46 protein-coding genes and 2 pseudogenes (2 of these 48 running past the window's edge) are annotated in these 57,671 nt (G+C 70.1%); 27 read left to right on the top strand and 21 right to left on the bottom strand.

The features are described 5' to 3' along the window. From AB0D57_RS11380 to AB0D57_RS11355, 6 genes are all read right to left on the bottom strand, one after another. On the bottom strand, window positions 1-1,218 hold the 5' portion of the coding sequence (locus AB0D57_RS11380; RefSeq protein WP_362070384.1) for a catalase. The gene continues 249 nt to the left of window position 1, outside the view; only the first 1,218 of its 1,467 coding nucleotides appear in the window; its start codon is at window positions 1,216-1,218; its stop codon lies beyond the left edge, outside the window. A 227-nt stretch (window positions 1,219-1,445) separates the two neighbouring features. Then, window positions 1,446-3,593, bottom strand: a complete 2,148-nt coding sequence (locus tag AB0D57_RS11375; RefSeq protein ID WP_362070382.1) for a SpoIIE family protein phosphatase — start codon at window positions 3,591-3,593, stop codon at window positions 1,446-1,448. Next, a complete protein-coding gene (locus AB0D57_RS11370) occupies window positions 3,575-3,805 on the bottom strand; it encodes a hypothetical protein (protein WP_362070380.1) in 231 nt (76 codons plus the stop codon). The genes AB0D57_RS11375 and AB0D57_RS11370 overlap by 19 nt, the downstream gene beginning before the upstream one ends. 116 nt (window positions 3,806-3,921) lie before the next feature. Next, window positions 3,922-4,614, bottom strand: coding sequence for a DUF402 domain-containing protein (locus AB0D57_RS11365; RefSeq protein WP_362070378.1), 693 nt, complete (start codon window positions 4,612-4,614; stop codon window positions 3,922-3,924). Window positions 4,615-4,730: 116 nt separating this feature from the next. Then, complete coding sequence (locus AB0D57_RS11360; protein ID WP_362070375.1) at window positions 4,731-6,140, bottom strand: class II fumarate hydratase; 1,410 nt, start codon at window positions 6,138-6,140, stop codon at window positions 4,731-4,733. A gap of 285 nt (window positions 6,141-6,425) precedes the next feature. Continuing rightward, window positions 6,426-8,093: a fumarate hydratase gene (locus AB0D57_RS11355; protein WP_362070372.1), complete on the bottom strand. Its 1,668-nt coding sequence runs from the start codon at window positions 8,091-8,093 to the stop codon at window positions 6,426-6,428. Between the two features lie 213 nt (window positions 8,094-8,306). Between AB0D57_RS11355 and AB0D57_RS11350 the strand changes: the two genes are divergently transcribed. Then, a complete protein-coding gene (locus tag AB0D57_RS11350) occupies window positions 8,307-9,017 on the top strand; it encodes a DUF1707 domain-containing protein (protein ID WP_362070369.1) in 711 nt (236 codons plus the stop codon). A 199-nt stretch (window positions 9,018-9,216) separates the two neighbouring features. After that, window positions 9,217-9,594 (top strand): WhiB family transcriptional regulator, encoded by a 378-nt coding sequence (locus tag AB0D57_RS11345; protein ID WP_362070366.1) that lies wholly within the window; start codon window positions 9,217-9,219, stop codon window positions 9,592-9,594. Between the two features lie 205 nt (window positions 9,595-9,799). Here the strand turns inward: AB0D57_RS11345 and glpX are convergent, their stop codons facing one another. After that, a complete protein-coding gene (gene glpX, locus AB0D57_RS11340) occupies window positions 9,800-10,834 on the bottom strand; it encodes a class II fructose-bisphosphatase (RefSeq protein ID WP_362070363.1) in 1,035 nt (344 codons plus the stop codon). 125 nt (window positions 10,835-10,959) lie between these two features. Between glpX and AB0D57_RS11335 the strand changes: the two genes are divergently transcribed. Next, window positions 10,960-11,481: a DUF4245 domain-containing protein gene (locus AB0D57_RS11335; RefSeq protein WP_362070360.1), complete on the top strand. Its 522-nt coding sequence runs from the start codon at window positions 10,960-10,962 to the stop codon at window positions 11,479-11,481. Between the two features lie 104 nt (window positions 11,482-11,585). Here the strand turns inward: AB0D57_RS11335 and AB0D57_RS11330 are convergent, their stop codons facing one another. From AB0D57_RS11330 to AB0D57_RS11315, 4 genes are all read right to left on the bottom strand, one after another. Continuing rightward, window positions 11,586-12,176, bottom strand: a complete 591-nt coding sequence (locus tag AB0D57_RS11330; protein WP_362070357.1) for a malonic semialdehyde reductase — start codon at window positions 12,174-12,176, stop codon at window positions 11,586-11,588. A 235-nt stretch (window positions 12,177-12,411) separates the two neighbouring features. Then, window positions 12,412-12,645 (bottom strand): exodeoxyribonuclease VII small subunit, encoded by a 234-nt coding sequence (locus AB0D57_RS11325; RefSeq protein ID WP_362070354.1) that lies wholly within the window; start codon window positions 12,643-12,645, stop codon window positions 12,412-12,414. A 96-nt stretch (window positions 12,646-12,741) separates the two neighbouring features. Next, window positions 12,742-13,950 (bottom strand): exodeoxyribonuclease VII large subunit, encoded by a 1,209-nt coding sequence (xseA, locus tag AB0D57_RS11320; protein WP_362070351.1) that lies wholly within the window; start codon window positions 13,948-13,950, stop codon window positions 12,742-12,744. A 163-nt stretch (window positions 13,951-14,113) separates the two neighbouring features. Continuing rightward, the gene (locus AB0D57_RS11315) at window positions 14,114-15,505 is read right to left on the bottom strand and encodes an APC family permease (RefSeq protein ID WP_362070426.1); all 1,392 of its coding nucleotides are present in this window, start codon (window positions 15,503-15,505) and stop codon (window positions 14,114-14,116) included. Between the two features lie 129 nt (window positions 15,506-15,634). On the opposite strand from AB0D57_RS11315, the gene AB0D57_RS11310 reads away from it, so the two are divergent. Next, window positions 15,635-16,645 (top strand): 4-hydroxy-3-methylbut-2-enyl diphosphate reductase, encoded by a 1,011-nt coding sequence (locus AB0D57_RS11310; RefSeq protein ID WP_362070348.1) that lies wholly within the window; start codon window positions 15,635-15,637, stop codon window positions 16,643-16,645. Between the two features lie 29 nt (window positions 16,646-16,674). Next, on the top strand, window positions 16,675-17,421 hold the full coding sequence (ppgK, locus tag AB0D57_RS11305; protein ID WP_362070345.1) for a polyphosphate--glucose phosphotransferase: 747 nt from the start codon (window positions 16,675-16,677) through the stop codon (window positions 17,419-17,421). 82 nt (window positions 17,422-17,503) lie between these two features. Here ppgK and AB0D57_RS11300 read toward each other — a convergent pair whose 3' ends face one another. Continuing rightward, window positions 17,504-18,103 (bottom strand): DUF6542 domain-containing protein, encoded by a 600-nt coding sequence (locus AB0D57_RS11300; protein ID WP_362070342.1) that lies wholly within the window; start codon window positions 18,101-18,103, stop codon window positions 17,504-17,506. A 175-nt stretch (window positions 18,104-18,278) separates the two neighbouring features. Here AB0D57_RS11300 and ychF point away from each other — a divergent pair, with 175 nt between their 5' ends. The 4 genes and pseudogenes from ychF to AB0D57_RS11280 all read left to right on the top strand — a co-directional run bounded on the left by ychF (window position 18,279) and on the right by AB0D57_RS11280 (window position 24,018). Continuing rightward, complete coding sequence (gene ychF, locus AB0D57_RS11295; RefSeq protein ID WP_362070339.1) at window positions 18,279-19,367, top strand: redox-regulated ATPase YchF; 1,089 nt, start codon at window positions 18,279-18,281, stop codon at window positions 19,365-19,367. Window positions 19,368-19,610: 243 nt separating this feature from the next. Next, window positions 19,611-19,974, top strand: a pseudogene (locus AB0D57_RS11290) (sugar nucleotide-binding protein); the annotation flags it as partial. Between the two features lie 145 nt (window positions 19,975-20,119). Further along, window positions 20,120-21,538, top strand: a complete 1,419-nt coding sequence (locus tag AB0D57_RS11285; protein ID WP_362070336.1) for a DUF234 domain-containing protein — start codon at window positions 20,120-20,122, stop codon at window positions 21,536-21,538. A 311-nt stretch (window positions 21,539-21,849) separates the two neighbouring features. After that, window positions 21,850-24,018 carry an SNF2-related protein gene (locus AB0D57_RS11280; RefSeq protein WP_362070333.1) on the top strand — a complete coding sequence of 723 codons (2,169 nt, stop codon included), beginning with the start codon at window positions 21,850-21,852 and terminating at the stop codon, window positions 24,016-24,018. Here the strand turns inward: AB0D57_RS11280 and AB0D57_RS11275 are convergent. Next, on the bottom strand, window positions 24,015-26,633 hold the full coding sequence (locus tag AB0D57_RS11275; protein ID WP_362070330.1) for a discoidin domain-containing protein: 2,619 nt from the start codon (window positions 26,631-26,633) through the stop codon (window positions 24,015-24,017). The two genes, AB0D57_RS11280 and AB0D57_RS11275, sit on opposite strands and share 4 nt — an antisense overlap. Before the next feature lie 70 nt (window positions 26,634-26,703). Then, window positions 26,704-27,811: pseudogene (locus AB0D57_RS11270) on the bottom strand (pyridoxal-phosphate dependent enzyme). 234 nt (window positions 27,812-28,045) lie between these two features. On the opposite strand from AB0D57_RS11270, the gene AB0D57_RS11265 reads away from it, so the two are divergent. The 6 genes from AB0D57_RS11265 (at window position 28,046) to AB0D57_RS11240 (ending at window position 34,877) form a co-directional block, all read left to right on the top strand. Beyond that, window positions 28,046-29,233: a DUF4190 domain-containing protein gene (locus AB0D57_RS11265; RefSeq protein WP_362070327.1), complete on the top strand. Its 1,188-nt coding sequence runs from the start codon at window positions 28,046-28,048 to the stop codon at window positions 29,231-29,233. Between the two features lie 147 nt (window positions 29,234-29,380). Continuing rightward, window positions 29,381-30,133, top strand: coding sequence for a GntR family transcriptional regulator (locus AB0D57_RS11260; protein ID WP_362070324.1), 753 nt, complete (start codon window positions 29,381-29,383; stop codon window positions 30,131-30,133). 289 nt (window positions 30,134-30,422) lie between these two features. Next, entirely contained in the window at window positions 30,423-30,605 is a 183-nt protein-coding gene (locus tag AB0D57_RS11255) for an SPOR domain-containing protein (protein ID WP_055618615.1), read from the top strand. Window positions 30,606-30,614: 9 nt separating this feature from the next. Continuing rightward, the gene (locus AB0D57_RS11250; RefSeq protein ID WP_362070319.1) at window positions 30,615-31,022 is read left to right on the top strand and encodes a (deoxy)nucleoside triphosphate pyrophosphohydrolase; all 408 of its coding nucleotides are present in this window, start codon (window positions 30,615-30,617) and stop codon (window positions 31,020-31,022) included. A 131-nt stretch (window positions 31,023-31,153) separates the two neighbouring features. Next, entirely contained in the window at window positions 31,154-31,585 is a 432-nt protein-coding gene (locus AB0D57_RS11245; protein WP_362070316.1) for an ATP-binding protein, read from the top strand. 196 nt (window positions 31,586-31,781) lie between these two features. Beyond that, entirely contained in the window at window positions 31,782-34,877 is a 3,096-nt protein-coding gene (locus AB0D57_RS11240; RefSeq protein ID WP_362070313.1) for a SpoIIE family protein phosphatase, read from the top strand. Here AB0D57_RS11240 and AB0D57_RS11235 read toward each other — a convergent pair. Then, complete coding sequence (locus tag AB0D57_RS11235) at window positions 34,860-36,473, bottom strand: hypothetical protein (RefSeq protein WP_362070310.1); 1,614 nt, start codon at window positions 36,471-36,473, stop codon at window positions 34,860-34,862. The genes AB0D57_RS11240 and AB0D57_RS11235 overlap by 18 nt on opposite strands. A gap of 166 nt (window positions 36,474-36,639) precedes the next feature. Between AB0D57_RS11235 and AB0D57_RS11230 the strand changes: the two genes are divergently transcribed. Beyond that, a complete protein-coding gene (locus tag AB0D57_RS11230) occupies window positions 36,640-37,797 on the top strand; it encodes a hypothetical protein (protein ID WP_362070307.1) in 1,158 nt (385 codons plus the stop codon). Window positions 37,798-38,058: 261 nt separating this feature from the next. Next, window positions 38,059-39,018: a class I SAM-dependent methyltransferase gene (locus tag AB0D57_RS11225; protein ID WP_362070304.1), complete on the top strand. Its 960-nt coding sequence runs from the start codon at window positions 38,059-38,061 to the stop codon at window positions 39,016-39,018. Between the two features lie 13 nt (window positions 39,019-39,031). On the opposite strand, the gene AB0D57_RS11220 is transcribed toward AB0D57_RS11225, so the two are convergent. The 4 genes from AB0D57_RS11220 to AB0D57_RS11205 form a co-directional block, all read right to left on the bottom strand. After that, a complete protein-coding gene (locus AB0D57_RS11220; protein WP_362070301.1) occupies window positions 39,032-39,808 on the bottom strand; it encodes a succinate dehydrogenase/fumarate reductase iron-sulfur subunit in 777 nt (258 codons plus the stop codon). Continuing rightward, entirely contained in the window at window positions 39,805-41,748 is a 1,944-nt protein-coding gene (locus AB0D57_RS11215; protein ID WP_362070298.1) for a fumarate reductase/succinate dehydrogenase flavoprotein subunit, read from the bottom strand. Before AB0D57_RS11215 ends, AB0D57_RS11220 begins: the two co-directional genes overlap by 4 nt. Further along, on the bottom strand, window positions 41,748-42,569 hold the full coding sequence (locus AB0D57_RS11210) for a hypothetical protein (RefSeq protein ID WP_362070295.1): 822 nt from the start codon (window positions 42,567-42,569) through the stop codon (window positions 41,748-41,750). Before AB0D57_RS11210 ends, AB0D57_RS11215 begins: the two co-directional genes overlap by 1 nt. Window positions 42,570-42,765: 196 nt before the next feature. Beyond that, entirely contained in the window at window positions 42,766-43,068 is a 303-nt protein-coding gene (locus AB0D57_RS11205) for a hypothetical protein (protein ID WP_362070292.1), read from the bottom strand. A gap of 399 nt (window positions 43,069-43,467) precedes the next feature. Between AB0D57_RS11205 and AB0D57_RS11200 the strand changes: the two genes are divergently transcribed. From AB0D57_RS11200 to AB0D57_RS11170, 7 genes are all read left to right on the top strand, one after another. Continuing rightward, window positions 43,468-45,681, top strand: a complete 2,214-nt coding sequence (locus tag AB0D57_RS11200) for an ABC transporter family substrate-binding protein (protein WP_362070424.1) — start codon at window positions 43,468-43,470, stop codon at window positions 45,679-45,681. 211 nt (window positions 45,682-45,892) lie between these two features. Continuing rightward, the gene (gene typA, locus AB0D57_RS11195; protein WP_362070289.1) at window positions 45,893-47,800 is read left to right on the top strand and encodes a translational GTPase TypA; all 1,908 of its coding nucleotides are present in this window, start codon (window positions 45,893-45,895) and stop codon (window positions 47,798-47,800) included. Between the two features lie 560 nt (window positions 47,801-48,360). Beyond that, on the top strand, window positions 48,361-49,389 hold the full coding sequence (locus AB0D57_RS11190) for an ABC transporter permease (protein WP_362070286.1): 1,029 nt from the start codon (window positions 48,361-48,363) through the stop codon (window positions 49,387-49,389). A 115-nt stretch (window positions 49,390-49,504) separates the two neighbouring features. Beyond that, window positions 49,505-51,301, top strand: coding sequence for an ABC transporter substrate-binding protein (locus tag AB0D57_RS11185; RefSeq protein ID WP_362070283.1), 1,797 nt, complete (start codon window positions 49,505-49,507; stop codon window positions 51,299-51,301). A 114-nt stretch (window positions 51,302-51,415) separates the two neighbouring features. Beyond that, a complete protein-coding gene (locus AB0D57_RS11180) occupies window positions 51,416-52,393 on the top strand; it encodes an ABC transporter permease (RefSeq protein WP_362070280.1) in 978 nt (325 codons plus the stop codon). A 72-nt stretch (window positions 52,394-52,465) separates the two neighbouring features. Further along, window positions 52,466-53,530 (top strand): ABC transporter ATP-binding protein, encoded by a 1,065-nt coding sequence (locus tag AB0D57_RS11175; RefSeq protein WP_362070277.1) that lies wholly within the window; start codon window positions 52,466-52,468, stop codon window positions 53,528-53,530. Window positions 53,531-53,535: 5 nt separating this feature from the next. Beyond that, on the top strand, window positions 53,536-54,666 hold the full coding sequence (locus tag AB0D57_RS11170; RefSeq protein WP_362070274.1) for a dipeptide ABC transporter ATP-binding protein: 1,131 nt from the start codon (window positions 53,536-53,538) through the stop codon (window positions 54,664-54,666). On the opposite strand, the gene AB0D57_RS11165 is transcribed toward AB0D57_RS11170, so the two are convergent. After that, window positions 54,652-55,398, bottom strand: coding sequence for a methyltransferase domain-containing protein (locus AB0D57_RS11165; protein ID WP_362070271.1), 747 nt, complete (start codon window positions 55,396-55,398; stop codon window positions 54,652-54,654). The genes AB0D57_RS11170 and AB0D57_RS11165 overlap by 15 nt on opposite strands. Before the next feature lie 91 nt (window positions 55,399-55,489). Between AB0D57_RS11165 and AB0D57_RS11160 the strand changes: the two genes are divergently transcribed. Genes AB0D57_RS11160 through AB0D57_RS11150 form a run of 3 tightly spaced genes read left to right on the top strand, consistent with a single transcriptional unit; the run spans window position 55,490 to window position 56,884 of the window. Further along, window positions 55,490-55,993, top strand: coding sequence for a DinB family protein (locus tag AB0D57_RS11160; RefSeq protein ID WP_362070268.1), 504 nt, complete (start codon window positions 55,490-55,492; stop codon window positions 55,991-55,993). 4 nt (window positions 55,994-55,997) lie between these two features. Then, entirely contained in the window at window positions 55,998-56,390 is a 393-nt protein-coding gene (locus AB0D57_RS11155) for a VOC family protein (RefSeq protein WP_362070265.1), read from the top strand. A 2-nt stretch (window positions 56,391-56,392) separates the two neighbouring features. Next, a complete protein-coding gene (locus AB0D57_RS11150; protein WP_362070262.1) occupies window positions 56,393-56,884 on the top strand; it encodes a GNAT family N-acetyltransferase in 492 nt (163 codons plus the stop codon). 106 nt (window positions 56,885-56,990) lie between these two features. Here the strand turns inward: AB0D57_RS11150 and AB0D57_RS11145 are convergent, their stop codons facing one another. Then, a protein-coding gene (locus AB0D57_RS11145) for a dipeptide ABC transporter ATP-binding protein (protein ID WP_362070259.1) crosses the window boundary here: on the bottom strand, window positions 56,991-57,671 show its 3' portion. The gene runs 366 nt beyond the window's last position; 681 of the gene's 1,047 nt are visible here — the last part of the coding sequence; its start codon lies off the right edge, out of view — the gene reads right to left on this strand; it ends in the stop codon at window positions 56,991-56,993.

The raw sequence follows: 57,671 nt of genomic DNA, 5'->3' as shown, positions 1-57,671 counted from the left end.
GCTCGCGGGGTCGCCGAACTGCCCGTAGTCGGCCGCGGGGCCGCCGTAGGAGTTGGGCGCGTACGGGCGGGCCGCGTTCGACGCCTCGTAGCGCATCGGGCCGTCCTTGGCGTACGAGTTCACCGCGGCGCGTGCCCGGTTGGGCGGCAGCTGCGCATAGTTCGGGCCGATCCGGTACCGGTGGGTGTCCGGGTACGAGAACAGCCGGCCGAGCAGCATCTTGTCCGGCGAGGGGCCGATGCCCGGCACCAGGTTCGACGGCTCGAAGGCGGCCTGCTCGATGTGGATGAAGTAGTCCTCGGGGTTCTCGTTGAGGGTCATCCGGCCGACGTCGATCAGCGGGTAGTCGCCGTGCGGCCAGACCTTGGTCAGGTCGAAGGGGTTGAAGCGGTAGTCGGCCGCGTCCTCGAACGGCATGATCTGGACCTTGAGGCTCCAGGTCGGCGCGTTCCCGGACTCGATCGACTCGTAGAGGTCCCGGCGGTGCAGATCCGCGTCCGTACCGGCCAGCTCGTCGGCCTCCGCCTGGGTGAGGAAATCGATGCCCTGGTCGGTCTTGAAGTGGTACTTCACCCAGAACCGCTCACCGGCGCCGTTGATCCACATGTAGGTGTGGGAGCCGTAGCCGTTCATGTTGCGGTACGTCTTCGGGATGCCGCGGTCGCCCATCAGCCAGGTCACCTGGTGCGCCGACTCGGGCGAGAGGGTCCAGAAGTCCCACTGCATGTCATTGCTGCGCAGCCCGGTGGCCGGGTGGCGCTTCTGCGAGCGGATGAAGTCCTGGAACTTGATCGTGTCGCGGACGAAGAAGACCGGGGTGTTGTTGCCCACCAGGTCGTAATTGCCGTGCTCGGTATAGAACTTGAGCGCGAAGCCGCGGGGGTCGCGCCAGGTGTCGGGCGAGCCCTGCTCGCCGGCGACGGTCGAGAAACGCGCCAGCATGTCCGTGCGCTTCCCGGGCTGGAAGACGACGGCCTTGGTGAACTGGCTGACGTCGTTGGTTACTTCGAAGAATCCGTACGCGCCACTGCCCTTGGCGTGCACCACCCGCTCGGGGACCCGCTCCCGGTTGAACTGGGCCATCTTCTCGATGAGGTAGTGGTCCTGGAGAAGGATCGGGCCGTCGGGGCCGACGGTCAGCGAGTGTTCGTCGCTCTCCACCGGAATTCCGACGTTGTTCGTGGTGTACGGAGCCTTCTGGGGTGCTGTCTGGGTCACTTGTCCTCCCTGGGCAGGTCCGGTCACTCGGACCGGTGAAATGGCGCCAAGGGGAACCTCCGTCCCCGCCAGGCGCGCTAGCGTCAGGGACACCGGGCCGGCCTCCCGCCATGGACGACGTCGGGCCGGGTGGCCTGTGCCACCCGGCCAGTCAACTCTCTCCACGCGACGTCGGCAACATTTGGACGGGGTCTAACTTCAGTTCAATTCTGAGAGTGCTCGCTGGTTCACCCTCGGTTCAACTCGAACCAGACCACCTTTCCGGTGCTCAGGCGCGTGGCTCCCCACCGTCTGGCCAGTTTGTTGACCAGGTAGAGCCCGCGTCCGTCCTCGTCCGTGGCCCGTGCCTGGCGCAGTCGCGGCAGCTGCGGCACGTCGTCGCCGACCTCACAGCGCAGGACATCCGTCCGCAGCAGCCGGAGCGTGACCGGGCGCGACGCATAGCGCACGGCATTGGTCACGACCTCGCTGACCAGCAGCTCGACGGAGTCGCTCATGTCCTCCATGCCCCAGCGGGACAGCGCCCGCCGGGCCCGGCCGGGGGCGGCGTCCTCCGGCTCCAGGAACCAGTACGCGACATCGCTCGGCGCGATCCCGTCGAAGCGGGCGGCGAGCAGCGCGATGTCGTCGTCCCGGTCGCCCGGGCCGAGCATGTCGAGCACCTCGTCGCACAGCGCTTCGAGCGGCGGCGGATGGTCGGGCCCGGTCAGCTGCGCGGTGGCGGCGATCTTCTCGCGCAGTTGCTCTATCCCGGTCCACACGTCACGCAGCCGCGACTCGACCAGCCCGTCCGTGTACAGCAGCAGCGTCGCCCCGGCCGGGGCGTCCAGCTCGACCGCCTCGAAATCCACCCCGCCCACGCCGATGGGGGCGCCCGGCGGCACCCGCAGCACCTCCGCCCGGCCGCCCAGGTGCAGCAGGACCGGCGGGGGATGGCCCGCGTTGGCGATGGTGATCCGGTGCGCGACCGGGTCGTAGACGGCGTACAGGCAGGTCGCCATGCGGTCGGTGCCCAGGCGCTGGGCCTGCTCGTCGAGGTGGTGCAGCACCTCCTGCGGCGGCAGGTCGAGCCCGGCGAGGGTCTGCGCGGTGGTGCGCAGCTGTCCCATGATCGCCGCCGATGTCATGGAGTGACCCATGACATCGCCCACGACGAGGGCGACACGGCTGCCGGGCAGCGGGATCGCGTCGTACCAGTCGCCGCCGACGCGCGCGGTCTCCGCGGCCGGCAGATAGCGGGACGCGAGGCGCACGCCCGTGGGCCGCGGCAGCGTCTCGGGCAGCATCGTGCGCTGGAGCTCGTCGGCGATGTACGCCTCGCGCCCGTACAGCACCGCCTTGTCGATGCCGAGCGCGCTGTGCGTGGCGAGCTGGGCCGCGACGAGCAGGTCGTCGGCCTCGAAGGCCATGCGCTCGGGGCGGCGCAGGAACAGCGCGGCCCCGATGACCCGCCTGCGGCCGCGCAGGGGCGCGAGGATCGCGCGCTGCCCGGTGGGCACGACAAGGTCGTCCCCGAGCAGCTCGGGCAGCGCGGCCCGGGCGGCGGGCGCGTCCGCGAAGACGGGCCGTACGCCGCGCAGCACCTCGGCGAGGGCGCCGCCGGGGCGCACCTCGCACCGCTCGGCCGTCATCGCCGACAGCTCATTGGGCTCGGGCCGCAGCGCGGGCATGAAGCCGTTCTCGGCGTCCCGCTCCTCGGGGATGCGGTCGGTGCGCCGCAGCCGCAGCACGAGAGGCCCGGTGGGCCGCTCGTCACCGACCGGCAGCGGATCGCGCAGATAGACCAGGATCGCGTCCGAGAAGGTCGGCACGGTGGCCCGGCACAGGCCCATCACGATCTCGTCCAGGTCGATACCGCGGGCGATCCGCCGGGTCGCGGCGCCCACGAAGCGCAGCCGGTCCCCGTCCCGCCGCATCGGCATCGGGCCGCCCTGCGGCAGTCCGTGCCCGGTGCGCCGGTCCTTGCCGCCCGAGTTCCCGGACGTCCGGTCCTGATCGGCCGACTGGGCCGGGATGCCCTCCGGAGCGGGACGCGGACGGTGCGGATCGGGCTCGGTGGCCGACGGCTGGGAGTGCTCGGGCCCGCGCTCGGGCGGCGGCGTGGGCGCGCCGGTGCCGGAGGGCGAGGGCGCGTCGGTACTGGCCGAGGCCTGGGTGCCGGCCGGTCCGTGCTTGCCGCGGGTGCCCGCGCTCGTGCCGGGTCCCGCCGGGGCGTCGCCGGAGCGGGCCTGCGCGGGTAACGCTCCCGGCGCATGCGCGGGCTCGGGGGTACGCAAGAGCGCCCCGCGGGGGTCCGCGGGGGTGATCGGCCGGCCGGCGTCGCTCTGGCGGCGCTCGTGCGGGGTGGGGTGCTCCGTCACGCGTGTCGAATCCATCCGTCCGGGGCTGCGCGCCGTGCGTGCAGTTCGTCCCGCAGCCCCGATACCCGGAATGTGTGCCCCAGGAACGGAATCTGCGTGTCGTCAGGACCGGGCCCGGCCGCCGCCGACGTGAACACCGTCGCCGCCTCGAACACCGAAGCGGACCGGTGCGGTCCGACCGGCCGTTCGCCGACCGTTCTGCCGTGGCCCTCGTACCCCTCGCTCACGTCCTGCCGCCCCTCGGTGACGTATGGTCAAGCCCAGCGCATGCTGCGGTAGTTGCTGCTGTGCGCCCTTGCGGAGGACGATCCTACGGTTGTACCACGGGGGCGCAGCAAGGGTCTCATGAGGACACGTGCGCGGGCGTACGGTCCCAGTCATCCGGCAGAGAAGGAACAGGCCAGGCGGGATCCGGGCGCCAGTGCTGCCAGCCGTCCGAGAACGGCGCTCCCCAACCGCGGATCACGTCCACCGCGGACCACCCCGCTTCCCTTACCCGCGCAGCCAGTTGAGCGTCCATCAGACCGGCCCGCTGTGCCTGCGCGAACTCGTCCTCATCCAGCCAGCGCCAACTCCGGTCCGGGTGCACCGAGATGTCCAGGAAGTGATCCTCGGAGTCGACCCCGTCCGACCAACGGGCCAGCGGCGCCTCAAGGTTCACGTACCAGTTCTTGAACCGCCACCCCGGTTCCCAGAACAGCCACACCGACCAGGGCGCGCCGGGCCGCGCCAGCTTCAGCACCCCGGTACCGAACCAGCGGCCGCGCTGCACCGTACGCGCCTTGGTGTAGCGCGACTCGAGGGGCTCCCCGTGCACCGGTGTGCCGTCGGCGAGCACCGGCTTCACACACTCCGTGCCCGGCGCCATCCACACCGCGAGCAGCTCCTCGTCGTCACGTACGACGGTCACGGGTCGGCAGATGTGGAAGCGCTCGCCGGCGTTCTCCCGGTACCGCCACAGGATGTGACTCCCGGGGGCCCAGCGCACCGTCGACCCGCCCGCTTCCACTCGCCTCACCGCTCCACCCTCTGTCATGACCAGATATTAGGTGTCACAGGCATACGACGCTGCGGCGCGCGTCACGGTTCACGCCGTGGGACGAATGACGTAACGGAGGTTTCATCCAAGGTCATCCTGGGAGGCGGACGCTGTTACGGATGCGTCATCCGCAGGACATCCAGCGCCTCGTCCAGTTGCTCCAGGGTGAGGTCGCCCCGCTCGACGTACCCGGACTCGAGGACGACCTGACGGATCGTCTTGCGCTCCGCCAGTGCCTTCTTGGCCACCTTGGCGGCCTCCTCGTACCCGATGTACTTGTTGAGCGGTGTCACGACCGACTGCGACGACTCGGCGTACTCGCGGGCGCGTTCGCGGTGCGCGACGATCCCGTCGACGGTGCGGTCGGCGAGCAGCCGTGAGACATGGGCGAGCAGCCGGATGGACTCGAGGACGTTCTTCGCGATGACGGGAAGCATGACGTTGAGCTCGAAGTTGCCGGCCGCCCCGGCGACCGCGACCGTCGCGTCGTTCCCCGTCACCTGGGCCGCGACCATCAGCACGGCCTCGGGAATGACCGGATTGACCTTGCCGGGCATGATCGAGGAGCCGGGCTGAAGGTCGGGCAGAGAGATCTCGGCGAGTCCGGTGCGCGGGCCCGAGGCCATCCACCGCAGGTCGTTCGCGATCTTCGTCAGCCCGACGGCGATGGTCCGCAGCTGCCCGCTCGTCTCCACGATCCCGTCGCGTGCGCCCTGCGCCTCGAAGTGGTCGCGGGCCTCGGTGAGCGGCAGCCCGGTGACCCGCGCCACCTCCGCGATGACGGCGGCGGAGAACCCCGGCGGCGTGTTGATCCCGGTGCCGACCGCGGTGCCGCCCAGCGGCAGCTCGGCCAGCCTCGGCAGGGAGGCCCGGAGCCGCTCGACGCCGTACCGCACCTGGGCGGCGTATCCGCCGAACTCCTGGCCCAGGGTCACGGGTGTGGCGTCCATCAGATGCGTCCGCCCCGACTTCACGACGTCGGCGAACTCCTCGGACTTGCGGGTCAGCGAGGAGGCCAGGTGTTCCAGCGCGGGGATGAGGTCGCGGGTGACGGCGGCGGTGGCGGCGATGTGGATGGACGACGGGAAGACGTCGTTGGACGACTGCGAGGCGTTGACGTGGTCGTTGGGGTGGACATCCCGGCCGAGCCGCTCGGTCGCGAGGGTGGCGATGACCTCGTTGGTGTTCATGTTGGACGAGGTCCCGGACCCCGTCTGGAACACGTCGACGGGGAAGTGCGCGTCCCACCGCCCCTCCGCGACCTCGGTGGCCGCTTCCTGGATCGCCTCGGCGATGTCCTTGTCGAGCACCCCCAGCCGGGCGTTGACCGTGGCGGCGGCGCCTTTGATCCTTGCGAGGGCCTCGATGTGGGCTCGCTCGATGCGTTGTCCGGAGATGGGGAAGTTCTCCACGGCCCGCTGCGTCTGCGCCCGCCACTTGGCGTCCGCGGGGACCCGGACCTCGCCCATGGAGTCGTGCTCGATGCGGTAGCTCTGGTCGCCGTCGTCTGCAGTCGTCGTCATCGTTGTCGTACCTCCAGGGGGAAGAGCGCGTGGCCTGGTGGGCCTATTCCCCTCTCAGGATCGCGTCTGCGGGCTCAGCGCGCACGGCTCGGCTCACCGGTTCGACTGTCAGCCCCCGCAGGGTGGGGCGGCGAGGTCCCCCAGGCGGATCTGGCCGATGGCGTTCCCGCTCGCGAGCGGGGTGCCGTCGGGGGAGAACCCGACGCGGTACGTGAGAACGCGGCCCCGCCACTTGATCAGTGCGCGGGGCCGCGTAGGTGGGTCCGTCCGTGACGTTCCCGGGGGTTACGCCAGTCCCGGCCCCCGCACCGGAATCGATGTGAACGTCGGGGCCGGAGCGGGGTCCTTGAAGAAGTCGTTGCCCTTGTCGTCGACCACGATGAACGCCGGGAAGTCCTCGACCTCGATCTTCCAGACGGCCTCCATGCCGAGCTCCTCGTACTCGACGACCTCGACCTTCTTGATGCAGTCCTGGGCGAGACGCGCGGCGGGCCCGCCGATGGAGCCGAGGTAGAAGCCGCCGTGCGCGTCACACGCGTCGGTGACCTGCGCCGACCGGTTGCCCTTGGCCAGCATCACCTTGGAGCCGCCCGCCGCCTGGAACTGCTCGACGTAGGAGTCCATGCGCCCGGCGGTGGTGGGACCGAAGGAGCCGGACGCATAGCCCTCGGGCGTCTTCGCGGGACCGGCGTAGTACACCGGGTGGTCCTTCAGGTACTGCGGCATCTCCTCGCCCGCGTCGAGCCGCTCCTTGATCTTGGCGTGTGCGATGTCACGCGCCACGACGAGCGGACCGGAGAGCGAGAGCCGGGTCTTCACCGGGTACTTGGTGAGCTCGGCGAGGATGTCGTCCATCGGCTGGTTGAGGTCGATCTTCACGACGTCACCGTCGGACTCGAGGTGCTCGTCGGTCGTCTCCGGGAGGAAACGGGCAGGGTCCGTCTCCAGCTGCTCCAGGAAGACACCCTCCGCCGTGATCTTCGCGACGGCCTGGCGGTCGGCGGAGCAGGACACGGCGATGGCGACGGGGCAGGACGCGCCGTGGCGGGGGAGGCGCACGACCCGTACGTCGTGGCAGAAGTACTTGCCACCGAACTGCGCACCGATCCCGATCTTCTGCGTCAGCTCGAAGACCTTCTGCTCCAGGTCCTTGTCCCGGAACCCGTGGCCGAGTTCCGAGCCCTCGGCCGGGATCTCGTCCAGGTAGTGCGCGGAGGCGTACTTCGCGGTCTTCAGGGCGTACTCGGCGCTCGTACCGCCGACGACGATCGCCAGGTGGTACGGCGGGCAGGCGGCCGTGCCCAGCGAACGGATCTTCTCCTCCAGGAACTTCATCATGGAGGACTCGTTCAGGACGGCCTTCGTCTCCTGGTAGAGGAACGACTTGTTGGCCGAGCCGCCGCCCTTCGCCATGAAGAGGAACTTGTAGGCGCCGCCGTCGGTCGCGTACAGCTCGATCTGGGCCGGGAGGTTCGAGCCGGTGTTCTTCTCCTCCCACATGGTGAGCGGAGCCATCTGCGAGTAGCGCAGGTTCAGGTTCAGGTACGCGTCGTAGATACCGCGCGAGAGGGCGGCCTCGTCGCCGCCCTCGGTCAGCACGTTCTGCCCGCGCTTGCCCATGACGATCGCCGTGCCGGTGTCCTGGCACATGGGGAGCACGCCCGCGGCCGCGATGTTCGCGTTCTTCAGCAGGTCGAGCGCCACGAACTTGTCGTTGTTCGACGCCTCGGGGTCGTCGATGATGCGGCGCAGCTGGGCCAGGTGCGCGGGCCGCAGGTAGTGCTGGATGTCGTGGATGGCCTCCGCGGCGAGTTTGCGCAGCGCCTCTGGCTCGACCTTGAGGAACGTGCGCCCGTCGGCCTCGAAGGTGGAGACACCCTCGGAGGTCACCAGCCGGTACGGGGTGGTGTCCTCTCCCTGGGGGAGCAGATCGGTGTACGCGAACTCAGGCATCTTCGCCCATTCCTCACTCGGCTTTTTGTGGCTCGGTTCGCCTCCGGGGCGCGCCCCTTCGGCTCACTCGCCGGAGGCTGGCCTACATCGGCAGGCGTTCACCAGCGTAGAACCTGGCTCGGACAGTGAGCTTGTGAGGTAAGGCTCAGTTGGTTGTCCGATAGTCGCCCGGACCCCTAGTCGCGATCTATCGCGTTTGGGTACGCTACTGCCGTGGACCTTCAGAAGCGCACCGAAACCCGCGCCGCCGACGCCGAGCCGCGTGTCTCCGACGAGCTGCGCGCCTCCGACGCCGACCGCGACCGGATCGCCGACATCCTGCGCGAGGCCCTCGCCGAGGGGCGCCTCACCGCCGACGAGCACGCCGAGCGGGTCGAGGGGGTGCTCACCACGAAGACGGTGGGCGAGCTCAACCGCTTCGTCCGGGACCTGCCCGCAGCGCACCAGGGCCGCGAGACCCCCGCGTACACGACCGCGCCCAACCGCCCCCCGGTGGGCGCGATCCCGGCGGTGGCCGACGAGAACGTGGTGGCGGTGTTCAGCAGCGCGATGCGCAAGGGCCGCTGGCGCGCCGGGCGCCGCATCCACGCGTACGCCGTCTTCGGCAGCGTCGAGATAGACCTCAGCGAGGCGATCTTCGAGTACCAGCAGGTCGTGATCAAGGCGATCTCGGTCTTCGGCAATGTCGAGATCCGCGTCCCGGAGAATGTGTCGCTGCGCAGCAGCGGCGGCGGAATCCTCGGCAACTTCGAGACGGACACGCTGGATTCGGGCGACCCCGACGCACCCGTGGTCTATGTCGACGGCCTGGCGATCCTGGGGAACGTCGAGGCGAGGGCCAAGCGCGGCAAGCTGGTCGTGGACATCCTCGACCGCGCGATGGACAAGGTGGACAGGAGTTTGCGCAAACACCTGGACCGTTGACGGATGTGAACCGGGTGGCGCCCGGGGGGTAGTGGTGCGGTCGTAGGCGCCCCCTGGTGAACCGGAGACTCCGCGCTTCGGAACGCAGTGCATAGGCGCGCGCACAGCGGGTAGGGCTTGCTGCATCGTCTCTTGGAGGGCGCTGTGGGACTTCCCGTGGTGCCCGGCACGCTCGCGAAGCCGTCGTCAGGAGTAGACCGTGCTGCAACCGCCGCATCAGTCCCTGCAGGTAGCTGCCGTTCCGGCCCAGCGGGCGCCAGTGCGGGACAGGGATCAGGAAGCCCCGTGGCACACGGAGGCCGTGTGCCGACGTGATGAGGCAGGCCTGTTCTTCGCGCCCTCCAAGGAGCCCACCGCGGCCCGGCTGTCCCGAGAAGAAGCCGCGAAGCGGGTCTGCGCGCGCTGTCCCGTGATGGTCGAGTGCCGCGAACACGCACTGCTGCAACCCGAGCCGTACGGCGTGTGGGGCGGCCTCACCGCCGCCGAGCGCCGTGTCGTGCTCGCCCGGCGCCGCCGCCGCGATCTCGAACTCAAGAAGGCCGCCCGCTCGACGGGCACGATAGCGGCAGCCGGCTGACCCCACGCCCGGAAAAAGGGGCGACCCCTCCGCACAGGGGCCGCCCCTTATCCGTTCCTTCGCTGCGACGTGTGAGGCTCCGCCGCGCGGGCGCGCCCGTCAGAGGCGCGGGGCTGTGACGTGTGCGGCTCCGCCGCGTGGACGCGACCAGCCACAACGAACCCGCAGTGGCCCCCGATCCGCAGCCCCCGCACAACCGGCGGAGCTACTTCGCCCGGTCGAAGTCGATCGCGCTGTACGCCCGCAGCTTGCTCAGCCGATGCTCGGACATGATCTGCCGAACCGTGCCGGACTTCGAGCGCATGACGATCGACTCGGTCGTCGCGACCTCGGCGCGATAACGCACCCCGCGCAGCAGCTCGCCGTCCGTGATGCCGGTCGCGACGAAGAAGACGTTCTCGCCGGAGACCAGGTCGTGGGTGGACAGGACACGGTCGAGGTCGTGGCCCGCGTCGAGCGCGCGCTGCCGCTCCTCGTCGTCCTTGGGCCACAGCTTGCCCTGGATCGTGCCGCCCAGGCACTTCACGGCGCAGGCCGAGATGATGCCCTCGGGCGTACCGCCGATGCCGAGCAGCAGGTCGATGCCCGTGCCCTCGCGCAGCGCGAGGATCGAGCCCGCGACATCGCCGTCGGAGATCAGCTTGATCCGGGCGCCGGTCTCGCGGATCTCCTTGATGATGCCGTCGTGGCGCGGCCGGTCGAGGATGACGACGGTCACGTCCTCGGGCGTGGCGCGCTTGGCCTTGGCGACCCGGCGGATGTTCACCGACACGGGCGCGTTGATGTCGACGAAGTCGGCGGCCTCCGGGCCGGTGACCAGCTTGTCCATGTAGAAGACCGCGGACGGGTCGAACATGGTGCCGCGGTCGGCGGCGGCCAGTACGGCGATCGCGTTGCTCATGCCCTTGGCGGTCAGCGTGGTCCCGTCGATCGGGTCGACGGCGATGTCGCACTCGGGACCGGTCCCGTCGCCGACGCGCTCTCCGTTGAAGAGCATCGGGGCCTCGTCCTTCTCACCCTCACCGATGACGACGACGCCGTTCATCGAGACGGTGGAGACGAGGGTTCGCATGGCCCGGACGGCGGCGCCGTCGGCGCCGTTCTTGTCGCCGCGGCCGACCCAGCGGCCCGCGGCCATGGCGGCGGCCTCGGTGACGCGGACCAGTTCCAGGGCGAGATTTCGGTCGGGGGCCTCGGAAGGGACCTCGAGTTCGGACGGCAGCTGATGATTCTCGGTCATCGAGACGCACCTTTCTGATACGACGACGGCCGGATGAGGGTGTTCCTCGACTCTATCCCCAGGCCGACAAAATGAGCAGGGGGCCCCACGGATGAGCAGGCCAGGGCACCTGCGAGGATGGGAGGGTGGCAGGTACGACAGGCAAGCAGAAGACGGTCCGGGACATGCTCCTCTCCCTGGGCCTGATCAGTCTCATGGCGGGCATCATCTACATCTTCATCCCCCATGACGACTCCGAGCCTCCTCTCAAGCGCGTCGACTACCGTGTCGAGCTGCTCACGGCGCGTCGCGCGGCGGCGTATCCCGTGGCGGCACCCCAGGGGCTGCCCACGACGTGGAAGGCGACGTCGGTGCGGTACGACGGCTCGGAGTTCGACGCCTGGCATCTGGGCTTCCGCGCCCCCGACGGTCAGTACGTCGCGGTCGAGCAGTCGACTCAGAAGCCGACCGCCTTCATCGACTCGGCCAGCCAGGGCGCCGACGAGACGAAGGCCACCCAGCAGATCGGCGACCGGACGTGGCAGCGGTACGAGGGCGACAAGTACGACGCCCTCGTCCTGAAGGACAAGGGCTCCACGACGGTGGTGACCGGCACGGCGTCGTTCGGGCAGTTGACGAAGATGGCCGAGGCGCTGAAGACGTCGTGAGTCTTCGGCAGGTATGAGAGAAGGGCCCTTGGCGATCGGTGGATCGCCAGGGGCCCTTCTCGTGCGTACGCGGGGGTGCGTACGCGGGGGTGCGTACGCGGGGATCAGACGGTCGTGATGACCTGGTCGAACTCCAGACGCGGGGAGCGCGGGAACCAGGCGTCCTCGCCCGGCTTGCCGATGTTGATGACCATCAGCGGGGTGTGGTCGTCGTCCAGGAACTCCTTCTGGACGCCGGCGAAGTCGACGCCGGTCATCGGGCCGGCGGCGAGGCCGGCGGCACGGATGCCGATGATGAAGTACGCGGCCTGCAGCGCGGCGTTCAGGGAAGCGGCGCCCTCGCGGGCCGGGCGCTCGGCGAAGAAGACGTCCTTGGCCTGCGGGAAGGCGGGGAAGAGGGTCGGCAGCTCCTCGTGGAACTCGTTGTCCGCGGAGAGGATCGCGACCAGCGGGGCCGTGGCGGTCTTGGGCTGGTTGCCCTCGGCCATGTGCTGCACGAGGCGCTCGCGGGCCTCGGCGGAGCGGACCAGGGTGATGCGCAGCGGCGACTGGTTGAACGCGGTCGGGCCGTACTTGACCAGGTCGTAGATCGCCTGCACCTGCTCCTCGGTCACCGGCTCGTCGGTGAACGTGTTCGCCGTGCGGGCCTCGCGGAACAGCAGGTCCTGGGCGGCGGGGTCAAGGACGAGAGACATGAAAGTACCTTCTTGGGAAGTGCGGTGGATCCGGGGGATCGGCTGGCAAGGACGACAGTACGACAGCGAGGTTTAATGTTCAACCAAAACCGGACGACGTGATTCGCTTCACAGGGACGGGGAATGGACGAAGCCGCCGGTGCTGTGGGCAGCAGTCCGGCGGCGGAGTGTCATCAGAGGCAGAGGCAGAGGCAGAGGCGGGGCAGGGGGCCGAGGTCGAGGTTTGGGCCGGGCCTCACTCGGAGTCGGCGTCCTCCTCGTCCGACTCCTCCTCGGCCAGTGCCGCGTCCAGCCGCGCCCGCGCGCCCTCCAGCCAGCGCCGGCACACCTTCGCCAGCTCCTCGCCCCGCTCCCAGAGCGCCAGGGACTCCTCGAGGGTCGTGCCGCCCGCCTCCAGCCGGCGTACCACCTCGATCAGTTCGTCCCGCGCCTGCTCGTACCCGAGCGCCTCGTCCACCTTGCTGGTCATGCGCCCACCCTATGCATCGACTCGTACTGTCCTGTGTCGTCCCGGGGCAGCCCCCGGATCCCCGGCCGGATCCCGAAGCCGGGCCCGCGGGGCCGATCAGTCGGCCCGGACCACCGTGAACTCACCCTCGGCGACGCGCGCCCGCAGCGACTCGCCCTGCGCCACCTCGTCCGGGCCCCGGACCACATGCCCATCGGTCTTCTGCAGCACCGCGTAACCCCGCTGAAGTGTTGCGGCGGGGGAGAGGGCCACCACGCGCGCGTGGGTGTGTGTCAGCTCGGAGTCGGCGCGGTCGAGGAGGTGCCCGAGCGTGCGACGGCCGCGGTCCAGCAGCGACGCGACCTGGTCCGCGCGCTCGTCCACCATCCGATGCGGATCCTCTATCGAGGGGCGGGCCAGCGCATGCGCGAGCCCGCGCTCCTCGCGCTCGACGAACGCCCGGACGCTGCGTCGCGCGCGGTCCCGCAGGAGTCGCACCCGCTCGTACTCCTCGCCGACGTCCGGTACGACCTTCTTGGCGGCGTCGGTCGGCGTGGACGCGCGCAGATCGGCCACGAAGTCCAGCAGCGGGTTGTCCGGTTCGTGCCCGATGGCCGACACGACGGGCGTACGACACGCCGCCACGGCCCGTACGAGCTGCTCGTCCGAGAACGGCAGCAGGTCCTCCACGCTACCGCCGCCGCGCGCCACGATGATCACGTCCACGTCGTCGAGCGCGTCCAGCTCCTTCACGGCCTGCGCGACCTGGGGCACCGCGTGCACGCCCTGCACCGGGACATTGCGCACCTCGAAGCGGACGGCGGGCCAGCGGTGCCGAGCGTTCTCCAGCACATCCCGCTCGGCCGCGGACGCCCGCCCGCACACCAGCCCGATGAGCTGTGGCAGGAAGGGCAGCGCCTTCTTGCGCTCGGGCGCGAACAGCCCCTCGCTCGCCAGGGACTTCTTCAACTGCTCCAGGCGGGCGAGCAGTTCGCCCACGCCCACCGGCTTGATCTCGGTGGCCCGCAGCGACAGCTGCCCCCGCGGCGCATACCACTCGGGCTTCGCGAGGACGACGACACGAGCCCCCTCGCTCACCACGTCCGCCACGGCTTCGAACACCTGCCGGAAGCAGGTGACGCTCACGGAGATGTCGTACGACGGATCGCGCAGCGTCAGGAAGACGACGCCCGCGCCCGGACGCCGCGACAACTGGGTGATCTGTCCCTCGACCCACACCGCGCCGAGCCGGTCGATCCACCCCCCGATGAGCCGCGACACCTCGCCGACGGGCAGCGGGGCGTCCGCGGACGTGTTGAGAGCCATGCGCCCGAGAGTAGTGGCCGCCACTGACAATGCCCGCACCCCGTAACAGGCGGTTGGCTGCGGATCACGGCAGTCCGGCCTCGCGCGCCGGAACGCCCGTCGCGCACGCGATCGAGGCGCCGAGGCCTTCGGACCGGTCGGCGACGCGCTCACCGGGGCCACCTCAAGGTGGCCCCGGCACGCGCCGCTCTCGCTGCGCGGTCAGCACCGCCAGCCCCACCGCCAGCCAGATCGCGCCCACCACCTGGGCCGTTCTCGAGGCCTCGACGATCACGGCGACCGTGATCGCGGCGCCCATGACGGGGATGAGGAGATGCCGCCACCAGATCACCGGCCCGCCCCGTCGGCATACGACGAACCAGCCCACCACGCTCGCGTGCAGCAGGGTGAAGGCCGTCAGGGCGCCGACATTTACCACGGACACCAGGTGGTCGAGGCCGTCGTCGCGCCGGGCCGCCCAGACCGCGGCGATCAGCGTGATGACGGCCGCACACAGCAGCGCGGCCCGCGGCACCCCGGAGTCCGTCGTGGACAGGGCGCGCGGCAGCCGCCGGTCGCGGGCCATCGCGAACACGAGACGGCCCGCCGCGGCCTGCCCCGCCAACGCCGCGAAGGCGGCGCCGATCGCCTTGCTCGCGGCCACCAGGTTGTGCAGCCAGTCACCGACGGAGGCGTCCACGGCGTCGTAGAAGGCCGCCCCCTGCTTTCCGGGGTCGGCGGCCAGCTGGGCGGAGGACAGCGGCTCCAGCAGGGCGACCAGATACGTCTGCGCCACGAAGAGCACACCCGCGAGCGCCAGACAGAACAGCACCGCCCGGGCCACCTTCTCCGAACCGCCCGTGACCTCCTCCGCGAAGGAGGCGATCGCGTCGAAGCCGAGGTACGACAGGACGGCGATCGACACGGCGGCGATGACGGCCGACAGTGCGAACGCGCCCTGCGAGCCGTCGCCGGACAGCGGGGACAGCCAGTCGCGCCGGCCCCCCTCGCGCGCGAGGACGACGCTCGCCGACACGACGAAGACAAGGAGGACCACGATTTCCATCGCGAGCACCAGGAAGCCCACCTGGGCAGCGGCCCGTACGCCCCACAGGTTCAACGCCGTCGTGATGACCACGGCGAGCGCGGTCCACACCCACCGGGAGACCTCCGGGACCAGGGCGTTCATCGCGATACCGGAGAACAGGTACGCCACCGCCGGGATGAGCAGATAGTCCAGCATCGCCATCCACCCGGCGATGAACCCGGCCCCCTTTCCAAGCCCCGCGCGCGCGTAGGCGAACACCGAGCCCGCCTGCGGGACCACCCGCACCATCTGGGCGTAGCTGAACGCGGTGAACGCCATCGCGACCGTGGCGACGACGTAGACCAGCGCCACCGCCCCGCGCGACGTGGCGTCCAGGGCCCCGAAGACACCGACCGGCGCCATGGGGGCGATGAACAGCAGCCCGTAGACGACCAGGTCCCGGAAGCCCAGGCTGCGCCGCAGCCCGCGCTCCGCGCCGGCCCCGCCCGCCGCGTCGTCGGCTCCGGCGGTGGGCTCCGCGTCGGACATCCATGCCTCCCGCCATAGGGGCTCGGTCACCCCTCCAGCTCCCTGCCCCCGCCCTGTCCCGCCCTGTCCCCATTTCTCGACCAGTCTCTCCACGGAGGCGATCTTTGACCCGTCGAGCGCGGCCTTACGATGGTTGCCATGACTGCTTCGCTTGGCCGCCGTGTCCTGCTCGCCGCCCCCCGTGGCTACTGCGCGGGCGTGGACCGCGCCGTGATCGCCGTCGAGAAGGCCCTCGAGCAGTACGGGGCCCCCATCTACGTCCGCCACGAGATCGTCCACAACAAGTACGTCGTGCAGACCCTGGAGAAGAAGGGCGCCATCTTCGTCGAGCGGACGGCGGAGGTCCCCGAGGGGTCCATCGTCATGTTCTCGGCGCACGGCGTCGCCCCGGCCGTCCACGACGAGGCCGCGCGGGGCAAGCTCGCCACCATCGACGCGACCTGCCCGCTGGTCACCAAGGTCCACAAGGAAGCGGTCCGCTTCGCCAATGAGGACTTCGACATCCTCCTGATCGGGCACGAGGGCCACGAGGAGGTCATCGGCACCTCCGGCGAGGCGCCCGACCACATCACCCTCGTGGACGGTCCCTCGGACGTCGCCAAGGTCGAGGTCCGCGACCCGTCCAAGGTCGTCTGGCTCTCCCAGACCACGCTGTCGGTCGACGAGACGATGGAGACGGTCGACGCGCTGAAGGTGAAGTTCCCGCAGCTCATCTCGCCGCCCAGCGACGACATCTGCTACGCCACGCAGAACCGTCAGCTGGCGGTCAAGCAGATGGGCGAGGAGGCGGACCTGGTCATCGTGGTCGGCTCGAAGAACTCCTCCAACTCGGTGCGCCTGGTCGAGGTCGCCAAGCTCGCGGGCGCGCGTGACGCGCACCTCGTGGACTTCGCCGACGAGATCGAGGAGAGGTGGCTGGACGGTGTGACGACCGTCGGTGTCACCTCGGGCGCCTCCGTCCCGGAGGTCCTGGTCGAGCAGGTCCTGGAGTGGCTCTCCGGTCGCGGCTTCGAGGACGTCGAGATCGTCAAGGCCGCCGAGGAATCGATCACCTTCTCGCTGCCCAAGGAGCTGCGCCGCGACCTGCGCGCGGAGGCGGCGGCGCTGGTCGCGGAGCGTACCGGCAGCTCCGAGAAGTGACCGTCAGCCGTACGACGTAACGTGGGCCCATGCAGATCTTTGGCGTGGACATCGGCGGATCCGGCATCAAGGGCGCTCCCGTGGACCTGGAGCGCGGCGACCTGACGGAGGAGCGCTTCAAAGTGCTCACTCCGCATCCGGCGACACCGGACTCGGTGGCCGACGGCGTGAAGGAGGTCGTCGACCACTTCGGCTGGACAGGCCCCGTCGGCATCACCTTCCCCGGCGTGGTCAACGGTGGCGCCACCATCCGCACGGCCGCCAATGTCGACAAGGACTGGATCGACACGGACGCGCGCGCCCTGCTGAGCACCCGCCTCGGCGGTCTGCCGGTGACGGTGCTGAACGACGCGGACGCGGCGGGCGTCGCCGAGATGCAGTTCGGGGCGGGCCGCGACCGGCAGGGCACGGTCATCCTGCTCACCTTCGGTACGGGCATCGGCAGCGCCCTCTTCCACGACGGCGTCCTGGTGCCGAACACGGAGCTGGGCCACCTCGAGCTGGGCGGCCACGAGGCGGAGAAGCGCGCCTCCACCAAGGCCAAGGAGGACCACGAGCTCACCTGGGAGCACTGGGCGCGCCGGGTCACCAAATACCTCGCCCATGTCGAGATGCTCTTCTCGCCCGAGCTCTTCATCATCGGCGGTGGCGTCAGCCGCAAGGCCGACAAGTTCCTGCCGCTGATAGAGAACATCAAAGCGGATATCGTCCCGGCGCAGCTGCAGAACAACGCGGGGATCGTGGGAGCGGCGATGAGAGCGGCGAAGATCGAGTAGGCGACGGGCTGCCCGGCCCTCCGGGGCATGTCGCGAGCCGGACTACCCGGCTACCCGGCTACCCGGCTACCCGGCTACCCGGCTATCCGGCGGACCGGGACGGCCGCGCGGGTGGGAGACTTCGCCGCGCGGCGGCGGCCTGTGCCCTCCGCCGGGCGGCCCGGCGGATCATCAGCCGCGCCTTCCGGACGGTCGAGATGACTCCCGCGACCAGTGTCCCCCCGTACAGCCACCCGGCCTGGGTGGCGAGCGCCGTGACGAGCCCCATCAGATGGTTGCCGAACCCCCCGCCCTCGTCGACGACGGGCAGCAGCCCGAACACGAAGGCGATCGGCACAATGACGGGCGCGGTGACCAGGTCACCCCGCCGTACCCACAGCGCGGTCAGCGCGCAGACGGGCAGGAACAGCACCCCGTACACCACCAGTGACGACCCGAACAGCAGCTGGTCGAGGCAGCCGAGCGCGAACATCGACGCTCCGCAGAACAGTCCGCTGCCGAGCCCGGTGAGCCGGGGGTTCGGCAGCCGCCGTACCGGCTGGGCGGGCACCGTCTCGGGCCGCCGTACGGCCGGAACTCCCTTTCGTACGCCACCGGCCGTGGCCCGCCCGGCCTGGGCGGGAAGGGGCGCGCCGCGTCGCTGTCCGTACCGAGGGGGACGCGTCCTGGGTTGTTGCTCCACTGGACCAACTTAGGTCTGTTTATGTGCGCAATGGGCCCTCAGACACGCCGCGGGAGAGAGCTTGGCCAAGCGTTCGACAGGTCGCCGGTGCGGGAGCGCGCACGCCGTAGACTGGTGGATCGGCCCGCGCTCTCCGTAGGCCCTTCGCCCATCCTCACGTACGGGAAGTCGCAACGTGTCGCTCACGATCGGAATCGTCGGTCTGCCCAATGTCGGCAAGTCGACCCTGTTCAACGCCCTGACCAAGAACGACGTGCTCGCGGCCAACTACCCGTTCGCCACGATCGAGCCCAACGTGGGCGTGGTCGGCGTCCCGGACGCCCGGCTGACCAAGCTGGCGGAGATCTTCAACTCGCAGAAGCTCCTCCCGGCGACCGTCGACTTCGTCGACATCGCCGGCATCGTGAAGGGAGCCTCGGAGGGTGAGGGCCTGGGCAACAAGTTCCTCGCGAACATCCGCGAGTCCGACGCGATCTGCCAGGTCATCCGCGCCTTCAAGGACGAGAACGTCGTGCACGTCGACGGCAAGGTCTCGCCCAAGGACGACATCGAGACGATCAACACCGAGCTGATCCTCGCGGACCTCCAGACGATCGAGAAGGTCCTGCCGCGCCTCCAGAAGGAGTCGCGCATCAAGAAGGACGTCGCTCCCAAGGTCACCGCGGTCGAGGCGGCGAAGGAGATCCTGGAGAAGGGCGACACCCTGTTCTCCGCGGGCATCGTCCAGGGCTCCGGCAACGAGGAACTCCTCCACGACCTGCACCTCCTCACCACCAAGCCCTTCCTCTACGTCTTCAACGTCGACGAGGACGAACTGACCGACGACGCCTTCAAGGACGAGCAGCGCGCCCTGGTCGCCCCCGCCGAGGCGATCTTCCTGAACGCCAAGCTGGAGCAGGACCTCGCCGAACTGGACGAGGAGGACGCGATGGAGCTCCTGGAGTCCGTCGGCGCCGAGGAGCCCGGCCTCACCACCCTCGCCCGCGTCGGCTTCGACACCCTGGGCCTCCAGACCTACCTGACGGCCGGCCCCAAGGAATCCCGCGCCTGGACCATCAAGAAGGGCGCCACCGCCCCCGAGGCCGCCGGAGTCATCCACACCGACTTCCAGAAGGGCTTCATCAAGGCGGAGGTCATCTCCTTCGAGGACCTGGTGGAAACGGGCTCGGTGGCCGAGGCCCGCGCCAAGGGCAAGGCCCGTATGGAGGGCAAGGAGTATGTGATGCAGGACGGGGACGTGGTGGAGTTCCGGTTCAATGTGTAGTGGCTGACACATCACCACGTCGCTGATCTGGCAAACGTGCAGTTCAGAGGGGGGCCGACTCTTCGGGGTCGGGCCCCTGGTTTTTTCCCGTGCTGGGATGGTGCTGGGATCGTGCCGGGATTTTGGGGACGCCGGTGCTGGGTCGCGCACTGTCCAGTGCCTGGCAGCAGGGGAGTGCACGAACCAGCCCCCCCTCCCTTGGCGATGCTTGGCGGAGGACGCGATCCGCCCGTCACCCGGCCCGACGCCGTCTTCTCCGGCAGCCGGGTCCACGACGACGAGACCTGCGACCCAGACCCGGTCACCCCGTACGGGGCCGCGAAGGCCGCTGCCGAGACGGCCGTGCGGCTCCTGTGTCCGGACGCGGCCGTCGCCCGCACCTCGCTGATCATCGGGAACGGCCGGTCCGAGCACGAACGCTTGGCGCACGCGCTGATCGCCGGAACGCGGGAAGTTCTCTTCACTCACGCGATCGGACAGGGCCAGCCTCTTCCACCTTGCCGGCCCCGACGCTCTCAGCCGCTACGACCTCGGTGTGCGCATCGCCCGGCGCGACGGCCTCGACGCATCCCGTCCGCCGTCTGGGCGCCGAGCGGACACGCTCCTGCTGCTTGGCACGACCAGCCCGGTGTCGCACGGCCGGAAGGACGTCAGGTCCACGACTCGTGACCGTGAGCGACACTGGCAAGGTGCCCTACTAACGTCAATGTTGCTAACATTGACGTTAGTATCACGGTTGGAGGTGGGTAGGCATGGCGGACTTCGTAGGCCGTCGGCAGGAACTGGCGACGCTGGAGCGAGAGCTGCAGAAGGTGGCGGCAGGGGTTGGCGGGGAGCGGCCCGGTCGGTGCGTGATGTTGCGCGGGCGGCGCCGGGTGGGCAAGTCGCGGCTGGTCGAGCGGTTTGCGGAGCGCTCCGGAGCCCCGTTCCTGTTCTACGCGGCGACCGGTGCCTCCCCCAGGGATGATCTGGCACGGCTGGCCCGGGACGCCCAAGCATCGACGCTGCCGTTGGCGGGGCTGGTGGCCGCCGCGCGGCCGGAGAGCTGGGATGCCGCGTTCGATGTGCTGGCTGCGGCGCTGCCCGCCGACCGGGCGAGCGTGCTGGTCATCGACGAAGTGCCGTACCTGATGGATACCGCTGGCGCCTTTGAGGGGATGCTGCAGCGGGCCTGGGATCGGGTTCTTGAAACCAAGCCGGTGCTGCTGGTCCTCATCGGCTCCGATCTGTCGATGATGGAGGCTCTGAACAGCTACGGACGCCCCTTCCATCAGCGCGGCCGGGAGATGGTGCTGGGACCGCTGAACCCCGCCGAGGTGGGGAGGATGCTGGGGCTGGATTCGGCGGAAGCCTTCGACGCCGCGCTGGTCACCGGCGGGCTACCGCTGATCTGCGCGGAGTGGCCGCGCGGAGCAGGGCTGTGGGACTTCCTCGGCGAGGCGTTGAGTGACCCGGTCTCGGCCCTGCTGGTGTCGGCCGAGCGCTCGCTGGCTGCCGAATTCCCCCCGCAGGCCCAGGCGCGTACGGTGCTGGCGGCTATCGGAAGTGGCGAGCGGACCTTCACCAACATCGCCCGTGCAGCCGGCGGGATCGGGGCCACGCCGCTGCAGCGAGCTCTGGAGCTGCTTACGGACAAACGGATCGTCGCTGGGGAGCTGCCCGTATCGCTGCGTCCGTCGAAGGATCGCCGCTACCGGGTGACAGATCCCTACCTGCGGTTTTGGCTGCACCTGCTCGGCCCGTCCATGGAGGAGATCGAGCGAGGGCGGGGCGATCTGACCTTGGCACGCGTCCGGGAGAACTGGACCAGCTGGCGTGGCCGGGCGATCGAGCCGCTCATCCGCGAGGCGCTGGCCCGGGTACTGCCCGACGACCGGCTCCCCGCAGCCCCCGCAGTGGGCGGCTACTGGACCCGTACCAACGACGTAGAGATCGACATTGTCGGGGCAGACCGCGCTCCCATTGCCAAGGAGCTGCTCTTCGTCGGCTCCATCAAGTGGCTGGAGCGGTCGCCCTTCGACCGGCACGACCTGGCCGCTCTCCACAGACACCGGGCCGCCCTCACCGACGAACCTGTTCCCGTCGTGGCGGTCTCGCGCAGCGGAGTCGACTGTCCGGGGCTCGATGCCGCCTACGGCCCCGGCCACTTGCTGGCAGCCTGGCCGCTGTGAGTGGCGAATGGTAGGCCCGGCGCGGGAGTTGGGGAGCGGAGCGCCATTGCGGCGACGAGGGGACTTTGAGAGCGGTCGGCGTGGTGGGTGCCGAGGTGGGCGTCGAGGCGAAGGAGGGCGGCGGGCGCCCGGTGCCACGCATTTCCGGGCCGGTGGAGGACCAGCCAGTCCGCAGTCGGGCAGCTCGGTCATGGCTCGACCGTAGCGACCGGGGGAGACCGGGGCCACGAGATCACAGTGGTCGGGACCGGGTCTTCCCCCGAGTCTGACGGCGCGGTGGCGTGTCGGTGCGGGGCAGTAGTGTCGGGCCGGTGGGGAAACGTGAGCGGGATCTGCTCGCCGAGAGCACCGGGTTGTACGAGGCGGCGCGGGCCGTGCTCGCCGATCAGACGCGGGCGCTCGAGGCGGTGCGCTCGGCGCTGGCACCGATCCATGCCGAACTCGTCGGCAAGGAGCTGGAGTTCATCCCGGTCTCGCGGCTCAAGGACGTCACCGAGGGGCGGCTGCGGATCGCGGCGCTGGAGGCGGCCGGGTTCGGATCCGTCCGCGCGGTGCACGAGACGAGCCGGTACGAGCTGCGGCAGCTGCCCGGCATCGGCGAGCAGACCGCCGACCGGGCCCTCGCGGCCGCGCGGCAGATCGCCCGCGCGGTGGAGGAGACCGTCTCCGTGCGGATCGACGTCGACCACCCCGAGCCCCGCACGACCGCCCTGGTCATCGCCCTGCGCACGCTCGTCGAGGCCGGCCCGGAACTGCGCCGGGCGGTGGACGCGGCCACCCGGCTCGACGAGAAGCTGGGTGAGCTGCTCCCGCTGGCCCGGCCCGCGGGCGGGCGGCTGCGGATGGCGCTCGCGGGGCGGGAGCGCCGGGAGAGCGCGCTCGCGGCGGTCGCGGAACTGCGGGAGCTGACCGCAGCCGCGGGCGCGAGGGACATACGCCTGCTGCTCGCGCAGGCCTCCACCGACCTGCTGCGCACGCCCGCCTCCGACATCGAGGCGTGGGTCGACTTCGAGCTGCGCTCCACGGAGTACTACAGCCAGCTCGCCGAGGTCTCCGAGCACCGTCCGGACGTGGCCGCCGCCGAGGGGTTCCTGCCGTCGAAGGTCGTCGAGCGGGTCCACGCCCAGGGCCTGGACGACACGCACCGGCGGGTCTCGCTGCGCGGCTACCAGGCCTTCGGCGCCCGGTTCGCGCTCGCCCAGCGCCGGGTCGTCCTCGGCGACGAGATGGGGCTCGGCAAGACCGTGCAGGCCATCGCGGCGCTCGCCCATCTCGCGGCGGACGGTCACAGCCACTTCCTGGTCGTCTGCCCGGCCAGCGTGCTGATCAACTGGACCCGTGAGATCCGCGCCCGCAGCACCCTGCGGGCCCTCCCCGTGCACGGCTCGGAGCGGCTGGAGGCGTACGAGGAGTGGCGGGAGCGTGGCGGCGTCGCGATCACCACGTACGACATGCTGCGCACGCTTCCCACCCCGAACGGCGACAGCGCCGGTACGAAGCCGGGCATGCTCGTCGTCGACGAGGCGCACTACGTGAAGAACCCGGACACGCGCCGCTCCAGGGCGGTCGCGGCCTGGGCGGGGACGTGCGACCGCGTCCTGTTCCTGACCGGGACGCCCATGGAGAACCGGGTCGAGGAGTTCCGCACTCTCGTCCGCTACCTCCAGCCGTCCCTTCTCCCCGCGATTCAGCAGGGCACCGCGGCGGCCGGCCCGCACGCCTTCCGCAGGTCCGTCGCCCCCGCCTATCTGCGCCGCAACCAGCGGGACGTCCTCACCGAACTGCCCGCGCTGGTGGAGATCGACGAGTGGGAGGAGCTCAGCCCCGCGGACCGGGAGGCCTACCGCGCGGCGGTCGAGGACGGGAACTTCATGGCGATGCGCCGCGCCGCCTACGCCGACGCCGAGAAGTCCGCGAAGCTCCAGCGCCTGCGCGAACTGGTGGCGGAGGCGGCCGAGAACGGTCTGAAGGTCGTGGTGTTCTCGTACTTCAAGGACGTCCTCGCGACCGTCCGAGGCGCCCTGGCGAAGGAGGACGTCCTCGGCCCGGTCTCCGGCGCCGTCCCCGCCGCGCGCCGCCAGGGCCTGGTCGACGACTTCACGGCCGCCCCCGGCCACGCGGTCCTGCTCTGCCAGATCGAGGCCGCCGGCATCGGTCTCAACCTCCAGGCCGCGTCCGTGGTCGTTCTGTGCGAACCGCAGGTCAAGCCCACCATGGAACATCAGGCCGTGGCCCGCGCCCACCGCATGGGCCAGGTCCGCCCGGTCCAGGTCCACCGCCTCCTCGCCACCGACAGCGTCGACCAACGCCTCCTGTACATCCTCAAGAACAAGGCCCGCCTCTTCGACGCCTACGCCCGCCGCAGCGACACCGCCGAACAGACCCCGGACGCCATCGACATCTCCGACAGCACCCTCGCCCGCCGCATCGTGGAGGAGGAGCAGCGGCGCCTGGAGAGCGAGCGGGCCGACAGGGTTTAGCGGCGTACGTCGAGTTCGGTGAGGGTCGCGGTTCCGTGCACGGTGACGCGTACGAAGCGGACCGGCGTGCCGCCTCCCGGGGCTCGCCAGTCGTGGCCGTCCGCCGACACCTCGACGGCGTACGACGTCGGCGGCTCGGTCCAGGTCGGCCGTACCGGGCCGACACGCGCCGGACGGCCCAAGTCGACGGTGAGGGAGGCCTGTTCGGCTTCCGGTGACCATGCCGTCGTCGCGTTGCCGTCCACCGCCGCCTCCGGGTAGAGGCCCGGCTCCGAGGAGGTGGCCGTCACCCGGCGGCAGCGTGCGAGGTCCCCGGTCGGAGCGAGGTCGGGGCGGCGGGTCTTGAGGGTGACGGTGTCGGTGAGCGTGTAGCGCCCTTCGGGGGTCTCCAGGGCGAACGGAGCGCCGGAACGCAGCCGGACCGTGGTCGTGTCGGGGCCGAGGGCGATGTCGTACGTACGACCGCGCCAGCGGAGCCCCGACAGCCGTACGCCGTCCGACAGTTGGGGCGGCAGCGACGGGTCCAGGTGGAGGGCGTCCTCGCGCAGCCTGAGGCCGGTCAGGCCGTGCGTGAAGATCTGCAGGAAGCCGCCCTTGCCGGTGAGGAAGTCCTGCGCGGGGGAGCCCGCAAGAGCGTCCCCTGCGCCTGCCTTGTCGCCGCGGGCCTCCGAGAACAGGGCGAACGGCCCCCGGGAGAAGGGCCGGTAGGCGCGCTGGAGGAAGGTGTACGCGACACAGCCCGGCTCACCGATCGCGGCCGCGTCGATCGCGTGCACCGAGTCCGTCATCGCCGGGCCCTCCGGGTCGGTGCGCTGGGTGTAGTGGTCGAGGGTGGCGGACGCGGCACCCTCCGGCATCGGCCACTCCAGCGGGTAGGTCAGCAGCACGGTGTCCGCCTGCTTGATCTGCGAGCCGTCGTAGCCCGCGTACTGGAGGAAGACCTTGCGCTTCGGGTCGTACGGGATGCGCAACTTGTCCGCGACGGCGGTCCAGTCGGGGGCGGCGGGCGTGCCGAGGACCGACGCGGCGCGGGTCGCGGCGCGCAGGGCGGTGGCGGCGACGGCGTTCGTGTAGACGCCGTCGTTCACGCCGTTGCTGTACTCGTCCGGGCCCGCGACGCCTTTGATGGAGTACGTGCCGTCAGGGTTCTTCGTGGCGCGTGAAGTCCAGTACTCGGCAAGTCCCTTGAGGAGGGGCCAGCCCCGATCGCGGAGCCACGCGCGGTCGCCGGTCGAGAGGTAGTACTGCCAGGCGGCCAGCGCGATGTCGCCCTGGAGGTGGTTCTGGGTGACACAGTGCGGTGGGTTCCAGCTCTGGCACTCGGTCCACAGCCGGCCGCGGCTCGAGCTGGTCCACGGGTAGAAGAGGCCGGACACGGCTGTCCTGCGCGCGTTGTCGGCGGCCGCGGCGCGGGTGCGGTAGCGGTATTCGAGGACCGGACGGGCGAGTTCGGGGCGGGTGGCGAGCAGCGACGGGAACATCCAGGTCTCGGCGTCCCAGAAGATCATGCCCGCGTAGTTGTCGCTGGTCAGGCCCGCGGGGGCGATGCTGTCACGGGCGCCGCGGCGGAGCGAGGACAGCAGGCCGTACTGGGCCGAGCGCGCCCACAGCTGGATCTCCGGGCGGCCCGGCACCTCGATGTCCGCGGACCAGAGCGCGCGCCACGCGTCGGTGTGGGCGGCCATGAGTGCGGGCCAGCCGCGGGTGGCGGCGCGCAGTGAGGCGGTACGGGCGGCCTGTTGGGGGTCGGGGGAGGTGAGGGCGGTGTCGACGCCGACGTACTTGGTGACCTCGTAGCCCCGCCCCTCGTGGGCGTGGAAGGTCGCCGAATGCCGCGCGCCCAACTTTCCGTCCGCGTGTGGGGGTTGGTGGATTCCGGGCGCCTCCAGCGTGGAGGCCACCGCGCCGTCCACCTCGGTGCCGTCCGTGCGGAACGCCACGCCGATGGTGCGCTCGCCGACGCGGCCCGCGTCCGTCTGTGTGATCCGGCGGGCGCCGCGGCCGTCGATGCGGTCGGTGACGGTGAGTTCGCCGTCCCAGTGCGGGGTGATGTGGAGGCGGACGGCTCCGGTGTGGGGGGTGTCGCGGGCCGTGAGGACGTCGTACGTCAGGTCCGTGCGGCGGCCGTCGGCGGTGGTCCAGGTGAGGGCGGTGCGGAGGTAGCCGCAGCGGAGGGAGAGGGTTTGGCGGTAGCGCGAGACGCGACTGTGTGCGCCGTACGTCTCGTCGCCGACGCGGAGGTCGAGGCCCGACCAGGTGGGCAGCGCGGCGATGGCCTCGCGGCCGGCCGTGTTCTTCGGGCCGCGGGCGTAGAGGCCCGCGACGAAGGTGCCGTCGTAGCGCGGGGTGTAGAGCGGCCAGCCCGTCTTCTCGGGGGAGGCCGCGTAGCCCGTGCCGGTGGGAGGGACGCGGGTGCCGAGGTAGCCGTTGCCGACGTAGGGGTGGTACGCGTCCTTGGAGTCGATCTTCGTCGCGGTCGGGGACCAGGTGGGGTCGGACTCCCTGCATCCGGTCGTTGCCGGGTGGGGTGTGGCTGATGCCGGGGGGAGAGGGAGGAGCAGGGCGGTGGTGAGGGAGGCGAGGAGGAGGGGGAGGGGGCGGCGGCGCGTGGTCACCTTTCGACGATGGGGTGGGGGACGGGGTGGGGGTGGTATGCGCGCCGGAGTGTCCCACGTACGGGGCGAACTACCCTCTCGCCAACCCCGTCTTCACCCCCGCACCGCACAACGGCACCACCGCCGTGCGCTCCCCGAGCGCCCCCTCCCGCACAGCCGCCCAGCACGCCACGCCCGTCGCCTCGACGTACAGGCCCTGTGAGGCCAAGTCCCGCTGGGCGTGCCGGATCTGGTCCTCCGTCACGGTGAGGAAGGTGCCGCCCGAGTCGCGTACGGCCCGCAGGATCTGGCGGGCCCGCGGCGGGCTCGGGATCGCGATGCCCTCGGCGAAGGTGGGCGCCGTCGGGGTGACGCCGACCAGCTCGTCCGCACCTTGCGACCAGGCGTGCGCCAGTGGCGCGACCGCGGCTGCCTGGACGGCGTACAGCGCGGGCCGCCGGTCGATGAACCCGGCGGAGTGCAGCTCGGCGACGGCGAGGGCGGCGCCGAGAAGCAGCGTGCCGTTGCCGACGGGGACGACGAGGACGTCCGGGAGGCGTCCGCCGAGGTCCTCCCAGAGCTCGTGGACGTAGGTCTTCGTGCCGTGCAGGAAGTACGGATTGAAGACGTGCGAGGCGTAGAACGTGCCCGGCGAGTCCGCCGCCTCCCGCGCCGCCCGCGCCGTCGTCTCCCGGTCCCCGTCCACGACGTGCACCCGCGCCCCGTGCGCCTCGATCTGCTCGAGCTTCTTCGGCGACGTCCCCTCGGGGACGTACACCGTGCAGGGCAGCGCGGCCCGCGCACAGTACGCGGCGATCGCCGTCCCCGCGTTGCCGCTGCTGTCCGCGAGCACCTGCCGGGGACGCAGCCGCAGCGCCAGCTCGGCCAGCAGTACGGCGCCGCGGTCCTTGAACGACAGCGTCGGCATCAGGAAGTCCAGCTTGGCCGAGACACCCTCGCGCAGCGACACCAGGGGGGTGCGGCCCTCCCCCCAGGCTGACCGTGGGCGCGGCCAGTGGCAGGCATTCCGCGTACCGCCACAGTGAATTCACCCGTCCGGTGAGGGACTTGAGGGACGCCGGCGTCGGCGCGAAGTCCAGGTCGAGCGGGCCGCGACAGACCGGGCAGCACCAGTCGAGCGAGCCGCCGGGGACGCGCGTACCGTCCGCCGGGCAGAAGCAATCCGGCAAAGGTGTCATGTGCGCAGGGTATGTGCGCGGGGCGAGCGGTCCGGGCAGGCCTCCGGCGCAATTCCTGCGGGCGCCGCGCCTGTGACGTGTGTCGGCCGCGCGAATCGTCGTGCAGGTTCCGCATTCCGCCCCCGCCCGCGCCGCGCTTACGATGCGCCCAGCCGTTCGACAGTTGTACGGCAATCACACGACAGCCGCACGACAGTTCTACGTAATCCCGCCTGGACTAGGAGCAAGGTACTCGTGGCCATATTCCCGCCGCCCGGGCCCCAGCAGCCCGAGGGCCAGTACCCGCCTCCCTACCCCCAGGGGCAGTACCCTCAGGGGCCGTACCAGGTCTGGGGCCAGGGCTACTCTCCGTACAACCGTCCCGCGCCCGTCAACGGTCTCGCGATCACCGCGCTGGTGCTCGGCATCCTCTGTTTCCTGCCCGCCGTCGGGCTGGTGCTCGGGATCATCGCGCTCGCGCAGATCAAGAAGCGGGGCGAGCGGGGCAAGGGGATGGCGGTGGGCGGCATCGTGATGTCCTCGCTCGGCGTCGCGCTGGTCGTGCTCGCGCTGGCGACCGGCGGCGTGCGCGACTTCTGGGACGGCATCGAGGACGCGGCGAACGACTCGAACTCCGCCTTCTCGCTGGAGAAGGGCGAGTGCTTCGACGCGCCGGACGGTGGGCTGGAGGGCCTGGCGTACGACGTCGACAAGGTGCCGTGCGCCGGGCCGCACGACGCCGAGGTGTTCGCGGACTTCACGATGAGCGGCGGAAGCTACCCGGGCGACAGCGAGGTCGTCGACGTCGCGGACGCCAAGTGCTACGCGCTCAAGGACGCGTACGCGATGGACATCTGGGCCGTCCCGGAGGACGTCGACGTGTACTACTTCACGCCGACCAGGACCAGCTGGCGCCTCGGCGACCGCGAGATCACCTGCATGTTCGGGAACACGGACGAGAACGGCAGTCTGACCGGCTCCCTGCGCAATGACTCGCTCACGCTGAACGCCGATCAGTTCGCGTATCTGCAGGCCGCGAACGTGCTCAACGCGGCGATGGACTCGGCACCCGACGAGACGTACGTCGAGGACGACCTGCCGGGGTACAAGGAGTGGGCGAGCAGAGTGTCCGACGCACTCGGCGAGCAGGCGGACCAGCTGCGCGGCCACGGCTGGCACGCCACGGCCGACAAGCCCGTCGCCGCTCTGGTGAAGGACATGGAGGCGTCGCGGAAGGAGTGGGCGAAGGCTGCCGACGCCCAGGACGCGGACGCCTTCTACGTCCACTACGACAAGGGTTTCAAGCTCATCGACCCGAACCGGACGGTCACCGCACGCAAGGCTCTGGGCCTTGCCACGCCCCCGCCGTCGTACGGCGAGGACGGTGACAGCGAGGGCGAGGGTCGGGGCGACGGTGGAGACGGCACCGGCCTGGAGGTGTGACGGGGGCTGTACGGGGGAGAAAGTGCCTGGGTAAAGCCCTCAGCGGCCATAAGTAATCACATCGAGTGAATCTTTGGCCATCGCTTGCATGGCACAACCCACGGTTGCCAGGCTGTAGCTGTCTGTACAACCTGATGGGAGCGGCCAGTGACTTTCGGTGAGCAGCCGGCGTACCTGCGCGTCGCGGGTGATCTCCGCAAGAAGATCGTCGACGGCTCGCTGCCACCGCACACCCGCCTCCCCTCCCAGGCCAGGATCCGCGAGGCGTACGGAGTCTCGGACACGGTCGCCCTGGAGGCCCGCAAGGTGCTGATGGCCGAGGGCCTGGTCGAGGGGCGCTCCGGTTCGGGGACGTATGTGCGGGAGCGGCCGGTGCCGCGCCGGGTGGCCCGCTCCGGATACCGGCCGGACAGCGGCGCCACGCCGTTCCGGCAGGAGCAGGCCGACCTGTCCGCGCGCGGCACCTGGGAGTCGCACAGCGAGCAGGCCGAGGCGAGCGGGGCGATCGCCGAGCGACTCTCCATCCGGCCCGGCGACCGCGTGATGTGCACGAACTACGTGTTCCGGGACGGGGGCGAGGTGATGATGCTCTCCACGTCCTGGGAGCCTCTCGTCGTCACGGGGCGTACGCCGGTGATGCTCCCCGAGGAGGGGCCGCTCGGCGGCATGGGCGTCGTCGAGCGAATGGCGGCCATCGACGTGATCGTGGACAACGTCACGGAGGAGGTGGGCGCGCGCCCCGGCCTCGCCGAGGAACTCCTCGCGCTGGGCGGCGTCCCCGGGCATGTGGTCGTCGTCATCCAGCGCACGTACTTCGCGTCGGGCCGCCCGGTCGAGACGGCCGACGTCGTCGTACCGGCGGACCGGTATCGCGTCGCGTATCACCTGCCGGTGAAGTAGCCGCGGATGCGGCCGTAGCCAAGTGCCCTGTGTGTGAGGCCGGTTGGAATCTGGCCTTTCTCGAATGCCCTGCCCGGGGCGGAGTTCGCGCTGGCCGGGAGTCGCACGGAGGGCGGTCGACGGCGCGTTCGACGGCGTGCGCCCCTCCGTCCTGGCTGGTTGCGTACCTCTTTGTGAAAAGGCGTATTCGCAGCGTGAAGGTTAGGCGTAGGCTCGGGCATATGCGGATTGGGGTTTCGTCAGGGCGTGGAGTGCGGCGCGAGCCGGGGGCGGGAAGTGGAGGGGCTCGATGAATGACGGCACGATCACTCTTCCCTGGCTCGTCATACGCCAGGACGACAACGGCAATCGCTACCGCGTCGGCCGGTACGCGACCCGGGCCGAGGCCCAGAAGATCGCGGACAGCCTCGACGACCGCGGCCACAAGCAGCTCTACTGGGTCGAGCGAATCGGGCAGAACGGATCCAAGTAGGCTCCGCGCATGACCGAACGGATCGTGGTGGTGGGAGCCGCCCTCCAGCGCGATGGACGCCTCCTCGCCGCACGCCGCAGCGCACCCCCTGAACTGGCCGGACGCTGGGAACTGCCCGGCGGCAAGGTCGAACCCGGCGAGGCCCCCGAAGCCGCCCTTGTGCGCGAACTGCGCGAGGAGCTCGGTGTTGATGCCGAGCCCGTCGAGCGCGTCCCGGGGGAGTGGCCCCTGCGCGCGCCGTACGTCCTGCGTGTGTGGACCGCGCGACTGCGCCCCGGCTCGGGTGACCCGAAGCCCCTTGAGGACCATGACGAACTGCGCTGGCTGGCTCCGGGCGAGGTCTGGGACGTGGACTGGCTGGACCAGGACGTCCCCGCGGTGAAGGCCACGCTGCTCCGGTGGGATACGAGCGCATAGGTCCCGCCGGACGTGGCGCGGGGCGCCTCTGGTTCGGGGTGGCGTACGCCGTTCGTGCCACAGTGCGCCCACGTGTGCGGTAAGGCGCCATGGATATCGGGTATGTGCCCATTAACCCCATGAAACCGGACATGGGTGAGCTCTTGGCCTGGGAAGTGATCGGCGTGATCGACACTGAAGGCGACTGGGCCGAGTGGACCTTTCCCGCGGAGCCGGGTGCCGTCCGCACCGCCCGAGCAGTCGTCCGGGGCCAGCTGCGCACCTGGGAGCTGGACTCCCTCGGTGACGTGACCGCGTTGCTGGTCAGTGAGCTGGTGACCAACTCCCTGCGGCATGCCACCGGCCCTATCGGCGTCCGCCTGGTCAGACCCGCCGGGGTGCCGGGCGCCCTGTTGGTGGAGGTCTCCGACCCGTTGCCCGACCTGCCCCGCGAGCGGGCCGCGGACGCCGATGACGAGAGCGGGCGGGGGCTGCAGCTCGTGGCCGGTTCCTCGCGCCGCTGGGGGATGCGGCCCGGGGGCACCGGCAAAACGGTGTGGTTCGAGCTGGCGGTGCCCGGCTGAGGGTCCGTCGGGCGGGGGCGACCGATTGGTTCAGGCCAGTGGCGCGGTCCGGAGTCTGTGATTCGGAGGGGTGCCACCTGGTTAGAAGACTGGGAGTATGTCGCGGCCGGTCCAAAAACCATCGGGACCGTGCTGTGATCGTGAACACCGTGTTGTGCGGCACCGTAGTGCTGGATACTGCGGGCAGCCGCCCCCGGTGACCGGTGCCGGACGCGGTGAGCTGGAGGGGACGGTTCGCGTGAGCGAGATACCAGCGAAGGCCACGGAGTCCGAGGACCCGTCGGACGGCGCGAGGGCTGACGCCACGGTCGATTCCGCCGTGTCCGAGGCGGCGGTCGTGGCGGAGTCCGAAGCGACGGGCGACGCGACGTCCTGGGCGTCGGCCGACGCGACGCCTGACGCGACGCCTGATGTGTCGGGCGAGGCGATGGCCGCTGCGGCGGGCGAGACGGCAGCCGAGTCGACGGGCGCCGTGACCGCCGACGCGGCGGGCGGGGTAAGAGCCGATGCGGCGAGCGAGCCGCCCGCCGAAGCGGCGGCCCCGTCGATCGCCCGTCTGAAGGCCGAACCAGCGGCTGATCCGGAGGCCGAAGCGGTGCACGGCGTGACGGCCGAAGCGGTGGACGGTGCGACGGCCGAAGCGGTGGACGGTGCGACGGCCGAAGCGGTGGACGGTGCGACGGCCGAAGCGGTGCACGACGCGGTTGCCAAGGGGGCGGCCGATCCGGTGGCCGGAGCGATGGTCGAGGCGGCGGCCCGAGCGATGGTCGAGTTGGCGGCCGAACCGTCAGGCGACACGATGTGGCAGAGCAGTCCGCCCGGGTCGATATATGACTACATCAAGGTCGCCTCGTTCTCGATCGGCGCCGACGGGCTCGTCGACCAGTGGAGTCTGCGTGCCGAGCAGCTCTTCGGGATATCCGCGGAGCGCGCCCTCGGTATGGACCCCATCGAGGCGTTCTTCGCCCCCGACCAGCGCGAGCGCGGCCAGCGCAAGATGGCCGAGATCCTGGACGGCCGGGAGTGGACCGGCGTGGTCCCCTTCCGGATGCCGGCCTCCGAGGACGGCAAGAAGGGCGCCGAGGGCCTCGCCGAGGTCTATGTGATGCCCACCACGACGGAGGACGGCGAGCAGGCCGCCGTATGCATCGTCGTGGACGTCCGGACGCTCCGCCGGATCGAGACGGACCTCGCCGCCTCGCAGGCGATTTTCGGTCAATCTCCGTTCGGCTTTCTGCTGATCGACACGGACCTGCGGGTCCGCCGTGCCAACCAGCGCTTCGCCTCGGTGTTCGGCGGCGGCGTCGACGACCACCGAGGCCGCACCGTCCACGACTATCTGCCGCGCTCCGAGGCCGAGCGTGTCTCCGCGACGCTGCGCCGCGTCCTCGAAACCGGCAACTCCATCACGGACATGCACGTCACCGGCTTCGTGCCCGGCTCCGACGACCGCCGCCACTGGTCCGTCAACCTCTACCGCGTGCACAGTGGCAGCGGCCGCCCCATCGGCATCGCCTGGCTCGGAACCGACAACACCAGCCGTCGCGCCGCAGCCCGTGAAGCGGCCGCCGCGCGGCGCAATCTCGCCCTTCTGAACGAGGCGGGCGCCCGCATAGGCAACTCCCTCGACCTGGAGACCACCGCACGCGAACTCCTCGACGTCGTCGTGCCCGGTTTCTGCGACCTCGCGACCGTCGACCTCTACCAGGGCCTTCTGGCGGGCGACGAGACCCCACGGGCGCTCGCCGACGGCAGCGCGGAGTTGCGCCGGGTCGCCTTCGCCAGTGCCGTCTCCGACGCGCCGTTCATCGGCGGGCCCGCGCCCGTCGCCGTCGGCGCGGTCCACCACTACGCGTTCAACTCGCCCTGCGCGGACGCCCTGCGCACCGCCCGCCCCCGGCAGGTCCCGGCCGAGGACGGCGGCCTCATACAGTCCACGCTCGCCGTGCCGATGGTCGCGCACGACACCGTCGTAGGACTCGCGCAGTTCTCCCGTACGAAGGGCAGTGAGCCGTTCGGTGACCGCGACCGCTCGCTCGCGGTGGAGCTGGCGGCACGCGCCGCGGTCTGTATCGACAACGCCCGCCTGTACCGCCGCGAGCACGAGCGGGCGCTGATCCTGCAGCGTTCGCTGCTGCCGCCCGGCGACCCCGAGGCCTCCGGCCTGGACATCGCCTGCCGCTACCTCCCCGGAAACGCGGCCACCGAGGTCGGCGGCGACTGGTTCGACGTCATCGAACTCCCCGGTCACCGCACGGCGCTGGTCGTCGGCGACGTCATGGGCCGAGGCCTGCGCGCCGCCGTGGCGATGGGTGAACTCCGTACGGCCGTACGCACCTTGGCGCTGCTCGACCTGGAACCCGCCGAAGTGCTCTCGGCGTTGGACGAGATCGCCCGCGGCCTCGGCACCCCCGGCGGGGTGCAGCAGGCCACCCGCGCCGCCCGCCAGCCCCGTGACGCCGACCTCTCCGAGGTGTACCTCGCGACCTGCGTGTACGCGGTGTACGACTCGGTGACCAGGCGGATCACCTTCGCCAACGCCGGCCACCTGCCGCCGGTCCTGGTCGAGCCCGGCGAGAGCGCGCTGATGCTGGACGTGCCGCCCGGCATGCCGCTGGGCGTCGGCGGCGAGCCCTTCGAGGAGGTGGAGGTCGAACTGCCCGAAGGCGCGCTGTTGGCGCTCTACACGGATGGACTGGTCGAATCGCGCGACCATCCCCTCGACGAGGGTCTGCAGGCGTTCGTCGGGGCGCTGACGGACCCCTCCGCCCCCTTGGAGGACGTCTGCGACCACGTCCTCAACACCCTCGACACCCACCACGGCGAGGACGACATCGCCCTGCTGATGGCACGTGTCCAGGGGCTGCCCGAGGAGTCCGTCGGCGACTGGACACTGCCGCGTGAGCCGCGCAGCGTGGGCCGGGCCCGCGAGTACGCCCGCACCCAGCTGACCTCCTGGGGCCTGGAGCCGCTGGTCGACACCGCCGAGCTGCTGGTCAGCGAGCTCGTGACCAACGCGCTGCGCTACGGCGAGGGCGAGATCCGACTGCGGCTGCTGCTCGACCGGACGCTCGTCTGCGAGGTGTGGGACGCGGGCCTGGTCCAGCCGCGCCGCCGCCGGGCCCGGGACACGGACGAGGGGGGCCGCGGTCTGCAACTCGTCGGCCTGCTGTCCGCCGCCTGGGGCTCACGGCGTACGCCACGCGGCAAGACGGTCTGGTTCGAACTCCCGCTCCCGGACGGGGGTACGGGGCTCACGGACCCGGCGGAGGCACTACTCAGCCTGTTCTGAATCTGTTCCTGCCGGTGCCGGTGCCGGTGCCGGTGCCGGGTTCGGCGGCGGGTTCGGCGGCGGTGTCCCGTCGCCGGGCGCCGCCCTCCGGTTCCGCGTCCGCGGCCCGCCGAAGCTCGCCGCGGGAGCGCCGGGCGCGTTGCCCAGGAGGATCCCGCCGAGCACGGCGCCGCCGACTCCGGTGCCCTCGGGCCCGGCGTACGGATTGCCGTACGCCAGGACGTCCCGCTCGGCGAGCCGTTCCGTGTCCCGGGCGAGCTCGTCGGCCCGCTGGACGTCGGCGAGGGTGGGGGACGCCGGCGCGAGGTGGCGTTCCGCCTCCGCCAGCCGGGTCCGGGCCTCGCCGTCCACCGCTCCCCGGTGCGTGGTGACGAAGTCCGCCGCGAGGGCGACGGCGCTGCGGACCGGCAGCCGCGCCTCGTCGAGCAGGGCGCGGACCCGCTCGTCGGTGAGAGCGAGCGACGGGGCATCGGCCAGCGCGGCTTTGGCCCGGGCGACACGACGGAGGGCGCCGAGGGGATCGTAGGGGCCGCTCGTCATCTCCCGGCGTACCTCCGTGACCAAGGACTCGGCGTGCGCGATCCGGCCGGGCAGCGCACCGACGACGGCGCCGTCCGGAAGCCCCCGCGCCCGCGCGAGGTCGGCCTCGGCCCCGGCGAGCGCGGTGGGCAGCCGTTCGGCCGCGGAGGCGAGCTCGGCGGCCAGCCGGTCGACCCCGGCCACGAAGAGGCCCGCCTGGTCGACGGCGCCCTCGGCGGCCCGCAGAGACGCCGTGGCCTTCGCGTCCTCGCCCCGGTCGAGGGACTGCCGGGCCTGGTTGAGGTGGGTCGTGGCGAACACGAGCCGGTCCTTGGCCTGTTCGATGTGGCCCGCGACGGGCAGCGACGCGGCCGGCCCGTATCGCTCGTGCAGCTCGGCGTGTGTCGCCTCCGCGGCGGGCGTGCGCCCGGCGAGTTCCCGGAAGCGGCTCTCGGCCAGCTCCAGGGCGGCGGGCAGGGTCCGCTCCAGGGCGCGCAGCAGGTCGAACCCGGCGGCCTCCGCGTCCAGCCGCCGCCCCGCCTCCCGGCAGCGCGCGACGATCTCCTCCAGTAACTGCCGCCGGACCAGGCCGTCGTCCGGCACGGTCTCGTCCAGCCGTTGCCGCAATCGGAAGGCCTCCGCCAGCTCGGCGCGCGCGAATGCCACCGCCTCCGTGTACGGCCCGACCGCCTCGTCCCCGAACTGCGCCCCGGCCCACCCGAGTTCCTCCGCACTGGTGCGCACGCAGTCGTCCGCCTCGACGAGCGACTGCCGGGAGCGCCGGTCGAGTTCGGCGAACGGTACGGGGTGCGGGATGGCGCCGCCGGGTGTCGTACGGGTTCTCGCGCGCCGTATTCGCCGGGTGTACGTGTATGCCGCGAGTGCCCCCGCGGCGACCACCGCGATGAGGGGCAGGGCGAGATCACCGGTGGACGTCCCGTCCTGGCCGGGTGGCGCCGCCACCGCCGTGACCTGGCCGCCTTCCGACCACACCGTCGGATCCTCGGTACTCGCCCACGTGACGGACAGCACCAGCCACCCCACCGCCACCAACCCCCCGAGCACGGCATGCGTCACCCGCACGGCTATGTGGGACGTTGCTCGGCGCGACCGGTTTCGACTCAGGGGCGACGTCACATTTGGGAGCGTATGACCGCTTGCGCGGATGCGCGACCGGGGGTGTGCCGAGGCGAGGGCGCATAGGGTACGGGGGATACGGGGGCGTACGGAGGGGGTACGGGGGATGGATACGGGACGTACGGATTCGGGGCCGGAGACACAGGCGGACACCCGAACAGGTGAGTCCGGAGACGACGAGAGCCGAACGGGCGCCCCGGGGGCACCCGCGCGCCGTACCGCTCCCGCCTGGCTCCGCCGAGCCGCCCGCGCCTGGCGCCACCCCCGCCTCAGATGGCCCAAGCGCATCGCCCTCGCGCTCGTCCTCGCCCTGCTTCTGCCGGCCCTCGCCGCGGGCATCGCCCTGCGCGTCAACTACGCCGGAGACCTGGCCCCCGGCACCCAGACCAGGAACCGTGACGCCTTGTGGATGGGGCACGCCTGGGTCGACGGCCGCAAGAAGGACGCGGACGTCCATGCGCTCGCCGAGCGACTGCGCACGACCGGCATCCGGGACCTGTACGTGCACGCCGGACCGCTGGAGCACGACGGAACGCTGCCCAAGTCGGCGTATCCGAAGGCTGGTTGGCTGGTGGCGGCCGTGCACCGGGAGTTGCCCGGCGTCCGCGTCCAGGCCTGGCTGGGCGACGTGCTCGCGAGCGAGGGGCCGACCGGACTGCGCCTGGAGCGGGCGGCGACCCGGGCAGCGGTCGTCCGCTCCACCGGGCAGATCCTCGACGCCGGTTTCGACGGCGCCCACTTCGACCTGGAGCCGCTGCACTCCGACGACTCCGACTATCTCTCCCTCCTCGACGACCTGCGCCGCGTCACCCGCGCCCACGACGCCCCGCTCTCCGTCGCCGCCCACCAGATCGACCCGTTCCCGGCGGCCCACTCCATCAGGGGGCTCAGCGGACACCCCAAGTGGTGGTCCCAGGCGTACTTCGGGCAGGTCGCCCGCAGGGTCGACCAGATCGCCGTGATGACGTACGACACGGCGATGCCGCTGGAGAGCCTGTACGGCGGCTACGTCGCCCAGCAGACCTCCCTCGCCCTCGAAGTCACCCCGGAATCAACCGACTTGCTGATGGGTCTGCCCTTCTACTACGAAGACGACCTGAGCCACCACGGAGCCGCCGAGACGGTCCCGGCGGCCGTGCGCGGCACCCGCCTCGGCCTCTCCCGCACCGACCGCACCCGCGAACACTTCGGCGTCGCCCTGTACGTGGACTTCGCCGCACGGGAGAAGGACTGGACGGCATACGAGGAGGGCTGGGTCCGATGACCGTCCCCCCTGCGCGATGGCGGGTGCGGCCCTGTTCTTCGTGGGCCTGGGGCTCCTCGACGACGTAACCGTCCGGTCACTCAGATGTCATGGAACATTCGCTTTGTCGGGTGCGGCCATGTGTTGTGAACACGCTGTGAGTTCTCTACTGTCCTTCGGACGTTGCGCTCCGCTGTGCTGCCCGTCACACCCAGGGCGGGCGCACTCAGCCCCCCATGTGTGCGCAGCACTTCTTCCTATCCCTGTGAGGGTCACAGATTTATGCGAGCGCTACTCACCAACAAGGTTGCCCGGCGCGCACTGCGCCCGATCGTCGACCTCATCGACCAGCGCATCGAGCGCCAGGTCCGTCGCGCCGTCGCGGAACGCTCGGGGGGCGTGCTGCACCAGGGGACCGGCGCGCTGCCGCAGGGCGACAGCGCGCTGCAGCAGGAACTGAAGACGCTGCGCAACCGCCAGCGCCCCCTGGAGCTGTTCTTCGACGGGACCGGGCGCGGCGCGTCCCGCCTTCCGTCCGCGCCCCATCTCAACCGCACGATCAAAGAGCTGGCGCAGGTGGCCGGGGACAAGGACGACGCGGAGCGCAATGTCGCCCAAGCGTTCCGGCTGCTCATCGCCCTGGAGGCGCTCGGCGTCGGCAGGATCGCCGGCGGCACCATGAACATCGTCGGCAAGCTCGCCGCCGTACCGCTGCTCGACCCGCCGAACGACGAGATCCTGGAGATCGGCACCCTGTACGGAATGTTCGGCGCGGGCCTGATCCGCATGATGGAGCGTGCGGGACGCGACCCGAGCCTGACGATCGTCGACCCGCTCGCTGGCCTGCAGCTCCAGCCCGGCACCAGCATGGGCGGCGATGTGACGGGAACCCCCGTGCGCGAGGCCGCGGTGCGCACCAATCTCGGCCTGGCGGGCGCGGCCGGAACCGCGACCCGTATCCAGCAGGGCTTCTCCGAGGACCCCGAGGTGCGCGCCCTGGTCTCCGACCGCTCCTACGGAGTGATCATCGTCGACGGTGACCACTCCGCCGCCGGTGTCGCCGCGGATCTGGAGTGGGCCGAGAAGATCATCGCGCCCGGCGGGATCGTCGTACTGGACGACTTCGGCCACCCCAAGTGGCCGGGTATCAAAGAGGCCTTCGACAAGCACATGACCTCCGACACCCGGCTGACGTTCCTCGGCCAGGTGGCGCACTCGGGCTATCTGCGGGCGCATGCGTAGGGTGCGGGGCTCCTCAGGGTGACGCGGGCCGTCGGCGGATCTTCGACCCCAGCCACACCAGCGGGTCGTACTTGCGGTCCACGGCCCGTTCCTTCAAGGGGATCAGCGCGTTGTCCGTGATCTTGATTCCCTCGGGGCAGACCTCCGTACAGCACTTGGTGATGTTGCAGTAGCCGAGGCCGTGTTCGTCCTGGGCCGTGCGCTTGCGGTCCAGGCCGGTCTCGGCGGCCCCGTCCAGCGGGTGCATGTCCAGCTCCGCCACCCGCATCAGGAACCGGGGCCCCGCGAACGCCGGTTTGTTCTCCTCGTGGTCGCGCACCACATGACAGGTGTCCTGGCACAGGAAACACTCGATGCACTTGCGGAACTCCTGCGAGCGGTCCACATCCTCCTGCATCATGCGGTACTCGCCGGGCCCGAGGTCGGCAGGGGGGACGAAGGCGGGCACCTCCCGCGCCTTCGTGTAGTTGAAACCCACGTCCGTGACGAGGTCACGTACGACCGGGAAGGCACGCATCGGCGTGACGGTGATCGTCTCCTCGCGGGTGAACACCGACATGCGGGTCATGCACATCAGTCGCGGGCGCCCGTTGATCTCCGCCGAGCACGAACCGCACTTTCCCGCCTTGCAGTTCCAGCGGACGGCCAGGTCAGGGGCCTGGGTCGCCTGGAGGCGGTGGATGATGTCGAGCACCACCTCGCCGTCGTTCACCTCGACCGCGAAGTCCTCCAGGCCGCCGCCCTTGACATCCCCGCGCCACACCTTGAAGCGGGCCTCGTAGCTGCTCACTCGTAGAGCTCCTCTTCGGCGAGGTACTTGACCAGCTCTTCCTTCTCGAAGAGGGCGAGCAGGTCGGGGCGGATGGGTTCGGTGGTCTCGCGCGTGAGATCGATCTGGCCGTGTACGGGGTCGGTCGCCGCCAGTCCGCCGGTCGGGTCGGTCAGCCCGCACAGGAGGTTCAGGCGGCGCCAGGACCGCTCCATCGCCGGGTGGTCCTCGCGGGTGTGGCCGCCGCGCGACTCCGTACGCTCCAGGGCGGCGCGCGCCACGCATTCGCTGACCAGGAGCATGTTGCGCAGGTCCAGGGCGAGATGCCAGCCGGGGTTGAACTGACGGTGCCCCTCGACGCCGGCCCGCCGCGCGCGTACCCGCAGCTCCGCCAGCTTCTCCAGCGCCTGCTCCATCTCCCTCTCGCGACGGATGATGCCGACCAGGTCGTTCATGGTCTGCTGGAGTTCCTGGTGAAGGGTGTACGGGTTCTCCGGCGGGCGTCCGTCCTGCTCGCCCGGCGCCGGGCCCTCCGCCGAGAAGGGCCGCAGTGCCTCCGCGGCTGCCGTGTCGACCTGGATGTCGTCCACGGGCGGGCGGTCCCCGGCCAGATCGGCGGCGTACTGCGCGGCGTGCAGCCCCGCCCGCCGCCCGAACACCAGTAGGTCGGAGAGCGAGTTGCCGCCCAGCCGGTTGGAGCCGTGCATACCGCCGGCCACCTCACCGGACGCGAACAGCCCGGGCACGCCGCGCGCCGCCGCGGTGTCGGAGTCCACCGCGATGCCGCCCATCACGTAGTGACAGGTGGGCCCCACCTCCATCGCCTCCGCCGTGATGTCGACGTCCGCCAGCTCTTTGAACTGGTGGTACATGGACGGCAGTCGGCGCCGGATCACCTCGGCGGGCATCCGGGTGGAGACGTCCAGGAACACCCCGCCGTGCGGGGTGCCGCGGCCCGCCTTCACCTCCGCGTTGATGGCGCGGGCCACCTCGTCGCGGGGGAGCAGCTCGGGAGGGCGCCGGTTGTTGTCGGGGTCCTCGTACCAGCGGTCGCCCTCGTCCTCGGACTGCGCGTACTTCTCCTTGAAGACGTCGGGGATGTAGTCGAACATGAACCGCTTGCCGTCGGAGTTCCTGAGCACCCCGCCGTCGCCGCGGACGGATTCGGTGACCAGGATCCCCTTCACCGACGGGGGCCAGACCATGCCGGTCGGGTGGAACTGCACGAACTCCATGTTCAACAGGGGCGCCCCGGCCAACAGCGCGAGCGCGTGACCGTCTCCGGTGTACTCCCACGAGTTCGACGTCACCTTGAAGGACTTGCCGATGCCGCCGGTCGCGATCACGACGGAGGGCGCTTCGAGGACGAAGAAGCGGCCGCTCTCGCGCTCGTAACAGAAGGTCCCGGAGACCCGAGGGCCGTCTTTCAGGATCCGGGTGACGGTGCACTCCTGATACACCTTCAGGCGACTCTCGTAGTCACCCGTCTCTTCCATGTCCTCCTGCTGAAGGGAGACGATCTTCTGCTGGAGGGTGCGGATCAGCTCGAGCCCGGTCCGGTCGCCGACATGCGCGAGCCTCGGATACTCATGGCCGCCGAAGTTGCGCTGCGAGATCCGTCCGTCCTTCGTCCGGTCGAACAGCGCCCCCCAGGTCTCCAGCTCCCACACCCGGTCGGGGGCCTCCTGGGCGTGCAGTTCGGCCATCCGCCACTGGTTGAGGAACTTCCCGCCCCTCATGGTGTCGCGGAAGTGGACCTGCCAGTTGTCGTGCTCGTTCGCGTTGGCCATCGCCGCCGCGATGCCGCCCTCGGCCATCACCGTGTGCGCCTTGCCGAACAGCGACTTGCAGATCACGGCCGTACGGGCGCCGCGCTCCCGCGCCTCGATGGCGGCCCGGAGGCCGGCGCCACCGGCACCGACCACGACGACGTCCCACCCCTGGCGGTCCACAACCGACATCAGAAAAACCTCGGATCGTCGAAAGCACCGGACGCGAGCAGATACACGTAGAAGTCGGCGAGCGCCACGCTCACCAACGACGTCCAGGCGAGCAGCATGTGACGGGCATTCAGCTTTCCGACCCACTGCCACATCCGGTAACGCACAGGATGCTTGGAGAAGTGTTTGAGCTTCCCTCCGACGATGTGCCGGCAGGAGTGGCAGGAGAGTGTGTACGCCCAGATCAGCGTGATGTTGAGCAGGAAGACCAGGGTGCCCAGGCCCATGTGGCCCCAGTTGTAGTGCTCGTCGCGGAAGGAGAGCACGGTGTCGTACGTGAGGATCCCGGCGACGACGATCGCGGCGTAGAAGAAGTACCGGTGGATGTTCTGCAGGATCAGCGGGAAGCGGGTCTCGCCGGTGTACTTCTTGTGCGGTTCGGCGACCGCGCAGGCGGGCGGGGACGCCCAGAAGCCGCGGTAGTAGGCCTTGCGGTAGTAGTAGCAGGTCAGCCGGAAGCCGAGCGGGAAGATCAGGATGATGATCGCGGGGGAGATTCCCCACCAGCTCCCGAAGAGGTCCGCGTTCGGCCCGGCGCGCATGGTCTCGCACCGCTCGGCCAGACAGGGCGAGTAGAACGGCGAGACGTACGGGGCCGCGTAGTAGTGCGTGTCCGCGAAGGCCCGCCAGGTCGAGTAGACGATGAACGCCAGCAGGCCGGCCGCGGTGGCGGCGGGCGCGAGCCACCAGCGGTCGGTCCGCAGGTGCGGGGCGGCGATCGAGGCGCGGGTACCGGTCCGTACGCCGCCGCTGTTCAGATGGGGTTCCGTACCAGTGGCCAACTTGACACTCCGCCTTTTCAGGGCTCGGTTCGTCTCCGGGGCGCTTGATCCTGTGTCGAGCGGCCGACCGTGCTCAGCCCTCCTTCGTCGGGCCTCCGCGCTCCCCCAAGCTCTCGTCTTCGCTCGAGCAGGGGCGCCCCCATGGCCGCTCGACACAGGCGCGCCCCTTCGGCTCACTCGCCGTCGGTTCGGGCGTTCAAGGGGCGTGCCGGTCGCGGACGCCGAGTCCCTCGTCGTCCGAGTCCGTCCACAGGGCGCTGTTGTACGGGGTGTCCGGGATGGGGACGAGGCGGTCGGGCCGGCGTGGCGCGGCCGATCCCGCTGTCGGTCCCGAGGCGGCCTCTCCCAGCAGCGCGACGCTCTCGCGCAGATGGTCGGCGTCGACGCGCACCCGGCGCACGTCCAGGCCCCCGCCCAGCTGCTGTTCCAGTCGTCCCACCGACCTCGAGAGGTCCTCGAGGCAGCGCTGGACTGACATCAGGTCGTCTTGCACGGACATGACGTGACCTCACTTCCGTGGGCGGTCGAGCCCTGGGTGGCAACGTTCATGCGCCTGCGAGTGTCGCGCGTCACACCTGGTCGTGTGAAGGGATGTGCCGCGATTGGCGGATCGTGTTGCGCCGAATGCACCCTCGCGTGCGCCCTGTTCCATTTGAGCGCCGTTCGTTTTCGGTTGAGCGCCCTTCATTTCCGGGGCCCCGCAGGCCCCGTGACCCTTCGACTCGGTCGGCGCGGAGTGGGCCGGACGGGTGGCTTGCCGTCACTCCTCGCCGTGTCGTCACCGGCAGGCGAACCCTTTCCTCTTCAGTTGGCCCATAGATCTGATCAGATCCATATACCGCCAAATATACCGCCAAACGTGATCAGAACCGGCGGCCCCACCCCGGAGGTAGACGTGATCTCCCACGACGGCGTCGGACTGCGCGCGGTGATGCGCTCGGTCGCGTTCCTCACCGCGGGCGCACTCGCGGTACCCGCACTGTCCGCGTGCAGCTCGGAGGACGAGGCGGCCAAGCCCGTCGCCGCGCAGGACATCGCGCCCGCGGGCCGTGACCTGATCGCGGACGGCGGCACCTTGCGCTGGGCCGTGGACGCGGTGCCTCAGACGCTCAACACCTTCCAGGCCGACGCCGACCCCGCGACCACCCGGGTCGCCGCTGCCGTCCTGCCCGCCCTCTACCGCCTCGACGCGACGGGCCGCCCCCAGCTCAACCCCGACTATTTGGAATCGGCCGAGATCGTCGAGCGCGAGCCCAAGCAGGTGGTGCTCTACAAGCTGAACCAGCAGGCGGTCTGGAGCGACGGCCGCGAGATCGGCGCCGCCGACTTCGCCGCACAGTGGCGCGCCCTGTCCGGCAAGGACAGCGCGTACTGGACGGCCCGCAACGCCGGCTACGACCGCATCGCGAAGATCGAACGCGGCGCCAGCGACCTCGAGGTCAAGGTCACCTTCAACCGCACGTACGCCGACTGGAAGTCACTCTTCTCGCCGCTGTACCCGAAGGACGTCATGGGCACCGCGGACAGCTTCAACGACGGCGCCCGCCGCAAGCTGAAGGTCACCGCGGGCCCCTTCGCGCTGCAGAAGGTCGACGTCAAGAAAGGCGAGATCCGCCTCACCCGCAACCCGCGCTGGTGGGGCCGCCCCGCGAAACTCGCCGAGATCGATCTGCGCGCCGTCCCACGCGGCGAGCGGGCCGCCGCGCTCATCGCCGACAAGGTCGACATGGCCGAGATCGACCCGGACGAGGCCGAGCGGATCACCCTCGCCGCCCGCGACACGGGCAGTACGCCCCTTTCGGGCCCCGGCGCCGCGCTCACCCCCGAGAAGGCGCTGCGCTCGTGGGCCATCGCGCACGGCTCCGACGAGCAGGCCGCGTCCGAGGAGATCGGCGCCCGCGAGAAGCTCCGCAAGGAGATCGCGAACTACGCCGACCAGCAGGTGGCTCTGCGCGACTTCGTCGTCCGTAAGTCCCTCGAGCCCGTCTACACCCAGCTCGCCCTGAACGGCTCCGAGGGCCCGCTCGCCGACGAGCGTGTCCGCCGCGCCATCGCCCGTGCCCTCGACCGCAACGAACTGGCCAAGCTCGTACTGGGGCCGCTGGGACTGCCCGCCGTGCCGGTCGGCAGCCATCTCGCGCTCTCCGGGCAGCCGGCGTACGCCGACAACAGCGGCGCGCTCGGCGGTCAGGACACCGCGGAGGCGCAGGCGCTGCTGGCCGACGCCGGGTGGGTGCCCGGAGGGCCGGTGAAGGAACAGCAGCCGGAGGACGAGGCGGCCGGGCCGCAGGAGGAGAAGCCCGAGGGCGAGAAGGCGGACTCCGGTTCCGACGCCGACGACGACGGGACGTACATCGTCGGCGAGGACAACAAGCCCGCCGAGGCCGACCGGGAGAAGAAGAAGGACCCGAAGGACCAGTCCAAGAAGCACCGCAACCAGACGGACGAGCAGGCCGGCAAGCCCCTCGACGGCAAGGAGTACGTCCCGCGGGACACCTGGGAGGGCGGGGCCCAGGGGGCGTACGCGCCCAAGGGCACGGCCGCCCCGGCGGGCGCCGCGGCCGGTGCGCTCGCCAAGGACGGACAGCCGCTGACGCTCCGCTTCGTGCTGCCCGCGGGGCCGGGCTCCCAGTCGCTGCGCGCCGTCGCCGACCGCATCGCGCGGATGCTGGAGCGCATCGGCATCCGTACGGAGATGTCGAAGGTGTCGGACGTCAGCTACTTCAAGGACCACATCGCCTCGGGCCAGTACGACCTCGCCCTGTACTCGTGGCCCGCTTCCGCCTTCCCGGCCACCGACGCCCGCCCGATCTTCGCGAAGCCGGTCCCGGCCGCCGACGGTTCCCTCACTGTTGAGCAGAACTTCACCCGGGTCGGTACCGACCAGGTCGACCAGCTCTTCGACCAGGCCATCGCCACGCTGGACGAGGACGAGGCCCGCGCCCTGGTCCGCAAGGCCGACGCCCGTATCTGGGCCGTCGCCGGATCGATTCCGCTGTACCAGCGCCCCCAGCTCACGGCGACCCGCACGACCCTGGTCAACGCCGGCGCCTTCGGCTTCCAGACCCCGATCTACGAGGACATGGGCTTTTTGAAGAAGGGCGCGCGTTAGTCGGCCCCGTAGGGGCCGCCAGGGGCGCGGGGAACTGCGCGCTCGGCCCCCCCCGGCCCGCACACGAGAACCAACCCCATCCAGCCCCGTCCGGCCCTGTCGAGCCGCAGCGGCAGCGGCCACGTACCATGGGGTAAGGCCGTGGCGTGTTCAGCCCGGCAGGCCCCGCGCTGCGGAGGCCGTCCACTCACTCCGGGAGAAGCGCCTCAATATGGCCACGCGCCACGACATCCGCAACGTTGCCATCGTCGCCCACGTCGACCACGGCAAGACCACCCTGGTCGACGCCATGCTCAAGCAGGCCGGTGCCTTCGCCGCGCACGCCGCCGAGTCGCTCGACGACCGCATGATGGACTCGAACGACCTGGAGCGTGAGAAGGGCATCACGATCCTGGCCAAGAACACGGCCGTGAAGTACCACCCGAAGGATGGCGGCGACGTCATCACGATCAACATCATCGACACCCCCGGCCACGCCGACTTCGGCGGCGAGGTCGAGCGCGGTCTGTCGATGGTGGACGCGGTCGTGCTGCTCGTCGACGCCTCCGAGGGCCCGCTGCCCCAGACCCGCTTCGTGCTGCGCAAGGCGCTGCAGGCCCGCCTGCCCGTCATCCTGTGCATCAACAAGACGGACCGTCCCGACTCGCGCATCGACGAGGTCGTGAACGAGGCGTACGACCTCTTCCTCGACCTCGACGCCGACGAGGAGCAGATCGAGTTCCCGATCGTCTACGCGTGTGCGCGTGACGGCGTCGCCTCGCTGACCAAGCCGGAGGACGGCACCGTCCCGGCCGACAGCGACAGCCTGGAGCCGTTCTTCTCCACGATCCTGTCGAGCGTCCCGGCCCCGTCGTACGACGAGGCCGCCCCGCTCCAGGCGCACGTCACCAACCTGGACGCCGACAACTTCCTCGGCCGTATCGCGCTGCTCCGTGTCGAGCAGGGCGAGCTGCGCAAGGGCCAGACCGTCACGTGGATCAAGCGCGACGGCACGATGTCCAACGTCCGCATCACCGAGCTGCTGATGACCGAGGCGCTCACCCGCAAGCCCGCGGAGAAGGCGGGCCCCGGTGACATCTGCGCCGTCGCCGGTATCCCGGACATCATGATCGGCGAGACCCTCGCCGACCCCGAGAACCCGATCGCGCTGCCGCTGATCACGGTCGACGAGCCGGCCATCTCGATGACCATCGGTACGAACACCTCGCCGCTGGTCGGCCGCGGTGGCACCGGCAAGGGCGCCGAGAACAAGGCGGCGGTCAAGGACCGCAAGGTCACCGCCCGCCAGGTCAAGGACCGCCTGGACCGCGAGCTGGTCGGTAACGTCTCCCTGCGTGTGCTCGACACCGAGCGCCCGGACGCGTGGGAGGTCCAGGGCCGTGGTGAGCTCGCGCTCGCCATCCTGGTCGAGCAGATGCGCCGCGAGGGCTTCGAGCTGACCATCGGCAAGCCGCAGGTCGTCACGCAGGAGATCGACGGCAAGACGCACGAGCCGGTCGAGCGCATGACCATCGACGTCCCCGAGGAGCACATGGGCGCGGTCACGCAGCTCATGGGCGTCCGCAAGGGCCGCATGGACAACATGTCCAACCACGGTTCGGGCTGGGTCCGCATGGAGTTCGTCGTGCCGTCCCGCGGTCTCATCGGGTTCCGGACCGAGTTCCTCACCGGCACCCGCGGCACCGGTATCGCCCACTCCATCCACGAGGGCCACGAGCCCTGGTTCGGCGTGCTGGCGACCCGTAACAACGGCTCCCTGGTCGCCGACCGCGCCGGCGCCGTCACCGCGTTCGCGATGACGAACCTCCAGGAGCGCGGCGTGCTGTTCACCGACCCCGGCACCGAGGTGTACGAGGGCATGATCGTCGGCGAGAACTCGCGCGCCGACGACATGGACGTGAACATCACCAAGGAGAAGAAGCTCACGAACATGCGGTCGGCGTCGGCCGACTCGTTCGAGGCGATCGTCCCGCCGCGCAAGCTCTCGCTGGAGCAGTCGCTGGAGTTCTGCCGCGACGACGAGTGCGTCGAGGTGACCCCGGAAGCCGTTCGCATCCGCAAGGTCAACCTGGACGGCCGTGAGCGCGCCCGCGCCGCGAGCCGCGCCAAGAACGGCTGATCCACCGCGGACTGACGCCGTCCGAGCCCGGGTACCCCTCCATGGGGGTGCCCGGGCTTTTTACAACCCATTTTTCGGCCCCCCTCTGTCCGAAATGCGGAGTCCGTCGCCCGATAGGTATGTAACACGTCCGTTTCGCGGGCTTCTCTCTCGGATCCCTTTGTCCAGATTTTGGAAGATGTACGTGCGAGCTGTGATTGAACCGAGACCTCAAGGCAGTGGTCGGTATCTGGCTCATGTCAGATAGTTAGCCGCGTAACGCTCGGGTCAATGGGTCACGCGCTGTGGGGACAGCGCCGACTCACGAGCACAGTGGGGTTTTTGATCCTCCGTCAGGGGTGTCGGAGGTCATTCATGGGCCCCTCCTGTCCGTGCACCGGTTGAGTCATGAGGAGGCATCAGATGCCGACTACGCGTGTTCATCTGCGAGTTGTCGTACGCCGCGCCCCGGCGCGCCACGACCGATAGGCATACGTCTCTCTGATCCGCATGGTCCGAACTGTGGCCGTCCACACCCTGTGGCGGCCGCGGGCTCGGCGTACCCATGAAATGGACGAATCATGACGAGTCCGATCGAGATCGAGGGCACGGAAGCCGCCACCGAGGTGGATGAGAAGCCCGGGCGCAAGAGTCCCGAGCGGCCGGCCACGCTGGAGGGCCGATCGCCCGGCCAGTTGATGTGGCGCCGGTTCAAGCGTGACCGCAGCGGGGTGGTCGCCGCCTGTGTCGTGCTGTTCTTCTTCCTGATCGCCGCCCTCGCTCCGCTGATCTCGAAGCTGTACGGAAAGAATCCGTACACGCTCTACGGGCAGGACGATCCCTTCCTCCTGAACGAATTCAACATGCCCGCCGGACCCAACGGCGGCATCACGTCGGAGTTCTGGTTCGGGATCGAACCCACCCTCGGGCGCGATGTGTTCACCCAGCTGCTGTACGGCATGCGCACCTCGCTGTACACGGCGCTCGCGGCGACACTCGCGATGGTGCTCATGGGCATCGTGATCGGCCTGGTCGGCGGGTACTTCGGCGGCAAGGTCGACTACTGGCTGGGCCGGCTCACCGACTTCCTGCTGGCCTTCCCCAGCCAGCTCTTCATGATCGCGTCCATGCCCGTGATCACCGCGGTGTTCGTCGCCCCCGACGAGGAGACGCCCGCCTACGTCCATGCGCTCGCGATCATCGGAGTGCTGTGGTTCCTGGGCTGGATGGGCCTGGCCCGGCTGATCCGGGCGGTCACCCTTTCGCTGCGTGAGCGGGAGTTCGTCGAGGCCGCCAAGGTCGCGGGTGCCTCGCCGTGGCGGATCATCCGCAAGGAACTGCTGCCCAACCTCGTCACACCGATCCTGGTACAGGGCACGTACCTGCTGCCCAGCACCATTCTCACGGTCGCGTTCCTGTCCTTCGTCGGTGTCGGCTACACCGAGCCGACCCCCGACTGGGGCCGGATGTTCGCCATCGGCTCCGGCATCTACGAGCAGGATCCCGTCTACATGTTCTTCCCGGGGATCGCGATGGTCATCTTCGTCGTGGCCTTCAACCTCCTCGGCGACTCGGTCCGGGATGCCTTCGACCCGAAGACGGGCCGCTGATCCCACGCCGCACGGCCCACGCCGCACGGCCCCCCTGCACGGTCCCACCCCCCCCACGGACAGCTCCGCCCCGCACAGAAAGTGTCACTACTCACAGGCAGGTGGACTCGACTCGATGAGCATCTTCACTTCTCGCAGAGCGCGGACCGCGCTCGTCGCGGTCGCGGCTGGCGCCCTGGCGCTGGCCGGCTGCAGCGACAGTAAGAGCGGCAGCAACACGGACAAGAGCAAGAACAAGGAGGAAGCCGCCGCGCAGTCCGCCGCGGTGAAGATGGGTACCGCCAAGGACTCCACCGGCCCCGCCCCCGAGGTCGCGGGAGCCAGGACCGGCGGTACGGTCCAGGTCTACGAGGAGGACGACTTCTCGCACCAGGACCCGGGACAGATCTACGTCAGCGACGCCGGCCTGCTCGCCAAGCTCATCTTCCGCGGCCTGACCACCTACAAGGAGGACGACAAGGGCGCCCTGACGGTGGTCGGCGACCTCGCCACCGACCCCGGGAAGATGTCGGACGCCGGCAAGACCTGGACGTACACGCTGAAGAGCGGGATCAAGGACGAGACCGGTCATGTGATCGACTCGGCCGACATCCGGCACACCTTCGAACGGCTCTACGACCCGTTCATCACGGACGGTCCGTCCTACATCCAGCAGTGGCTGTCGGGCACCGGCACCACCTACCGTGACGCGTACGAGGGTCCGTTCAAGGGCAAGCACCTGCCGGACACCGTCCTGGAGACCCCGGACGACAGCACGATCGTCTTCCACTTCACGGAACCGCAGCCCGACCTGCCCCAGGCCCTGGCCATGGCCGGCTACTCCGCGGTCCCCAAGGCGACGGACACGAAGGCCAAGTACGACACCAAGCCGGTCGCCGTCGGCCCGTACAAGATCTCGGAGTTCAAGGCCGGCAAGAGCGTCAAGCTGGTCAAGAACACCAACTGGGACCCGGCGACGGACGCCATGCGTCACCAGTACGTCGACGGCTTCGACATCGAGATCAACCACGACGACGAGGACCAGACCAAGACGATCCTCGCCGACCGCGGTGACGCCAAGAACGCCATCATGATGACCGGTCAGGTCGCCACCACCCAGGTGCAGAAGGTCGTCTCCGACGCCGCGGCGATGAAGCGCACGGTCCAGGGCTACGCGCCGTACGTGTGGCAGATGAACTTCAACATGGACCGCATCAAGGACAAGAAGATCCGCGACGCGATCACCTACGCCATGCCGGCCACCGCGGTCTTCAAGGCCGACGGCGGCGCGTACGGCGGTGAGGTCGCCAACAGCCTGATGTCGCCCACCACTCCGGGCTACCAGAAGGACTACGACCCCTTCGACCGGGCCAAGAAGCCCAACGGCGACATCGAGAAGGCCAAGCAGCTCATCAAGGAGGCCGGCGCCGAGGGCATGAAGATCGTCTACGCCCACTCCAACATCCCGGTCCGCCAGCAGCAGGCGATCCTCGTCGAGAACGCGCTGGAAAAAATCGGCCTCAGCGTGCAGAAGAAGGAGATCGACAACGCCACCTGGTACGAGCAGGTCGGCAAGGTCGACAACGGCTACGACATCTACATGACAGGCTGGGGCCAGGACTGGCCGTCCGCCTCCACCGTCATCCCGCCGTCGTACGACGGCACGCAGATCCAGGACGGCGCGTCGAACTACGCGCACATCAACGACGAGCACGTGAACTCCGAGATCAAGCGGATCGTCAAGATCACGGACACCGCCGAGGCCAGCAAGGCCTGGACCTCCCTCAACCAGTACATCAGCGAGAAGGTCAACCCGGCCGCGCCGATCTACTACACCAAGGTGTTCCAGATCGCCGGCAGCAATGTCGGCGGCCTGCGCTACTCCACGGTGACGAGCTACATCGACCCCACCCGGGTCTTCCTCAAGAGCTGACCACGCTCCCGGGGCGCACTCCGCACTCCGCAGTCCGTGCTTCGCACACCGCGGAGTGCGCCCCGGGCGCCGCTCCTGTCCCTGGCCGCCCGTCCCTGAGAGCAGCGATCCGCCATGCTTCGTTTCCTCCTCCGCCGGACGTTCGGCGCGATGCTCATCCTCCTGCTGATCAGCGCCTTCACGTTCTTCATGTACTACGCCATCCCCCAGGACCCCGCGACGCTCGCCTGCGGCAAGAACTGCACCCCCGACGCGCTCGCGATCATCCACAAGAACCTGGGCATGGACGATCCGGTGCCGGTGCAGTACTGGAAGTTCCTCGTCGGCATATTCGCCGGGCGGGACTTCGCCGTGGGCCACTGCCCGGCCCCCTGCTTCGGCATCTCCTTCCGCGACCAGCAGATGGTCTGGGACACGATCATGGACCGCTTCCCGCTGACGCTGTCCCTCACCATCGGCGGACTGGTCGTCTTCCTCGCGGTCGGCCTCGGCACCGGCATGATCGCCGCCCGCTTCCGCGGGACCTGGCTCGACAAGTCGTTCAGCAGCATCTCGCTGGTGCTCAGTTCGATGCAGATCTACTTCCTCGGCCCGATCGTCCTCGGCATCTTCGTGTACAGCACCGGCTGGCTGGACAAACCCAAGTACGTGCCCCTCACGGACAATCCGGCGCAGTGGTTCATGGGCCTGCTGATCCCCTGGCTCGTCATGTCCGTGATCTTCACCGCCAACTACACCCGCATGGCGCGCTCGACGATGATCGAACAGCTCCAGGAGGAACATGTGCGCGCGGCCCGCGCGAAGGGCATGACCGGCAGATACGTCTTCTTCCGGTACGCCTGGCGCGGCTCGCTCATCCCGATCCTCACCATCCTCGGCATGGACCTCTCGGCCCTGCTCGGCGGCGCGGTGGTCACCGAGTTCACCTTCGGGCTCGCGGGCCTCGGCCGGCTCGCCGTGGACTCGGTCGTCGGCAAGGACCTGCCGAAGCTCATGGGCGTGATGCTCTTCAGCGCCGCGTTCATCCTGCTGCTCAACGTGATCGTGGATTCCCTGTACGCCGTGATCGACCCGCGTGTGCGCCTGTCGTAGCTCGTCGCTGTCCCGTCGTAGCCCAGTCGTCGTCCCGTCGTAGTCCTGCTCGCAGTCCTGGGAGAAACCGCAGTGACCACACTCACCAAGCCGGAGGACCCTCCGGCTCCCACCGGATCCGAGGCGTTTCTCTCGGTCCGCGACCTGCATGTGCGGTTCTCCACGGAGGACGGCGTCGTCAAGGCGGTCGACGGTCTTTCCTTCGATCTGGAGCGGGGGACGACCCTCGGCATCGTCGGCGAGTCCGGGTCCGGCAAGTCCGTCACCAATCTGACCATCCTCGGACTGCACAACCCGATGACGACCACGATCGACGGTGAGATCGTCCTCGACGGCAAGGAACTGATCACCGCCACGGAAAGCGAGTTGGAGAGGCTCCGCGGCAACAAGATGGCGATGATCTTCCAGGACGCGCTGACCGCGCTGTCGCCCTATCACACGGTGGGGCGGCAGATCGGCGAGCCTTTCCGCAAACACACCGGGGCCTCCAAGAAGGAGGCGCGCGAGCGGGCGATCGAGATGCTGGCGAAGGTCGGCATCCCGGACGCCAGGAACCGTGTGGACGACTATCCGCACCAGTTCTCCGGCGGTATGCGCCAGCGCGCGATGATCGCGATGTCGCTGGTCTGCGACCCGGACCTGCTGATCGCCGACGAGCCGACGACGGCCCTCGACGTGACCGTCCAGGCGCAGATCCTGGACCTGTTGAAAGACCTCCAGCAGGAGTTCGGCTCCGCGATCATCATGATCACCCATGACCTCGGGGTGGTCGCCAACATGGCGGACGACCTGCTCGTGATGTACGCGGGGCGAGCGGTGGAGCGAGGCACGGTCCGCGAGGTGCTCAAGTCCCCGCAACACCCGTACACCTGGGGCCTGCTGGCCTCGATGCCGCGTCTGTCGGCGGACGTGGACGAGCCGCTCACGCCGATTCCGGGCGCGCCCCCGTCGCTGCTGAACCCGCCCTCGGGGTGCCCGTTCCATCCGCGGTGCGCCTATCGGGGCGAGGTCGAGGGGTCCGACCGGTGTGTCGACGTCCGGCCGGAACTTCCGCAAGGGCGCGGCGCCGCCTGTCACTTGACGAGGGACCAGAAGACGCTGACCTTCACCGAGACGATCCGGCCCCGGCTGGGCTGAGGGGAATGACTGTGAGCGACGAGAAGACGGCGGTCGCGGCCGACCGGGTCCACGGGCAGCGGTACGGGGAGCCGGCCGAACCGCTCCTACGGGTACGCGACCTGAAGAAGTACTTCCCGGTGAGGGGAGGCTTCCCGATCAGGCGTACGGTGGGCGCGGTCCAGGCCGTGGACGGCCTCTCCTTCGACGTCTTCCCCGGTGAGAGCCTGGGCCTGGTGGGAGAGTCGGGCTGTGGGAAGTCCACGACGGGGCGGCTGCTGACCCGTCTCCTGGAGCCGACGGACGGCACGATCTCGTACCGGGGGCAGGACATCAGCCGTTCCAGCCGCCGCCAGCTGGCCCCGATCCGCTCCGAGATCCAGATGATCTTCCAGGATCCGTACGCCTCCCTCAACCCCCGCCAGACGGTCGGCACGATCATCTCCTCCCCGATGGAGATCAACGGGGTCCATCCGCCCGGCGGCCGCGAGAAGCGCGTGCGCGAACTGCTAGAGACGGTCGGACTCAACCCTGAGCACTACAACCGCTTCCCGCACGAGTTCTCCGGCGGGCAGCGCCAACGCATCGGGGTGGCAAGGGCGTTGGCTCTCTCGCCCAAGCTGATCGTGGCGGACGAACCGGTCTCCGCGCTCGACGTCTCGATCCAGGCGCAGGTGGTGAACCTGCTCCAGGAGGTCCAGCGGGAGACCGGCATCGCGTTCGTCTTCATCGCCCACGACCTGGCGATCGTGCGCCACTTCTCGCAGCGCGTCGCGGTGATGTACCTCGGCAAGATCGTGGAGATCGCGGACCGTACGTCGCTGTACAGCGGCCCGCGCCACCCGTACACCCACGCCCTGATGTCGGCTGTCCCGGACGCGGACATCGACGCCCCGAAGAAGGAACGCATCCGCCTCCAGGGCGACGTGCCCTCCCCCATTTCCCCGCCGTCCGGCTGCCGGTTCCGCACCCGCTGCTGGAAGGCGCAGGACAAGTGCGCGCAGCAGGAACCGCCGCTGATCCGGCTGTCGGGCAACGCCGAGGGCCATCTGACGGCCTGCCACTTCCCCGAGGAGCCCACGATCGAGGCGCGCGCCCAGGACATCGTCCTCGACCCGGCGCTGACGGCGCTGGAGGAGGGCTCAGGTAAGTCCTAGGCCGGGGCGGGCGACGGTGATGATTTCGGGAGAGGCGGGGGTGAGCGGCCCCCGTTCCCAGTCGCCGTACTGCTTGTCGACGGTGAGTCCGGCCGCCGTGAGGAACGTGGCCAGTGCGTCCTGGCCCAGGAACCGCAGTGTGCTGCGACTGACCGCCGGCCGCTCCCACGCCGGGTGCTCGAACGTCTCGGTGAACGTCACCCGCTCCCCGGCCACCGGTGTCTCGACCTTGTGCCACACGCGTACGACCTCTCCTTGGGCGTCGATCGCTTCGCGCGGGTGTTCGGGGGTCCACCGCTCCCAGGCGCGGGCGGCGGGATTGCGGGTCTCGAAGACGAACCGTCCGCCGTCGGCGAGGGCGGCGCGCACGGAGGCGAGGGCGGTGCGTAACTCGTCATCCCCCAGGAGCACTTGGAAGGTGTGCCCGGACATCACGACGAGATCGAACTCCCGCTCCCAGCGCACGCAGGCGAGATCCCCGAGCACCCATTCGCAGGGGGCTCGGCGTCGGGCCCGCACCAGCATGGCCGCGGCGGGGTCGAGCCCGCACAGCCGGCCCCGGTGCCCGGCCTCCCGGGCCCGCCCGAGCAGCCGCCCGGTCCCGCATCCGACATCGAGGACGGACCGCGCGGACATCACCAGGTCCAGATAGAAGTCGTCACTCGCCCCCCACGGATTGAGGGCGTCGTACAGGGCGGCGAGTGAGACGTCACCGAACGAACGGTCAGCCATCGCAGCAGTCTGTCAGCCCGCGGGCACCCCGTGCCCGAGGCCCTCGTAAATCGCTCGACAGCGAACGGGCGGCCGAGGATGCTTCACCCCGATGACACGAACCGACACGCCCCCCGCCTGGGACGAGCGTTCACAGCTGACCACCTTCCTCGACTACGTCCGCGACACCGCCCGCGCCAAGTGCGAGGGCGTCTCGGCGGAGAACGCCCGCAAGGCCCCGCTGCCCGGCTCCCCGCTGATGACGCTCTGCGGACTGATCAGCCACCTCCACTGGGTCGAGTACTACTGGTTCCAGGTGGTGTTCCTCGGCGAGGAGGACGAAGGTCCCTGGACGGACGAGGACCCCGACCGCGAGATGCGGATCGCCGTCGATGTGCCGCTGCCGGATCTCCTGACTGCTTATGAGCAACAGGCCGCCCGTTACCGGGCGTTGGTGACCGAGCGCTCCCTGGACGACACGGCGAAGCGCTCCATCCGCGACGGCCGCCAGATCGACCTCCGCTGGATCCTCCTCCACCTGATCGAGGAGACGGGCCGCCACAACGGCCACCTCGACATCCTGCGCGAACTGCTCGACGGCGAGACGGGAGTCTGAACTCATGGGCGAAGCAGGCGGGTTGAACCCCACCATCCGAACCATCACCTTCGACTGCACCGGTGATCCGTACGATCTCGGCCTCTTCTGGAGCGAGTTGCTGGGCCTCCCGCTGGACGACGACGACAAGCCGGGGGACCCGGAGGCGCTGCTGCGCGTCCCGTCCGGCGGGCCGAATCTCCTCTTCGTCCGCGTCCCCGAGGGCAAGACGGCCAAGAACCGCATCCACCTCGACCTCCAGCCGCACGGCCGCACCCGAGCGGCGGAGGTCGCCCGCGCGCTCGCCCTCGGCGCCCGCCAGATCGCGGACCACACCCGCCCCGACGGCGGCGGCTGGGTCATCCTGGCGGACCCCGAGGGCAATGAATTCTGCGTGGAGCGCGGGGAGTTGGGCTAGCGGTGGCGGATGTACGACTGGAGAAGGTGACCCCGGGCAACGTCGACGCGGCCATCGCACTGAGGGTGCGGTCGGACCAGGAGCGTTTCGTCTCCCCGGTGGTGAACTCACTGGCCGAGGCCTATGTGCGCCCCGAGAAGGCCTGGCCCCGCCTGATCTTCGACGGCGAGGACCTGGTCGGCTTCGTGATGGCCTTCTTCGACATCCGCTTCGACCCCGACGACCCCGACGACCGTCCCCGCTCGGGCCTCTGGCGCCTGAACATCGCGGAGGGGCGACAAGGCCGCGGCTACGGCCGCTTCGCCGTCGAGTCCGTCTGCGAGGAGATCCGCCGACGCGGCCAGTCCCGCGTCACGGTGACCTGGGCCGAGGGCGAGGGCGGCCCCGAGGGGTTCTATCTGCGGCTCGGATTTCGCCGTACGGGCGAGACGAGCGGGGACCAGGTGGTGGGGGAGCTGGACCTGAAGGCGAAGAGAAGGCCCGCGCCCTCCTGAGGAGTGCACGGGCCTTCGTTCCCCGGGAACCGGACGTTCGGGCTCGGGTCAATGGGCCGGCGAAAGTCGGGTTCCGTGGGTCATCGACCGACGGAAAAGGGGTGTGTCAGGCCGTGACCTCGGGGTCCTTGGCGAGGCGGGGAGCCGGGACGGTCTCCTTGACCTCGGGGTAGTGGCAGGCGGTCAGGTGGCCGTCGCGGCTGCCCTCGACGTGCACCAGCGGCGGAGCCTCGGACGCGCACTTGTCCGTCGCCTTCCAGCAGCGGGTGCGGAAGCGGCAGCCGGACGGCGGGTTGATGGGGGAGGGCACGTCACCGGTGAGGCGGATGCGCTCGCGGGCCGGAGCGTCGTCCGAGGTGGCCTCGGGGACGGCGGACAGCAGCGCGCGCGTGTAGGGGTGGCGCGGGTTCTCGTACAGGTCCGCGCGGTCGGCGATCTCGACGATCTTGCCGAGGTACATGACCGCGACGCGCTGCGAGAAGTGGCGCACGATGGCGAGGTCGTGGGCGATGAAGACGAACGCGATGCCCAGGTCCTTCTGGAGTTCCTGGAGCAGGTTCACCACCTGCGCCTGGATCGAGACGTCGAGGGCCGAGACCGGCTCGTCCGCCACGATCAGCTTCGGGTTCAGGGCCAGCGCGCGGGCCACACCGATGCGCTGGCGCTGGCCGCCGGAGAACTCGTGCGGGAAGCGGTTGTAGTGCTCGGGGTTGAGGCCGACCGTCTCAAGGAGCTCGCGCACGCGCTTTTCGCGACCCCCCGCGGGGTTGATGTTGTTGACCTCCAT

The organism is Streptomyces sp. NPDC048275 (genome assembly GCF_040652275.1).
Classification (GTDB): domain Bacteria; phylum Actinomycetota; class Actinomycetes; order Streptomycetales; family Streptomycetaceae; genus Streptomyces.
Note: the sequence above shows the minus strand (reverse complement) of the source record. Positions and strands in the feature narration are given on the sequence as shown.

Bases quoted from the DNA above. Each gene is read 5' to 3' on its own strand.
- AB0D57_RS11375 (WP_362070382.1), bottom strand. From the start codon at position 3,593: ATGGATTCGACACGCGTGACGGAGCACCCCACCCCGCACGAGCGCCGC.
- AB0D57_RS11325 (WP_362070354.1), bottom strand. From the start codon at position 12,645: ATGACCAGCAAGGTGGACGAGGCGCTCGGGTACGAGCAGGCGCGGGAC.
- AB0D57_RS11185 (WP_362070283.1), top strand. From the start codon at position 49,505: ATGAGCATCTTCACTTCTCGCAGAGCGCGGACCGCGCTCGTCGCGGTC.
- AB0D57_RS11180 (WP_362070280.1), top strand. From the start codon at position 51,416: ATGCTTCGTTTCCTCCTCCGCCGGACGTTCGGCGCGATGCTCATCCTC.
- AB0D57_RS11245 (WP_362070316.1), top strand. From the start codon at position 31,154: ATGGGTGAGCTCTTGGCCTGGGAAGTGATCGGCGTGATCGACACTGAA.
- ppgK (WP_362070345.1), top strand. From the start codon at position 16,675: ATGCAGATCTTTGGCGTGGACATCGGCGGATCCGGCATCAAGGGCGCT.
- AB0D57_RS11315 (WP_362070426.1), bottom strand. From the start codon at position 15,505: ATGTCCGACGCGGAGCCCACCGCCGGAGCCGACGACGCGGCGGGCGGG.
- AB0D57_RS11225 (WP_362070304.1), top strand. From the start codon at position 38,059: ATGCGAGCGCTACTCACCAACAAGGTTGCCCGGCGCGCACTGCGCCCG.
- AB0D57_RS11255 (WP_055618615.1), top strand. From the start codon at position 30,423: ATGAATGACGGCACGATCACTCTTCCCTGGCTCGTCATACGCCAGGAC.
- typA (WP_362070289.1), top strand. From the start codon at position 45,893: ATGGCCACGCGCCACGACATCCGCAACGTTGCCATCGTCGCCCACGTC.
- AB0D57_RS11155 (WP_362070265.1), top strand. From the start codon at position 55,998: ATGGGCGAAGCAGGCGGGTTGAACCCCACCATCCGAACCATCACCTTC.
- AB0D57_RS11165 (WP_362070271.1), bottom strand. From the start codon at position 55,398: ATGGCTGACCGTTCGTTCGGTGACGTCTCACTCGCCGCCCTGTACGAC.
- AB0D57_RS11310 (WP_362070348.1), top strand. From the start codon at position 15,635: ATGGTTGCCATGACTGCTTCGCTTGGCCGCCGTGTCCTGCTCGCCGCC.
- AB0D57_RS11190 (WP_362070286.1), top strand. From the start codon at position 48,361: ATGACGAGTCCGATCGAGATCGAGGGCACGGAAGCCGCCACCGAGGTG.
- AB0D57_RS11360 (WP_362070375.1), bottom strand. From the start codon at position 6,140: ATGACGACGACTGCAGACGACGGCGACCAGAGCTACCGCATCGAGCAC.
- AB0D57_RS11205 (WP_362070292.1), bottom strand. From the start codon at position 43,068: ATGTCCGTGCAAGACGACCTGATGTCAGTCCAGCGCTGCCTCGAGGAC.
- AB0D57_RS11330 (WP_362070357.1), bottom strand. From the start codon at position 12,176: ATGTCTCTCGTCCTTGACCCCGCCGCCCAGGACCTGCTGTTCCGCGAG.
- AB0D57_RS11215 (WP_362070298.1), bottom strand. From the start codon at position 41,748: ATGTCGGTTGTGGACCGCCAGGGGTGGGACGTCGTCGTGGTCGGTGCC.
- AB0D57_RS11230 (WP_362070307.1), top strand. From the start codon at position 36,640: ATGGATACGGGACGTACGGATTCGGGGCCGGAGACACAGGCGGACACC.
- AB0D57_RS11285 (WP_362070336.1), top strand. From the start codon at position 20,120: ATGGCGGACTTCGTAGGCCGTCGGCAGGAACTGGCGACGCTGGAGCGA.
- AB0D57_RS11355 (WP_362070372.1), bottom strand. From the start codon at position 8,093: ATGCCTGAGTTCGCGTACACCGATCTGCTCCCCCAGGGAGAGGACACC.
- AB0D57_RS11250 (WP_362070319.1), top strand. From the start codon at position 30,615: ATGACCGAACGGATCGTGGTGGTGGGAGCCGCCCTCCAGCGCGATGGA.
- glpX (WP_362070363.1), bottom strand. From the start codon at position 10,834: ATGACCGAGAATCATCAGCTGCCGTCCGAACTCGAGGTCCCTTCCGAG.
- AB0D57_RS11365 (WP_362070378.1), bottom strand. From the start codon at position 4,614: ATGACAGAGGGTGGAGCGGTGAGGCGAGTGGAAGCGGGCGGGTCGACG.
- AB0D57_RS11160 (WP_362070268.1), top strand. From the start codon at position 55,490: ATGACACGAACCGACACGCCCCCCGCCTGGGACGAGCGTTCACAGCTG.
- xseA (WP_362070351.1), bottom strand. From the start codon at position 13,950: ATGGCTCTCAACACGTCCGCGGACGCCCCGCTGCCCGTCGGCGAGGTG.
- AB0D57_RS11170 (WP_362070274.1), top strand. From the start codon at position 53,536: ATGACTGTGAGCGACGAGAAGACGGCGGTCGCGGCCGACCGGGTCCAC.